The organism is Brevibacillus ruminantium, from assembly GCF_023746555.1.
Lineage (GTDB): Bacteria > Bacillota > Bacilli > Brevibacillales > Brevibacillaceae > Brevibacillus > Brevibacillus ruminantium.
In genome coordinates this window covers 1,336,439-1,394,109 of record NZ_CP098755.1, presented here as the reverse complement: position 1 = coordinate 1,394,109, position 57,671 = coordinate 1,336,439, and the positions used below count along the sequence as shown (strand labels likewise).

The following is a 57,671-nucleotide window of genomic DNA, read 5'->3' as shown; positions in this document are numbered from 1 at the left end:
CCGTCATAGCCCCATTCTTCTCTCAAAATGCCGGTAATGACGGCAGGAGACAACGTGCTCGGCAGCTTCTTCGGCTCGATTTCGGGCAGCACGATATGAGCTGTCATCACCATGTCTACTCCAGCTTCCACCGCTTTCTTGAACGGCACCAGCTCCAGCTGCTCCAAGCGCTTCCGATCAAGCGGGAGAACAGGTATGTCAAAATGCGAGTCTACGCTCGTATCCCCATGTCCAGGGAAGTGCTTCACCGTCGCTGCGATCCCTGCCGACTGGAAGCCGCGAACCGCCGCAACCCCCATCCTGCTGACCAGCTCTGCCGTTTCCCCGTAAGAGCGGACGCCGATCACGGGATTGAGCGGATTATTATTAATATCGACGCTGGGGGCAAAATTGATATTTATTCCGAGTAAACGAAGTTCACTTCCGCTAATCCTCGCTAATTCGAAGGCGGCGGACTCATCCCGGGTAGCTCCGACTGCCATGTTACCGGGCAAAGGCGTTACCCCGCTCGTCACACGCATCACCATCCCGCCCTCCTGATCGATTGCGATGCCCAGCGGGATGCTGCTGTGCTCCGCTGCCCACTGCTTCAGTTCGCTTGATAGCCTGTGCAACTGCTCCACAGAGCCGGCATTGCGGCTAAAGTAGATGATATTGCCCAGTGCGCAGTGCTGGATCAGATCCCGTATCCCGTCTGTTGGCTGATGTCCGTCAAAGCCGCACACCAGCATTTGCCCTATTTTTTCGCGCAAGCTCAAATCCCCGATCATTCCCATTTCGCTCCACTCCCTCATTCTTTTTGTACTGCCTGCTCGCGGTATTCCGACGGCGTAAGTCCGGTGTTTTTTTGAAATACCTTGGAAAAATACCGCCGGTCTGGATAGCCCACTTCCCGGCTGATTTCATGAATGGTTTTTCCGCTCATGGACAGGAGAAAACGGGCACGCTCCATCCGCTGCTGTGTCAAATACTCGACAAAAGTGAGTCGCGTATGCTGCTTGAACAAAAGACTGAAGTAGCTGGAGCTGATGCCGAGCTGCCCGGCCACCTCTTCTACGCTCAAATCGCGGGTGAGGTGCTTTTGAATGTATTCCATGGCTCCGATCATCAACACGTCGCCGGTCTTCTTTTTTACGCTTTCCCGAATGCTGTCTTCCAGGACCTGGTGAATGACCTGCAAAAGCTCCCTGATCCCTTGCGCCCGCTCCAGCTTCATCCAGACCAGCTCCTCCAGCTGTCCGGTGATGATCTGCATGTCCTTCATCTCCCGTACCAGATGGAGCAAGTAATAGCGCAGGATTTGTTCCGTCCGCGTAAGCGAATACCTGGACGAAGGCTGCAGGTCATCGCGCATGCGGGATAGCGTCCGTTTGATCGAAGCCATGTCATGCCGTTTCAAACCGGACAACAGCTCTTCGAGAACGCTCCACCAGCCGTACTCAGCGGCGCCCTTTCGCGATGTGTCCGGCCTGGCGGCAAAAATAGCCTGCTCACGGTGTGCGAGATCGAAGTGAATCGCTTTTTTCACCTGTTGATACACTTCGGAAAGCTCCGGTACGGTAACGATTTCCGTATAATAGCCGACACTGAGTGAAAAAGAGAGGTGCTCGGAGATCGCCTTTTGCAAGCAGCTTGCCCAGCAGCCTATTTCCGCTTCCTCCAAGGGGCTTTCCCTTAACGCCAACAGACACCATTCGCCCTCGCGCATTGTCAGAACCAAGCCACTCGCATTTCCCGCAACCCGGGCAAAGCAGTCGCGCAGCACGTTTTGCACGGAAAAATTCCACAGGTTGCGCTCCTCATGGCTCCAGTGACGCGCGAGCTGCGGGTAATCGTCCAGATCGGCGACGAGTACTGCATACCTCTCCCCCCACGCCTGGGTTTTCCCTGTGATCGTGTAATGGCAATGCCCTGCCGCTTGCCCCATCAACGCATCGAACAGGTACTTTTGCTTGGAAAGCTCGGTAAACTCCCGCCACACCTTTTCCTCCATGGAACGTGCCTGCTTGCGCTGACGTATTTCTCCGCCTACTCTCTCGATTACCTCATGCAGCTCCTGATAGTTGATCGGTTTGACGATGTAATCCTTGACCCCATAGCGGATCGCCGAGCGGGTATACTCAAAATCGGTAAAGCCGGTCAGCAAGATCACCTCGCACGGCTCGCCCGCCTCGCGAATTTCCTTCACCAGCGAGACCCCATCCATGATCGGCATGCGGATATCGGACAAAATCAGATCCGGCCGATGCTCCTGAAAGGCAGCCCATGCTTCTGCCCCGTTTTGCGCCAGGGAGACGACCTGCATGTCCAGCAGCTCCCACGGAATGACCATGTTCAAATTTTTCAGAATATGAATCTCGTCATCCACCAGCATGACGTTCAGCTTCATGCAACTCCTCCTGACTGTACTTCGGAATCACGCACCGCACCGTCGTTCCTTCGCCCGGCATGCTGCACAGAAAGAGTCCGTACGCCTTTCCATAGGAGATACGTATCCGGTCCGCTACATTGGCCACGCCCAGCCCCCGGCGGTCCATTCGTCCCTGTGGTGAGACGTTCGCCGCCTTATGGGCCCATACGAGGCGGCCGCCTGCCGCTGTCTTTGCCTGCATTCCCGTTTGATTTGCCATGCCGGACTCAGCCAGCAGGGCTAATTGATCTGCGGTCATTCCTTTGCCGTTGTCGCGGATCGTAAGAACGATCGATCCCTGCCGCTCTTCTGCGGTGATGGAGATGAATCCGGTCCGGTTGATCCCTTCAAAGCCGTGCTGGATGCTGTTCTCCACCAGCGGCTGCAAGGTCAGCTTGAGGATGGAGTATTCATACAAGTGAGTCGGTATCTGGATCTCGTACGAAAATAAATTTTCAAACCGGAACGACTGAATTTCCAAATAGCTGCGCAAATGCTCCAGCTCCCGCCTGATCGGGATATGCTCACGGTCACTGATGCTGATGCGAAGAATATTGCCCAGCCGGTAAATCATCTGGCTTACCTTTTGCCCTTCGTTCTGGATCGCCAGCACATTGATCGACTCCAGCGTGTTAAACAGAAAGTGCGGGTGAATTTGTGCCTGAAGCAGCGCAAGCTCCGCCCGTTTTTTACGCTCCTGCTCCCGTTTCACCTCCTCCAGCAGATGCTGGATGGTCCCGACCATGCTGTTGAACCCTCCGGACAGCCTTGTCAGCTCATCATTGCCGGACAGCTTTGCCCGAACCGTAAGATCCCCGCGCTCGGCCCGTTTCATCAAGCGCACGATCTGAATAATCGTCCGGGTAATCCTGTTGACGAACAGCATGTTAAACAGGAGCGCGGCGATCAGCGAGAGCAGCAAGACCCCGCCGACCCACCGGGCAATCGTCGTACTGTCATGGGAGACAGAAGCCCAGGAAGCGACGGAAACGAGGTACCATTCGCTCGCCGGGAGCTTGTAGACAGAAAAAAGGCTGTCCTCGTCCTGCAGTATTCCCCGATAGCTTTGATACTCTATGTCTGGCTGGAACGGAGCGGATTTCAGCAGGTTGGTACCGCCCAATTCCATTCGCGAATCGTACAGGACCATCCCCTGTTTGCTGGCGATCAGGTAACGACCGTTTTGCCGATAGGTCAGAGGCGTCTGGGAAAACATCCGGTGCAGCTCCCCTATTTTCACTTCCATCAGAAGAATCGCCCTGTTGTCAAAGGTGTTCATCTCTTTGACGAGGCGCACCTGCGTGAAAACCCTGTCGTTTGCGCTCAGATCAGGCTGTTCATACGGACCTATCCACACAGGGTGTCCGTTTTTCTCGATGGCCTGCCCAACAATCGGGTGCCGGATAAATGTCTGATACGGGATCGTCTGCCCCTGCGGACGGAAGGTTTTGAACATGCGCCCATCGAGCCGATACAACGCTACGTACTGAACGGCCGGGTGGATGAAAAAAACGCGGCGCAGCGCCATCTCCGCTTCGTTTGTCTCCAACAGCTCGTTGGCGTCCGAGGTCGCGCTGGCAGTGAGAAACGGCTGCAGGGCAGGACTCGTGATCCCGGCATCAGAGACATTGTTAATTTCTGACAGAACATACTGGAGATTTCTGCCCAAAGCCTTCAGCGTCTCTTCCGTATGCTCCCCGTAGCGCTTTTGAATGGCGTTTTGCGAGAGAAAATACGTAACCGTCCCCAGCAGGCAGAGCGGAATGATGATAAATCCGATAAACGCAATAATCAGTTTATGGCGCAGATTACGAAGCATACGGATTATCCTTTCACGCTGCCTGCCGTCACCCCCTCAATGATTTTTCGCTGTAAAAAGAGGTAGACAATCACGACGGGCACGACGCTGTACATGACCGCCGCGGACAACAGCGCATAATTTGTCTGAAACGCATCCTTGAATACGGACATGCCCACCGGAAGGGTTCGCAGCTTTTCCTTGGAGAGAAACAGCAATGCCATGATAAATTCGTTCCACACGTTGATAAAGTTGAGAATAAATACGGTCACGATCGCCGGCATCGTCACGGGAAGGATAATCCGGACAAACAATCCGAACGCGCCCAAGCCGTCTACGATCGCCGCTTCCTCCAGCTCGCGCGGGATTGCCTTCATAAAAGCTGACAGAATAAATATCGTGACGGGGAGAGCAAAGGTAGCATTGATCAAAATCAGGGACAAGTGCGTGTCGATCAGCTTCATCTCTTGCAGCAGCCTGTAGAGAGGGATGAGCAGCGCCCCGCCCGGAACGACAAGACCGAGCAGGAAAAACTGGTAGACCCAGTTGCTCAACCGTGGAAAGTTCATCCGGGTGATGGCGAAGGCCGCAGCCGAGCCGATGATGACGATCAAAATGCAGGAGATCGTGCTGATGTACAGGCTGTTGAAGAAGTAGGTGCTTACTTTCGCCGTTTTCCACGCTTCCACGTAGTTTTGCCACTGAAGAGACGACGGCAGCCCCCAGGGGCTTTCCGTAATTTCCCGAGGCGTCTTCAATGACGAGAGCGTCAGCCAGACGAGCGGATACAAGGTGACGAGGACGTATACAGTCAAAAGCATGTGGGGAATGACATTCCGGCGGTACATCCAGGTGCGCATCAGAGCTCCACCTCCTGCTCTTTTTTGTTGGCCCGCTGAATGATCCAGGCAAACAGCAGCGTGAGCAGAAAGATCACGACGGCAATCGCGCTTCCATAGCCGTATTCGTATTCCCGAAATGCCTTCGTGACCATGTAGGTGGCCAGAACATCTGTCGTCTGGAATGGCCCGCCTTCCGTCATCACCATGATGATGTCGAGCGCCTTCATCGAGCCGGAAACATTGAGCAAAAAGATAACCACCAGGACGGGCCGGATCAGCGGCAGCGTGATATACCACGTTTTTTGCCATACATTCGCCCCGTCAATCTCCGCCGCCTCCGTCAGTTCCCGCGGCACTCCGAGTATGGCAGCCAGGACAAGCACGACGTAAAAACCGGTCCATTGCCAGGCGTTGGCGACCAAGACGCTGATCATCGCCCACTTCGGGTCCGAGAGCCAATACTGTGTCAGAGAGTCAAGGTGAAGCAAACGCAAAAAGTTGTTCAGCAGCCCGGCGTCCGGATGGTAAATATAGAGCCACAGGACCCCTACCACCGCCGTGGAGAGAACGGTCGGGAGAAAGACGCCGGTACGGTAAAAGGTTTGAAATCGTCTCACCTGGCTCAAGAGCAGAGCGACAACTACGATGATCGGCATGGAGATGAAGGTGCTGAACAGGATGAAGGAGACGTTGTTGAAAAAGGAGCGTCGAAATACCTCATCCTCAAGCAGCCCGGCGAAGTTGTCCAGTCCGACGAATGTCTTCTCCGTCACGCCGTCCCATTGAAAAAAGGCATAATAGAGAGACTGCACCAGCGGGATTCCCATAAATATAACGTACAATCCAATTGCTGGTAGCAAAAACATAAAAAAAAGCCACGGCCTTGTCAACACGTTGTTCATTTTATGCCTCCATATTCACCAGTAAGCGTTATCGAGTAAGAGAGGGAGCCACTTGACTGTGCGAAGTGGCTCCTCTTTCATGCTGCTTTATGGCCTTTTCGGAATACTTATTTGCTCTGATTCGCCTTGTCCTGCTCTTTTTGCAGGCGCTCTGCTACCTGCTCCGGCGTTTTCACCTTGCCGATCAGCTCCTGCAGAGAATTTTCCACAGCGAGCTTGACCGGAGGCTGCACGACGGCATCATACGCTCTCCAGGTGCTGCTGGCGTTGTTGATCGTCTGAATAACCTCGGTAATCAATTGGTCGGCACCGGACAGATCGCTCAGCTTCATCGACGGAAGCACCCGGTCCTCCACCAGCATCCGTTTTTCCACCTCTTCGTTGAAATGCTCCTTGATAAAGGCATAGACCATCTGTTTCTGCTCCTCGGTCAGCTCTTTGGAGAAGCCGAAGCCATTGGAGTAACCGGCGTTGATCGAGGTCTGATCCCCCTTGCCTCCGCTGATCGCCGGGAAGGGGAAGAAACCGATCTGCCCTTTCAGATCGCCTGCCTCGTCGCCGCTGTAGCGAGTCGCATCCCAGCTTCCGGTAAAGACCATGCCGGCCTCTCCTCGCAGGAACTGGGCTCCCTGATCGGAGTATGGCAGGCCGAGCGCCCCTTTGGTAAAGTAGTCGGCATTCACTAGAGAAGCGTAGTCAGATAGTGCCTTCACGCTTTCCGGATCAGTCCACTTGTGAGTGCCGTTGACCAATCCTTCAATTGCCGCCATCCCTGCATTTCGTTCCAGTATCGTGTTGAACAGCATCGCGTTGACCCAGCCGTCCTTGGCCGCCAGTGCAAGCGGCACTTTGCCAGCCGCTTTCAGCTTCTCGTTCACGGCGATAAATTCATCCCAGGTCTTCGGCACGCTGAGACCCAGCTCGGCAAACAGCTTTTTATTGTAGAAAAATCCTTCGGCATACCCGCCTATCGGCAGACCGTAGACGCGGCCGTCGACCGTGAACTCCTCCAGATTGACAAACTTGTCCTTCAAGCCCGATTCGGTCAGAAAATCGGTCAAATCAAGCAGTCGTCCCGCCTTGACGTACAGCTTCGTATCGGCCCCGCCAAACATCTCGAAGATTTTCGGGGGATTCCCTGCCGCCATCTCCGCCTTCAGCTTTTGATCGCGGTTGACGTTTTCATCCATGCCTTCCAGCTCGATTTTGAGACCCGGATTATTTTCTTCTGTCTTTTTGACGACATCCTCCAGAATTTTCAGTCTCTTCTTGCTTGTCTCCTTGATTTGCGTATGCCTGAGTGAAAGAGTGACATCTTTTTTGACAGCGCTTCCAGAATTGTCTGCAGGTGTTGTCGAACCTGCCGGCGCCTGCGGCTGCGTGCTTGTGCTGGCACCGCCGCCGCTGCTACAGGCGGCGACGACCAACAGAGATGACATCAACAGCAGGGCTCCCGCCCGTTTCCATGCATGTTTCATTGCCTGTTTCATTTCAGACCCCCCATTTCCCCTGATTTTTCCTTTGTACGATCATTATAGGTTTGAAAGGTTTTGGCAGGTAGGTCGAAATTTCTTTACAAACAGGGGGAAAAACCTCTAGGGGGCTGATGGTTCCTCAGACCCGGCTGACATGAAAACGAGCAGCGCCCATTTCGCATTTTTTAGTGATTCCGGTGTAAAATCAACGGTCCTGATGATTTGCTCATCAGTCGCCTGCATGCCCCATACCGCAGCACGCTCGCCATCCTGCAAATTCAGTTCCTCCGCAAGCTCGATCGGACTGCTGGCGACCTGCTTCGCATCCACGACCCAATCAAGCTGACTGCTGGACGAGCCATTTTTATCGGTGAGGGCAACCGTGATTTCGTAATGCGTCTTATTTGGATCTTCTCCCTGGATGCCCTTCACGGAAAAGATCGCTTCCCCGTCAAAGCTGTATAGCCCCTCTTTGCCGTCTTTATCCCTGATGCTTTCCCCAAATTCACCGAGCGTCTCTGTCTTTTTGCCGTATTCCCACACTTCCAGCGTAGTTTTGATCTCGCCGCTCTTTCCGCGATATTTTACTTGAACCGCACCGGACATCAGTCCCAAGAACGGCTTGAATTTTTGCGCATCGCCTGCAAATAGATCGACCGGTTTTACTTGCATAGCCGCCTCAGGTGCCTTCTCCACTGGCGTACATGCCGCTGCCGATACTGCCAACCCAGCAACCAGAACAAGTCCGAACCATTTTTTCATTGATTTTGTCTCCTTTGCCGCTCATAAATCTGTTATCCACTAGAACGAATCCATTGTAACCAATAACCAACGGCGAAACAATTGACCGATGGCTCAGAGTTTGCTGTCTTTGCAGGCAGGAAATTAGAAAACTTGGCTACACCAAGCTGGAGTGGCCTTCGTTGCACTTATACTTTCACCCTCTATCGCGTTAGCGAAATTAAACTTTTTGAAAGTAGAAAAAAGCTCCGCCTAGTCAATCGGCGGAGCCTTTCACGCGATTTTTTCCATTTCGATCATACAGGTGAGACAGCTGCTCTCCGGAACCCGCCTTTCCGGCCTATCTGCCGGATATCTCTGAAGCGACCGAGCTTTTGCCGCTTCCCGGCTCGCGGATCGGAGCACGCTGGATCACCGTTTTCCCAGCAATTCTTCCGTCTCTTCCACCAGTTTGCGCATTAGCTGCTCCGCGCTGATCGCTCTGCCAAGTGCCCCGGACTGCCCCGCCCACATCGAGAGAAATTCGCTTCTCTCCTGCTTGGTTGCGGCCTGGCGAATATCGCGGGTCATCGCGTTTTGCACCGGATACGCAGGTATTTCTTCTGCAAAAGGAGCGAGCAGCTGCATGAATTCATTGGTCACGCCGCGGGCCGCTTTTCCGGAAAAGGCCGTGGTCAGGACCGTCTCCTCGTCGCTGGACGACAGTACAGCCTGCTTGTGCAAACGATGGGCACCGCTCTCTTCCGTCAGGAGAAAAGCTGTACCAAGCTGAGCGGCCTGCGCTCCCAGCATGAACGCTGCGGCGATTCCTCTGCCGTCCATGATGCCGCCTGCGGCAATGACCGGAATGGACAGCCGGTCCGCCATTTGCGGCACCAGTGCCATCAAGCCGACCAGGTTGTTCGGCGAATCCGGCAAAAACGAACCGCGATGCCCCCCTGCTTCACTTCCTTGGGCTACTACCATGTCAACGCCGCTTGCTTCCAAGGCGGCGCCTTCCCGTACCGTCGTGGCTGTCCCGATAACGGCGATGCCGCGCTGCTTGCACTCAGCCATCCACCTTTTATCCAAAAGACCAAAGGTAAAGCTGAACACAGGCACCTGCTCTTCCAACACAGCAGCCATCTGCTCCTCGAAGGGCTCAGCGACCTTCCCGAACTCGGGGTCTTCCGGGATGCCCAGGCGGCGCCTCGTCTCATTCATGATCTGCCGGACTGCTTCGCCCGGTGCAGATTTGCCTGTCGCTTCCTCGGGAATGAACAGATTGACGCCAAAAGGCTTGTCAGTCAGCTCGCGGATGGCGCGGATCGCTGTGCGAATCTGCTCGCCGCTCATGTAGCCCGCTCCCAGCGTGCCCAGTCCGCCAGCCTGAGAGACGGCTGCAACCAGCTGTGGAGTCGTCGTTCCCCCTGCCATTCCCGCCTGGATGATCGGCAGGTCGATTCCCAATCTGCTTGTCACTTCATTACCGGTCCACATAAAAGCTCGCTCCTCTCTGATCTTTCCTACTCGTTTTCCCCTCGAAGCAAATCGATAAAATGAGTCAGAATCCGTGCAGTCATCCCCCACACGATCCGTCCCTCCAGCTGGTAGAAGTAGTGGGAGACAGAGCCAAACCGCCACGGATACCCTTCTCCGCCCGGTATGAGGTGGTACGGGTAATCCGGCCCCGGCTCTACCCGCATTTTCGCCAGGTAAATGTCAGGGCTTGTCGCAAGCAGTGTGGCAAGCGGCACCAAAAACACTTCGCCTACCTCAGCGGGATTCGGATGCAGCTCCTCCAAGGAATCAAGCAAGCCGACAAAAGGGTATATGCAGGCAGCAGGAGTGACCAGCGTATCCAGTGTACCGGCGTAGCGAATGCGCTCCAGCGGCAGTCCCAGCTCCTCACTCGTTTCCCTGCGTGCAGCATCCCACTCGGACGCGTCCTCCGGATCAATCCGGCCGCCGGGAAAACAGATTTCCCCGGCCTGTCTTCGCATCGTTGCGGCCCGTTTTTCAAACAGCACAGACAATTGTCCGTCTTCCCCTTTTACCAAAGGGATCAGTACGCTGAAGCGGGAGAAATTCTGTTCTCCCATAATCCCCGGCCTGTGCTTTCCAAGAACTGCTTCCACTTCGGCAACTGTTTTTCCTACCCCTCTGTTTATTCCGTCCGTCATCGGATTTCAGCCCCCATTTCATGCAGCCTGAAAAAACGCGGGCGATAGAGTTGGCAACATCGTACTCCACGCCGGTTACAAGCCGTTCTTTCCCGTTAGTCCTGCTAGTCCTGCTGTGATCTTACTGATCTGCAGCTAGACCTCTATGTAAACAGATATTTCAATTAAATTCTGATCGGGATCGCGCAGATAGACCGAGCGGATTTTCCCGACCGCTCCTGTCCTGTCTACCGGCCCTTCCAAAATCGGGACGCCGCACGCCTCCAGATGCGCGACAACCTGCTCCAACGGAACCGACGCAATCAAACAAAGGTCGGCGGAGCCCGGAACAGGCTTGTCGGCTTTGGGTTCAAACTCGCGCCCGGCCTGATGCAGATTTATCTTTTGCCGGCCAAACTGCAGCGCCCTCCTCCCGCCGCCAAACGTCACAACCGTCATGCCCAGCACCTTTTCATAGAATGCACAGGTTGCCTCCACGTCCTTTACAGTAAGCACAAGATGATCCAGTCTATCTATCATTTCCCTCTTCCTTTCCTCGTGGTTCCTGGCAAAAGGAAAGAGACGCCGTCTCCTTCTTTCAGGATACCACGTCTCTTTGCTTTCGTTTACCTGTTATTACGCTTTTAGCTATGTCGTACGGCTCAATTCACCAATCAACTCCGCGAACTGATGGAAGACGGGATCGTTCACAGGGAAGTTTATCCGAAAGTTCCGCCCAAGGTAGAGTACTCCATGACTGCGCTCGGCATGACTATTCGGTTGAAGCGCACCCATACATCCCATTTCCGCGCGGCCTTCCTTCGGTAGGAAACATTTGCTTCCTCTGCTTATTTCCCGTATTTCACTACCTTCAGCAAGGAGGAAATGGTTGAGGAATGCATCGCTTCATGGACGATAGAAAAGTTAATGACCTCGCCGACCGTTGTGAATCGCAGCGGTCCCATTTCCACAGGCGATTTCAGCGGTTCCTCCAGCTTGTCGGGAGATATCTCTGCGATGCGGGCAAGCTGCTCTGACAAGTGCTGGACAAGCTCTTCCTTTGTTGGAGGCGTGGCAGTCCAGTCGGACGGCTTCGTCCCCGTGTTGAATAAAGCAGTATACGATTCCGGAAGGCGAGACACATCAGAGAAGCCCAGGGAGAGAAAGGATTCCAGACAAAAGACGATATGGCCGACATTCCATCTGATCGTGTTGTTAAACTGTGGAGGTTGAACATCGAACAGCTCCTCCGGGATCGATTGAACCTGGTGCAGTACGATTTGGCGAACAGATTTTGCCGTGTTGATAATGTTTTGAGACATAAGGTCATTCCTCCATTTCATTCTCCGTTATTGACTGAGTGCTTCTTTGTCAAAACAACTGTACCCTTTTTAAAAGTGCTCTACAATCCCCCATTTCCGATTATAATGATAACAAAAAATGATGATAACCGCGGGGAGAGGGATTCATGGAACTGCGACAATTGGAATACTTTATCGCCGTTTGCGAGGAGATGCATTTTTCCAGGGCATCTGAGAAGCTTTGCACCACTCAGTCCAATCTCAGTCAACAGATCAAGTTTTTGGAAAATGAGCTGGGGGTTCCGCTCTTTGACCGGATGGGAAAAAGAATCGCGCTGACGGAAGCGGGGAAAGTATTGCTGGAACAAAGCCGACATGTGTTTTCCCATATCGCATACGCTCGTGATGCTATTGCCGAAATGAGAGATATTCAAGGCGGAACACTCACGATCGGGGTTCTGCCCGGAGATGCGGATCTACTCTTTAATGCTTTGCTCGTCGAATTTCACCAAACCTATCCGCAATTGTCTCTATCCGTCATCGAATCTACGAAGGTTTTGGAGCAGGTTATCAGCGGCAGCATCGACATCGGCGTAACGACTGCGCCTCCCCCCAGTGATCGAATGACCGTACTACCGTTATTCCACGAAGAATTTGCGCTGGCTATTCGCGCAGACCACCCGCTCTCCATGGAAAAAGCGATTCCGCTGGCCGAACTGCAGCACTTGAAAATGGTCATGTTCCCCTCGGACCATCAAGTCAGACAAGTGATCAGCCGTTATTGTCTTCAGGAAGGTTTCCGTCTGCAGCCCCATATCGAAACGACTACCCTGTCCTCCCTTCTTACACTGGTGGAGCAGGGGATCGGTGCATGCGTACTGCCCCGGCTGCTGCTGGAAAATCTCAACCGAAAAGAGATCGCGATCATCTCGCTTCTGGACCCGACACCTAGCCAGGACATCTGTATCGTCCACCGTTCGGACAGATACATGGGATTTGCAGCCCGAACGTTTATCGATACGTTGACTGCTTATATCCAAACAGCGAGCGCCTAAACAAAAAAGCACTCCAACTCTTTTACATAAGCTGCCAGATAAAGTCAGCATGACCTAATCCGTTTTTCGAAAAAGTCGAAAACGTGGTCTCTCCGTTATCGGCTTCAACAAAAAAAAGGGGATTGCGTCATCCCCTCCTCAGGCTGTTATAGAAAGTCGACAGCCATTTTTATTTAGCTCACGCACCCAAAGCGTAGCGAACAGCGGCTTCCGCATGTATCTTTGTCGTGTCAAATACGGGAACGGCACAGTCTTCCTGCCCGATCAAGAGGCCGATTTCTGTACAGCCCAGAATGATTCCCTCGGCGCCCTGCTCGATCAGGCGTCGGATTACTTCCAGGTATCGTCCTTTCGACTCTTCCCGAATAACACCCTGGCAAAGCTCCTTGTAGATGATCGCATGCACAGCTTCCCGATCTTCCTCAGAAGGAATAAGCACGTCCAACCCGTGCTTGTCCCTCAGCCTTCCCGTATAAAACTCCTCTTCCATCGTAAATCGGGTGGCGAGCAGGCCCACTCTCGTCAAACCTGAAGCCTTGATAGAGTGAGCTGTGGCGTCGGCAATATGGATAAAGGGAAGCGGAACCTGCGCCTCGATCTCCTCCGCCACCTTGTGCATCGTATTGGTGCACAGCACAATCATCTCGGCCCCGGCAGACTCCAGTCTTTGGGCCGCACGTACCATCTCTGCGCCCAATTCCGTCCATTCTCCCTGATGCTGCAAATGCGCGATTTCGGCAAAATCAACCGAGAATAGGAGGCATTTGGCGGAATGAAGATCCCCTCTTTCCATCTTCACCGCTTCATTAAGCAAACGATAATAAACCGCTGAGGACTCCCAGCTCATCCCGCCGATCAATCCGATTGTTTTCATGGTCCGCTCCTCTTCTCCGCTGTATTTTCTTCCAGTATACATCTACAAATCGATCACTGGAATCTCCTTCTCAGGTGAAGTCGGGGTGACGGCCTTGCCTCCCTCTCGGACCAGCGTGTAGTATTCATAGCACCCGATCACGCCGCTGTCTCCATTCATCACGCCTGGGTAGGCACGATTGACCGAGTATTCCTGGCTTTGGTGGGCACGCAGCGCTTCCGCCTTTTGTTCACGGTACAGCGTAATGTCCACCTTTCCCGTGATGGGAACAGCCGGCCTCGGCCCCTTGTCCGGGCAATGATCGTAGTAATGAGGAATCGATACAAAATAAAGCGAGGGGTACTCTTCCTCGCGCAAATGCAGTTCCGCCCTTTCTACGGCTGCAGCAGTCGCATTGGATGCAGCGATATGGTCGGGATGACCTGTGACACCATCCGGCGGAAACGTCACCACCACATTTGGTTTCCACGCCACGATCAATTGACAGATGCGCTCCGCAAGCTCTTCCGGTTCCACTGCTGACAATCCACCATCCGGATAGCGAAGCAGCTCCAGCTTTCCGATCCCCAAAACGTCGGCTGCACACGAAAGCTCCTGTTCCCGGTGCCGGGCCAGCTCCTCCCGGCAGTTGATCGGAAACGGTCCCGGACGCCCCTTGCAGCCGGAAGTGACGCAAATCAGACACGTCTCATGCCCCACCTCTCTGCACCTTGCCAATGTCCCGGCACACGCGAAGGATTCGTCGTCAGGATGGGGAAACACAAACATTAACCGCTTCATGATTTTCACCTCAATGTTTCTCGGTTCTCCCTTTGAGATATGCCAATCCTTTGGCAATTACACCGTAAATAGGTTCATTTTGTGCCTTGTCGATCACAACCTGGGGAGCCGCCGAGCGGATTCGCTGCAGGACGATAGAACGGACCCGCTCATCGTTCTGCAGCACGCCTCCCTGAAGGATCATTTTGAACGGCTCTTTGTTCATGCAAAGCCGCTCCATCACTGCCCTGGCCGCATGAAACAGTTCTTCGCCCGCCTTCTCCAAAATACCCAGGGCAACAGCGTCTCCGCGGTCGGCGGCCTGGCTGACGAGAAGGGAGAGCTCCCCGATTTTGTCGACAGAGTATTGCGAACCGTATGTCCAGTTAAACAGCTCTTCTACGTGCGAAAGACCGATATGCGGCGGCAGCAGGTCAGTGAGCGCAGTCTGACGTCCGCGACCATCCGCAGCTTTCAGCACCGCCGTGACCGCTTGCTTGCCGATCCAATAGCCGCTGCCTTCGTCTCCGACCCGATGGCCCCACCCGCCAGATCTGGCCGTTTCCCCCGCCTTGTTTACACCGAAGGCAATCGAGCCGGTGCCGGCGATAACGAGAATCCCCGGCTCCCCGTTTGTCGCACCTAAAAGAGCCGCGAAGCCATCGTTTTCTACCAGCAGGTGACGCACCTTTATTTGCAGCTTTTGCAGGACGGCAACCACCATTTCCGTGATCACTCGCCGGTCGTATTCCGTATCCAGACCTGCAAGTCCGAACACCGCACATTCAATCTCCAGTGTTTTCGTCCCCAGCGTCTGGATATCCTCCTGATTTCCGCGCTCACTTGCCTGCAAAGACGGCGGCGCTTCAGCCGTGCTCCCTGATTTCTGCCAGACTACGGCTTCCTGCAACGCTGCCCGTATCGCTGCTTCCAGTTCCCGTGCTGCCATCTCTCTGCCGATGCCCTGGTAGTTGCAGGAGCCTGCACGCCCTGTTCCCACGATCTGTTGCGAGTCGTCTACCAATACGGCCAGACACTTTGTTCCCCCGCCGTCCACGGCCAAAAGGGGAATGCGTGTCACGGTCATCATGCTTCACTCCATTCGGACGTGACCTGATCGAGAAAACGCATGGCTTGATGAGCGGATTCCTTCTCTGCTGCAAGCCAGGCCGTCTCGGCTTGACCGTCTTGTGTGCGCTGGGCGATCATCCGTCTCATTTCATCAGGACTGGGACCTCCGAGAAGCTTGCGAATGGCGACAAAATGAACCGGATCAAGGGCCTGCCGCAGTTCTTGCTCAGTCAGGGCAAGGCATTTGCCAATCACAGCTTGAGCCGCCTCCTGAACCAGATCGAGCCCGATTTCATCTGCCCGAAGTCCGCGTGCCATCGCTTCTTTTACCACTCGGCTGACGATGTGGTGCGAGGTGCGGAAAGACAAGCGATCCGTTCGTACAAGGGTATCAGCCAATTCGGTTACAGTGGCGAAGCTGCCTTTGGCCCGCTCCAGCAGACCTTGTTTGTTCACGTCCATCGTTCCCACCACGCAGGCCATCAGACGGTACATCTGATCGAGAACGGAAAGGCAGCGCCACGCGTACGGCTGCATGTCATCCTCTGTATCGACGATGTCGCCGAACGGTGTATTGTGCATCATCGTCAAAACGGTGGCCGCATTGCCAGCGCCGGACGACAACAGCGACCGCATATGTTCAAAAGAAACCGGATTGCGTTTCTGCGGCATGATAGAGCTGATCTGGACATACGGGCTTGCCACTTTCAACACGGCAAACTCCTGCGTACACCACTGCAGCATGTCTTGAACGGTCCGTCCCAGGTTAATCGATGCCAGCTGCACAGCCGTTGCAATCTCGCCCAAATAGTCAGCTCCGCCGATGGCATCGTACGCATTTTCCACCAGCTCATCGAACGCAAGCAGATTCATCACACGTTCGCGGCTGATCGGGAAGCCGGAGGTCGTGAGCGCTGCGGCTCCCATCGGACTTCGGTTGCAGGTGCGGTATGCGCTGATCAACCGCTGGATATCCCGCGTCAGCGAATCGACGACGGCCAGTATGTAATGAGCCATGGTCGTCGGCTGGGCCTGCTGCGTATGCGTATAGCCGATCATCACTGTTTCCGCGTGTTCATCTGCAAAGCGGAGCAGTTGCTCTTTCAGGGCGATAGCTGACGTGAGGGTCACCAGCAATTTTTCCCGCAGTACCATCCGGTAAATGGTGACCCCCATGTCATTGCGGCTGCGGGCCAGATGCAGATTACCCGCCACATCTCCCGCCAGCTCCAGAAGCTTGCTCTCCACCTGAAAGAACAAATCCTCAAACTGTCCCGTGTACGAGGAGCAGCGCAGCTCCTCCAGATCGATTCCGCTCAAAGCACGGGCGATCTGTCTCGCTTCGTCATCCGTGATCAGCTCTTGTTCACGCAGCATGACGAGATGGGCCTTGTTGATCGCCATCATCGGCGTCAACAGATGGGTTTTGGCTTCCGTAAAGGCGGGCTCCAATACGGCTTCGACGTACGTCTTTCCAGGGAAATGGTCCCCTTCCATTTGAAAGATGCTTTCTTTCGTATTCATTGAAGTTCTCCTTCCCTGACATTGCTTCTGCCAACGTTTTCTCTTTGCAGAGGAGTCATCCACAAAGGAGGGAAATCGGGAGTGTCCTGCGAACAGGGCGCCTCCCGCTCCCGACAGCTTCCATAGCCTTAGCTCTACACGCAAAGCATTCCTGTACGGCTGCTGGAACACTGCACACTTTTTGCTGAATGCTGCTCGCTACCTCTTTCGGTATCCTCATCCCTACGAGAGATGTACCTGTTTTGGAAGTACGCTGAACGTATACAGTCCGGCTGTATCGGCCCGCTTTTTGCTCACTGCTTCAAACTCACCATGTTGACAAACAGGCGAATCGCACCAGGCACAAGTCCCGGGATTTCACGGTACCAGACCAGTGAGCTGTACGTGTACGTTCCCTTGCCATAGTTGGCCGTGAGGAACGTGCCCGTAAACTCTTCTTCTCCAGGGTCGCCGTTTTGAATCAGCTCGACGTACTCTTTCCCCCACTTCGACGGATTGTACGCGGAACGGTCCTGAATCCAGTGATCCCAGTCGGCATCGGTAATCCTGTTCGGCGTGTTAAAGATCTTGTGATCCGGTGCAAGCATCGTGACCTTCGAGTTTTCGTCCGTCACCCGCCATTCGATCAACGGCGTCCCAATCGTGATCGGATATGGAGCCAGCTCCGGCTTCCATTTGTCCTCCGGTTTGTGGTACTGGACGACCAGGTTGCCGCCATTTTCTACGTATTTCAGCAGGCGGGCATTGCTCGGGATCAGCTCCGGTCTGAAGCCATAGGCGCGGATACCCAGCACAATCGCGTCGAATTGACTGAGATCACCTGACTCGATGTCCTTGGCACTGAGCGGAACCACGTTGACGCCAACTAACTGCAGATATTGATCGATGTTGTCAAAGCCGCTGGAGACATACCCGACTTTTATGCCTTCCGGAATGTTTAGATCAAATGCCTGGATGGTTACCTCTGCCGGCTGGACAAAATAGGTCGTACCGATATGCGGGTAGCGGATGACCTGCGCACCGTGACGCGACTCTTTTCCATTGCCCCTGGCCACGGCCGTAATCGTATACTGATCCGGTTTCACCGCGGCAGACGGCTTTACAGTGAAGGCGACCGACTTTGTCTCTCCTTTCGCCTCAAAAGAGACAGGAGCAGACTTTGGTTCGGCGGTCCAGCCGCTTGGCAGTGCCAGTGTAATCTCCGCGTTGGCTTTGCCCGGATGATAGTTTTTGGCGGTCACCTTGACCGGGATCACTTCATATGGCTTAAACGTATTCCAGACCGTGGCACTCGGACTGGTCGACAGGGAGAATCCCGGCAGCACGGCAACGGCATCTGAAGGAACGGCGTTTGTGACGGAGGTGGAGCCGAATGCGGCCACCGCGACATCTGCCGTCATCACAGGCTTTTCATAGGGATGAAAATAGGCTTCATTATCGGGCACTGTCACCTCATATACCGCTTTGGCTGTCTGGTTGTAGCCAAGCTGGCTTACACTGGTGGAGCCTACGGCCTTTGCCTTCCAGCCTGTCGGGACATGAAGCTGCAGCTTGACCTGATCCCACTTCACTTGCCCGCCGTTGTAAGCAGTGACGGTTACCTGCGTCGTCTGTCCCGCTACCAGTTCGCCCGTCTCCGGCTTTACCTTGGCCACCAGGGACAGTGCCTCGGCGCTTGCTTTGTTCAGTTGTTCTTCCTTCTCTTTCAGGCGATGGAGCAGATCTGCCCTGACCCCATCGCCCAGATTGGCTGCCTGGACTGCTGCTTTCGCCTGCTGGACATCGGTCAGCATCTTGTGCACTTTTTCAGCCACCCGGGCAAAGCTGGGATAGGCCGCGATTACCTCGTCGGCATCCTTTTGCAATTTGGACAGATCCGCAGCCAGCTTGCCGCCTCCCGGAGCTCCTCTCACTTCATCGGCCAGATCTTCAAATGTATAGGCAATCCCTTCAAAGAAATCGGGTTCTTTTGCTGCTGTTTTGTTTTCCTTCCCTTTTGCGTTCAGTCCATCAACCGATTTCTCCAGCTTGTAATAATTAAAGCCGGGTCCCTCGTCGTAGTGGCGACCCATCCCCTGACTCTTGTGCATGAACCGGGACTCCTCGCCTAACTGGAGGTACGACGCTCCGTAAATCTCGTCGTACTCGCCAACCGGCACGCGGACATCATACTCTTTCTCCGACGCCGGAACGTACAGCTTTTTCACCTGCCAGGGAGCCAGCCCTCGCTCCAGATGCTCCGGGAAAACGCGCGGATCGGCTGCATCCTCAAAGGCCCTTACCGTAATCACATTAATGGCCCGGTGATGCCCATGCGTGGAGGGCACGTTCAGAAATGCCGGAATCAGCACATCCGGCCGATGCTCGCGAATCTTGCGGATCAGCCGCTCATAGACCTCTTCTTCTCCCCACTTTTCCAGTGTTTCGTCTGGACTTTTGGAAAACCCGAAGTCGTAGATGGGATCATTCGTATCTTCGCTGAGAATCCCCAGCTTGACATTGGTCACCTTGGACGCCTCTTCCAGCTCTCTGGTGCGGATGATGCCGAGCGCGTTATTCAGCTCGCTGCCGATCTCGTTTTGTCCCCCTTCTCCCCGGTTCGCAATGATGCTGGACGTTTCCACCCCTTTTCCCAGCGACAGATACGCCAGCGTAGCGCTGTGCTCGTCGTCGGGATGGGCTCCGGTGTTCATCGCACTGGCGATCGTGGTCAGCGGTTTGATCGCTTTCCACAGGTCAACGACTCCCCGGTCTGCGTGCGCAGTATGGGGTGCCAGCGGCAGGACGAGACTGCCAGCCAGCGCAACGGCTGTAGTGACGGAAAACAGCTTGGCAAAAGTCCCCTTTCTCAATGAACGCTCCTCCATTTCTTCTGTAAGATGATCTATCATGCAGAAAGCTGCCTGCATTATCAATCATGGCCCCAAAGCCGGCTCATTCATGCTGACGCCATGGATTGACCCACGGAAGAAAAACGGAAATGCCTGAGAATTTTTTTTGCAAATCGGTGACGATGCTGCCTTACTGCTTTTGACTGATCATGTTGACAAAGAGCCGGAACGCTCCGGGAACGAGCTGGGGAATCTCCCGGAACCAGGCCAGCGAGCTGTACGTGTAGATTCCCTTGCCGTAAGGAGCGGTCAAAAAGATGCCGCGAAATTCCGGTTCGCCTGGATCGCTGGTCGCGATCAGCTCGGTATACTCGCTGCCCCAGCGGGACGGGTTGTAGATCGAGCGCTCTTGTACCCAGCCGTCCCAATCCGCTGAAGTGATTTGATTCGGAAAGTGGAACAGCGGATGCGCCGGTGCCAAAATGCGGACAGGCGAGTGTTCGTCGGTCACGCGCCAGTCAATCAGGGACTCGCCGATAAAAATCGGATAAGGGGCAAGCTGTGGCTTCCATTTGTCCTCCGGCTTGTGGTACTGGACGACGAGGGTTCCCCCGTCTTCCACGTATTTCAGCAGCCTTTGGTTGCTTGCGATCAGCTCTTTTCGAAAACCGTAGGCGCGGATGCCGAGCACGATCGTGTCGTAGCGGGACAAATCGCCTGACTGGATATCGCTCTCGTCCAGATTGACGCAGTGAACGCCAACCGAACGAAGGTATTTGTCGATATTGTCAAAACCGCTGGAGACGTAGCCGACCCGCTGGTTCTCCGGGATTGCCAGATCAAAAGCCTGTACGGTCAATTCCGCAGGGCGAATAAAATAGCTGCGCCCCACATGGGGGTATTCGATCACCTGTACGTCCCGCGAAACTTCTACGCTTCCATCAGCAGCGACAATTAGAGCAGACAGCAGGTACTTTCCATTTTCTACCTGTTCATGTGGACGCACCGTAAAGGAGACGGTCTGCGACTCCCCGCGAAACGAAAAAGGCAGTTCGGCTACGGGCGGTTCAGCCTCCCAGCCTGGTGGCACCTGCAGGGAAACCTTCGGCTGGTGCACCCCGTGCCGATACTGCTTCACCGTAACAGTAACCGGGATCGCTTCGTCCTGGCGCAGTGTGTTCAGGACAATCGCCGATGGCGTCAATGCAACCGCGTAAGGAGGCAGGACAGCGACACTGGCATCCGGCTCGACGCGAATCGCCGCCGCTGTATCAAAGGCAAAATAATGAGCCTCAACATCAAAAACCGGCGGCTTGTAAGGGTGAAACAAAGGAGCTTCGGCAGGGATTTTTAATTCATACACGGCGCAAACGGTCTGGTTGTAGCCCACTTTGGGAAAGCAGGTGGGCGTCAGCGGCTTGGCCGTCCACTCATCCGGCACGCGCAAGCGAAGCTGTACATGCTCGACATCCGTCGAGCCGCCATTGTAGGCCGTCACCGTTACGGTTGTCGTCTGACCGCCGACCAGCTCACCCGTCTCCGGCTTGATTTTAACGACGAGCGAAAGCGCTTCGGCGCTGGCCTGATTGAGCTGGGCTTCCTTGACCCCGAGACGATAGAGGAGATCCACAATCATCGCCTCGCCCAATGACGACGAAGCTACTTCCTCCTGGGCGACGCGAAGAAGGGCTTTCATACGGTGGACGCGGGCAGCCACTTCGGAAAACCGGGGGTAGGCCTCCAGCACATCCAGCGCCGCTTCATGCAGGCGTTGCAGGGCTTCTGCGGCGTCTGCTGCGCCCTTTTCCGCCACTTCCGCTGCCAAATCGGCCAGGGTAAACGGCAGTCCGGAGAAAAAATCACGTTCTTTCCGCTGGGCAGCGATGACCGACGCCTCCAAGCGGTAGTAATTGTAGGTCGGCCCTTCATCATAGTGAACACCCATGCCCTGGGTTTTGTGCATGAAGCGGGACCGCTCCCCCAGCTGCACATAGGAGGCCCCGTAGGTTTGGTCATACTCTCCTACCGGCACCGCCACATGGTAATCTTCGGCGGTGGACGGCACATAGTATTTCTTGATTTGCCATGGCAGCAGGCCCTGCTCCAGATGCTCCGGAAAAACCTGGGGATCTGCCGCTTCGCGGAAGGCTCGCTCTGTCAAAATGGTGATTGCGCGATGATGACCATGTGTCGTCGGTTCATTTTCAAAGCAAGGAATGACGACATCGGGCCGCAGCTCCCGAATCTTGCGGACCAGTCGCTCGTAAACAACGCCCTCGCCCCATTTCTCCAATGTCTCCTCCGCCGATTTGGAAAAGCCGAAGTCATAGATCGGATCGTAAAAATCCTCGCTGAGAATGCCCAGCGTGACATTGCTTTTTGCCGAAGCCTCCTCCAGCTCCCTGGTTCGAATAATCCCCAGTGCACTGCCCAGCTCGCAGCCGATTTCATTTTGGCCGCCTTCTCCCCGCGTTGCAATGATACTGGACGTCTGCACCCCTTTTCCCAATGCCAGATAGGCCAGCATCGAGCTGTGCTCATCGTCGGGATGGGCCCCTGTATTCATCGCGCTGGCAATCGTCGCGAGCGGCTTGATCGCCGTCCACAGATCGATCAGCCCGTGCTCACCATGCAGAGGGCGGGCGGAGACGGGAATCGGCGGATAATCGACGGTATTCCCCATCCCTGCAAGTATTTTCTTCCCCCTTGCGCTGCCTGCTTCCACGCAAAGCTCCTCCTTTGCCGGCATCCGCCTGCCTAGACAGCAGAGCTTGCATTGTCGCCGGTCAATTTTCTGGAGATGAAGAGTACGATGATGATGACAGCGATCTGCAACACTCCGTACGCGCATGCGGTGCCGAATTCAAATGAATACATCCTCTGGAAAATCGCCACGGAGAGCGGTGTCGTCCGCGGCGTAAAGATCAGGATGGACGCGACGAACTCCCCGATACACTGGACAAATGCCAGCAGCGTCCCGGCCAAAATCCCGGCAAATGCCATCGGAAACACGACCCGGCGAAAGCTGTACCACCACGATGCTCCCAGATTGCGGGCTGCCTCCTCGACAGACGGGTCCATCTGCATCAGGGTCGCCGAGGTGGAGCGGAAGACCAGGGGCAGATGGCGGACAAAGTAGGCCAGCGGTATGATCCAGAAGGTGCCGATCAACACCTGATTAAAGCTGAATACCGTCGGCTCGCTGAAGGCTGCGATCAAATTGACGGCAACCACGGTGCCAGGCAGTGCCCAAGGCAGCATGATCAGCACGTCTAACAGGGTTTTCCCGCGAAAGCGCATGCGAACCATCGCGTATGCCGCCGCCACTCCAAACAGGACAATCCCGATCGTCGCAATGCCGCTGAGCTGCAAACTGTTCATGATCGGACGCCAGGTCTTTTTGTCGGTAAACAGGTCGAGGTAGTGATCCAGCGTATATTTCGGCGGCAAAATCTGAACAGTCCAGGTGCCGTCTACAGAGAAGGAAATCAGCACCAGCACGAGGATCGGCAGCATCAAGATCACGACTCCCAGAAAGGCCAGTACCATCGAGATATAGCGGCCAGTCTTGCTGGTGATTTCCGTTCGGTGTACGCTGATGCCTTTGCTCAGATTCTGATAATTGCGCGCTCCCTGATACCAGCGCATCAACAGCAGGAAGGCGACGGAGACGATCGAGAGAATCGTCGACTGCGCTGCGGCCATGTCCAGATCGCCATTGGTGCGTGACAGGTAAATCTGCATGGTCATCGTCCGATCAATCCCAAAAATCAACGGAGCGGTGTAGGAAGCCATGGAGATCATGAAGACCAGAAGCGACGACGCCACCAGCGCCGGAGTCAGCATCGGCAGGATGACGCGTCTCCAAACCGTTAGGCGTCCGGCTCCGAGGCTCGCTGCCGCCTCTTCAAGCGACGGGTCGAGGCCCTTGATCGCCGCTGAGGCCGTCATGAAGAAATAGGTGTACATCGTAAAGGTGTGGACCACGACCACGCCCCATATCCCTTTTAAGGAAAAGGGCACCTGCGCCAGTCCAAAAAGCTCTTTGAGCGCGCGGGGGAAAATCCCGCTCTCTCCGTACAGAAAAGTAAACGACAACACGCCGATCAGCGGCGGCAGGGCCATCGGCACCAACACCAGTACAGAGAGGATCTTGCGTCCGGGAAATTCGTACCGCTCCAGCAGGAAAGCCATCGTCACGCCGACAATCCCGCAGGTGATGACGCTTAAAACAGAGATATAAATGCTGGTCCACAGCGCTTCCAGATTGGCTGTGTGCTCCAGGCTGAAGAAGCGGATGTAGTTTTTCCACGTCGTCTCTCCCTCAACCTGGATACTGGCGACAAACGTCTCCCATAGCGGATAAATCACGTACGCCAGCAAAATCAAAAACAACGGAGATACCAGTACGTACACAAACGCCGGTGAAGCGGTCAACGACATTCGCCTGGCGGGTGCAGATCTCGGCTGCAGCTCTGCTTTCATCGCTCCTCCTCCTTACCCGGCAAAGTAGATGGATTCTTTCGGTAGATACAGGGAAATGGCTTCTCCCCGCTGCTTGACCATACCGCCCTGGTTGATAAACATGCTTTTCAACTGGTGGGGTCCGACGCTGGTCACGTAGTTGACGCAGGCACCGGTAAACTCGGCAAGCGCCACGGTTCCCCTCACCACGTTCTCACCGTCCGCTCCCGCACTTTCCTTGATCACCTCGGGCCGAATTGACAAGGCTACCTTTTCTCCGACAGCCAGATGCACCTCTGGGGAAGCCTGCCGCTTTGAGCCGCACAGCGTTATGTCCGGCGTCACTTCTACGTAAACATTGTCTCCTTCGATGCCCTTTACGGTTGCCTCCCACAAATTGGTCTCGCCGATAAAAGAAGCAACAAAGCGGTTCACCGGCCGATGGTAGATGTCATGCGGCGTCCCGATTTGCTGAACAACCCCGCTGTTCATCACCATGATCCGATCCGACATCGACATCGCCTCTGCCTGATCGTGCGTAACGTAGATCGTGGTTATTCCCAGCTCCATCTGCAAGCGTTTGATTTCATAGCGAGTCTCTTCCCGCAGCTTGGCATCCAGATTGGACAGCGGTTCATCGAGCAGGAGGATTTGCGGCTCAATCACCAGCGCCCGCGCCAGTGCAACCCGCTGCTGCTGACCGCCGGATAATTGATCGATTCTCCGTCCGCTGTACCCTTCCAGCCGGACCAGCTTCATGATTTTTTCCACGCGATCCTTGATCTCTGCCTTCGTCTGCTTGCGCACCTGCAGGCCAAAGGCGATATTTTCAAACACGGTCATATGTGGAAAAAGAGCGTAGTTTTGAAAGACCATCCCGGTGTTTCGCTTGTTCGGCGGCAATCCCGTCACATCCCGGCTGCCAAACGAAATGCGTCCTTCTGTGGGAAAGTAAAAGCCGGCGATCATGCGCAGGGTGGTCGTCTTTCCGCAGCCGCTGGGGCCCAAAAACGTGAAGAATTCCCCTGATTCAATGTGAATGTGGACATCTTCGACCCCTTTGGCTTTGCCAAATCGCTTATGTACGTGATCCAGTGTTACGCTGCTCATCAGGTGTCCTCCCTCAAGCCCGGTCAACGCAATCGCATAGGGATTACGTCCAAGATAAGGCCAGACGGAGTGGTCGAAAGCCGCCCCGCCTGGTCTTCTCTGCTGCAACCGGTTATTTTTTCCCTTTGCCTTTGATGTTTTCGTCCCAATGCTGCATCCATTCTTTTTCCTTTTGGGCCATGACGCTCCAATCCAGCTCCAGCGGTTTGAGGTCCAGATTTTTCATGAAGTCAGGCAGATCGTCTTTGCTGATATCCGTGCGAGATGGGAATTGATAGCGTTCCTTGGCAAGCTGTGCAGCGATTTCCGGGCTGAACAGGAATTCGTAAAACTTCTTGGCAGCCTCAGCATTTTTCGCGCCTTTTACCAGGCCGACACCGTCAACGAGAATCGGGGCGCCGCTCTTCGGATAGATAAAGTCATACGGATGGTTATTTTGCTTGCTCTGAATCAGTACGTCCTGCAGGTTCCACAGAGAAATGACGCCTTCCTGACGGTCGAGCTTGAGGTAGAGGTTGGTTGGGTCTTGGGTGTATTCCTTGGTGTTGGCGTCCAGCTTTTTGAGCCACTCGTAGCCTTTTTCCGGGGTGTCTGGTCCTTGGCGGTAGATCATGGCGGAGTAGATGGTCCTCATCGTTCCCGATTGGAGGACGTTGCGGATCACGATTTTATCCTTGAACTTGGGATCGACAAGCTCATCCCAGTCTTGCGGGGCTTCTTCCGGCTTCAGCGCCTCCGAGTTGTACATGATGACCTCAGGCAGCAGCATTTCTCCATACCAGCGGTCCTGCGGATCTTTGTACAAATCCGGAATCTTGTCTGCAAAGGTTGGCTTGTATGCTTCCAGCAAACCCTCATCTGCTGCAGTGCTCAGTGCCGACTGCGTGCCGCCCCACCAGAAATCGGCCTGCGGGTTGGCTTTTTCCGCGCGGACGCGCTCCAGAATTTGCTGCGCGCCCATCTCCAGCGTCTCCACTTCGATATTCGGGTACTTTTCTTTAAACTTGGGCAGGACAATTTCGAAAATATTTTTGTCGCGAGCCGTGTAGACAATGATCTTTTGATCGCCTTCCGGCTCTGCCGGCTTCGCGTCACCACCGGACGGAGCTGGCTGGTTGCCGGAATTATCCGCCGGTTTGGTCTGCTCAGACTGTCCGCCGCCGGAGCAAGCAGCAACGGTCAGGGCCAGAGAGCTGGCAAACACGCCGCGCATCCATTTTTTCAAAGTGCTGTTGGACTTTTTCAAAACAAACTCCCCCTTTTTTTCTCAAAGCGGGTGCAAACATGAGAAACTCCCTTTTTGCACCGCTTCTCTACCTGTCCAGCAGTCTTGTAGACGGAAAAGCCTCCAATACGCTGTGGACGGCACCAATGAGACCTGCCTGCTGGCCGAGACTGGCCTTTTCCAGACGAGGCGCAACCGGTACCCACTCGGTCAGCCAATCGTGTATGCGCTTCACCCCTTTTTCATCGATATGGACCATCTCCCCGCTCAGGATCAGCAGCTCCGGGTTCAGAATGCTGACAATATTGGCCATTCCGTATGCCCAGTGCCGGTATACGTCATCCAGAAGTTTGACCGCTTCTGCATGTTCCTCCCGTGAGCAGCGAATCAGCGCTTCTATGACACTCGAACCTTCCTGAAGGTCAGAGAGAAATCCCTTGGCCATGCTGGCAATGCCGGGTGCAGAGTAATGCGTTTCGAAGACCCCTGACGCGCCGTCTCTTCGTACGTGATCGGGACCGATCATCATGAAGCCGATTTCACCTGCGGCCTCCCGGCTCCCCCGGTAAAATTGACCGTCCAGGATAATGCCGGAGCCGATTCCTGTCCCCACGTATATGTACACCACAGTGGCGTGACCGACACCTACCCCGCGGACGTATTCACCCAGCGTCATCATATTTACGTCATTGTCTATGATGACGGGCAAACCAAGCCGCTCCTCAATCGTCTGCTGAATCGGTGAGCCCATCCAGCCTGTGCTTGGCGAAAAGCTGACGGTGCCGCTTCCGCGCTGGGTCACACCGGGCAAGCCGACACCGATCCCGAGCAGGCGGTCCTTTTCCAAGCCGCACTCCTGCATCAGACGATCCAGCCCTTGTGTCAGCTCTTCGATGACGAATTCTCCCTGAGCCGGGAGTGACAGTCTTTTCTGAAAGCGCGCCAGAAACTGTCCCTTGAGATCCGCAATCGCCATATCCAGTGTGGAGCCATCGAATACGGCTCCGGCAATGGCGTAGGCTTGGTAGTTATACTCCAGCAGGATCGGCTTGCGGCCGCCGCGGGAGTCTCCCATGCCCACCTCGTACAGGAGGCCTTCCCGAATCATCTCTTCCACGAGAGCGGAGACACAAGGGCGGCTCAATTTCGTCTGCTTGGAGATATCCGCTCGGGATATTTGCCCGTGTGTGATAACCTGTTGCAAAATCTCTTCTTTATTCAATTTCTTGACAAGTTTGCTGCTGCCGGTTCTATTGGTAGAACGCACGCCTCGCCAATCACCACCAGAGAGTTAGTTAACCTAACTAACAAAGTTATCCAAATTATACCTGTATACGCCAGAATAGTCAAACTCTTTACATGTATATGACAAATCGGAAAGAAACAATGTCTGGGAGAAAAAGGCAATGGATTGTAAAAAAATGCCCCGCCTCGTTATTGGCGGAGCATCTACTCGTATTCTCTTACACTTTGCCATACGTCCCCCACAAGCTCGGCGAAGGTTTGGATCGCGGCCTCCTCTTTTCGCCGGTCCAGACAGATCACCGACGTTTCCGCCCGCTCCGTGAACCTGTGCAGCTCTTTGAGAGAGCCCGATTTGAGCTCTGCCTCGACCAAAGCGGTACTGAGAAAGGCTACCCCCGTTTGATTCAGCACGGCTCGCTTGATCGTCTCCTCACTGGTGCATTTGATTACAGAGGAAGGAGAATAGCTGATCTCTGACAGACACTGGCTGATAAATCCGTCCAGGTTGCACCCTTCCTGATAGGACAAGAACGGAAAGCGGTCCAATACCTCAGATAGGCTGCGGCCCGCAACCATCTTCGGCGTCGCCACGAGGGCGAAGGCTTCCAGATCCACGACGGTTGCATGGATATCCGGCACCTCACATTTCCCGGCGATGATCCCGACGTCTGCTTCGTGGTTCAGCACTTTTCGGAGGGTCTCCTGACTGTTGCAGGAAATCACCTGCAGATTAACCTGCGGATGCATGTCCAAATAGGACTTGAGCATCTGCGGCATGTACTGCGTACAGTAAAATTCCGGCGCAGCCACCACCAGATTCCCAAAGGGATTATTGAGCTGGTTCAGCTCTTCCTCCATGAGCTGGATGACAGAAAAAAGCTGCTCCGTGTACTGATTGACGATCTTGCCTGCCGGTGTGAGAAAGGTTTTTTTCCCCACCCGGTTCAACAGAGAGTGTCCCAGCTCTCTTTCCAGCGCCTGAATCTGCAGGGTGATGGTCGGCTGGCTGTACCCCAGATGCTCGGCAGCTTTGGTCAAATTCAGATGTTCGGCGACGACCTGAAAGGTCCTTAAATTACGAAGCTCCATCGTCTACACTCACTTTTTCTGAATTTAGAAAGGCGTCACGCACATTCCTTATTCCCAAAAGTGTACCCGATGGAGCGAATTTATGCTATGCCAATTTTACGTGAAAACGCGTTAAAACTGTAAGCAGCTCTTCGTTTACATCAATCCCGAGGCCCGGCGACTCGCTGAGCTTGATACAGTCGCCTTCAATCGGGAAAGCTGCTACGTCCTTGGCAAACATCCGGGGACCGACCATTTCGTTGGACCAGACGTTTTTCTTTGCCAGTGAGAGATGGGCACCCGCCGCCGTCGCCACGGCAGATTCCACCATGGAACCGATCTGCGTGCGGATTCGCGCCATTTCTGCTTGGTGAATGAGGCGAACTGCCGGATACAAACCGCCGCATTTCATCAGCTTGATATTGATCCAGTCTGCCGCATTCTTTTGAATGATCTGGCGCATCTCCTTGTCCCCCAGCAAGCCTTCATCCACCATGACTGGAATCGTGGTCTTGCTGCGAATATCCGCCATTCCGTCCAGATCGTCTGCGTGCACCGGCTGCTCGATCCAGTCAATACCGCTTGCTTTCAAATGCTTGAGCGCCTGCAGGGTTTCAGCCGTGTACCCCCATCCCTGATTGACGTCGACACGAAGTCGGATGGCTGGCCCCACAGCCTCGCGGACGGCTTGGACACGGGCAATATCGGTGGAAACATCTGTCCCAACCTTCAGCTTCAGGGTGCGGTAGCCTTCCGCTACGGCAGCCTTGGCCTCTTCCGCCATCACTTCAGGAGCCAGGATACTCATGACATAGGGAATCACAAGCTTATCATGAGAAGGTCCGCCAAGTAATCGATACAGCGGCTGTCCCGCCAGCTTGCCCATTAGATCATGGCAGGCGATATCAATCGCCGCCTTGGCGGCTGGCACTCCCTTTACCTTCTGATTCATCTTTTCATGGATCCGTTCGATGGAAAACGGGTTTTCACCGAGAACAGCGGGACCGAGGTGATGCTTGATGACCTCGATGGTGCTCCAGTAGGTTTCACCGGTCACATGCTCATCCGGTGTCGCCTCCCCGTATCCGACGATGCCCTCATCAGTTTCCAGCCGCACCAAAATGGTCGGCATCTCGCGGAACGTGTCATACGCAATGATAAATGGACGGAGCAGCGGCAGCGCAATGGCGTAGATGTCTACCGATGTAATCCGTGCCATCTCACTGGTACCTTTCGATCAGCTTGGCCAGTTTGCCTGCGTCTACGTTGCTGCCGCTGACGATGTTCAGCACTTTCTTGCCTGCCACTTCAGGGATTACCCCTTGCAGCAGGGCGGCGACGCCGACAGCGCCGGAACCCTCTACCATCAGGTGGTGCTCTTTTGCCAGCCAGTACATCGCTTGAGCGACATGCTCTTCTTCGACGAGCAGGATATCGTCCACGATCTTCAGCGCCAGGTCGAGGTTGCCTTTGGTAATGCCGCCATGCAAACCGTCAGCCAGCGAGTCGCTGTACTCCACATCGACAAGATGGCCCGCGCGGAACGAGTAATACCAAGGCGGCGAGGCATGTGTCTGAATCCCGATTACCTTCACGTCGGGATTGATCGCTTTGGCAGCGGTCGCGATCCCGCATATCAATCCACCGCCGCCCGCTGGAACGATGATCGTATCAAAATCAGGCTCTTCCAGCAGCGCCTCCAAGCCGACCGTACCTTGGCCCGCGATGATCTGATCATCCTCAAAGGCATGAACAAACGTCCTGCCTGTCTCTTCAGCAAGCTGGTACGCATGGGCCTCTGCCTCATCGTAATTGTCTCCGTGCACGACCAATTCCGCACCGTAGCGCATGATGCCCGCCTTTTTTGTCTCCGGTGCCGTCTTCGGTACGACAATCAGCGCCGAGATCCCTTTCAGGGAAGCCGCATACGCGACACCCTGGGCGTGGTTTCCGGCAGATGCCGTAATCACGCCTTTGGCCAGCTCCTCCTCGGTCAGGGATGCAATTTTATTCAATGCTCCCCGCACTTTAAAGGAGCCTGTTTTCTGCAAGCATTCCAGCTTCAGCCAGACTTCTGCTCCCGATGCAGCGGACAGGGCAGCCGAATGTTGCAGCGGGGTTTTTGTCACCTGCCCTTGCAAATCTTTATGTGCTTTGACAATATCCAAAAAAGAGACTGTTAACATGCTGTACACTCCTTCTTAGGCAAACTCTTTGACCAGTTGGATAAAGAGATTGATCGCTGTCGGCATCGCTTCCTCATCAATATCGAAGCGAGGATGGTGGTGCGGATACGCGCTCTTTTCGCTGTTCATTCCGATAAAGACATACGCGCCCGGCTTCTTTTGCAAATAGTAGGAGAAGTCTTCGCCCCCCATCACCGGGTCCACGACAACAAGATGCTCGCTGCCGATGTTTTGGGCAACCACGCGCTCCACAAATTGGCTCATCTCTTTGTCATTGACCAGAGCCGGCGTCCCCCAGTCTACTTCAAAGGTTCCTTTGGCACCGAAAGCGGCGCAGATTCCCTCCACAGTGCTCTTCATTTCAGCGGCCAGCGCTTGGCGAGTCGCTTCCGAATGAGAGCGGAACGTTCCGGACATAAACGCTTGGCTCGGAATGATGTTGTAGGTTGTCCCTGCCTCGATCTTGCCAACGGAAATCACAGCCGGCTCAATCGCATTCATCCGGCGTCCGACAATCCCCTGAAGGGCCCCGATGATGTGGCTGGCGATGTAGATCGGATCAACCGTCTCATGCGGCATCGAGCCATGCCCGCCTTTTCCTTCAATGGTGATTCGGTAATCGTCGGCGGAAGCCATCATGGCACCGTAGGTAATGCCGATCTTCCCTTTCTCAAACGGCTGCCAGAGGTGCAGACCAAACACTGCATCCGCTTGATCAATGGCACCCTGCGCCACCAGCTTTTCCGCACCGCTCGGCAGCATCTCCTCAGAGGACTGGAACAGGAACAGCACATTTGACTTCACTTCCTGCCGGTTTTCCACCATCCATTTGGCAGCCGCCAGCAAAATTGCAGTATGCCCGTCGTGGCCGCAGACGTGAGCGACTCCCTGACGCTTGGAAATATACCCCTCTTTGTCGCCTTCCTCCAAAATCGGAAGGGCGTCAATATCGGCGCGCAGCGCAATGGTTTTCTTTCCTTCGGTTCCCTTTAAAAAACCGACAACGCTCGGGGCGGGATAATCGAGAATTTCAATTCCCAATTCTTCTAAACATTTTCGGATGTACGCGGATGTTTCAAACTCTTCTCCAGACAATTCCGGATTTTGGTGCAAATAACGACGGTGACCGACAGCCCACTCCGCAAGCGAAGGTGTGCACAAGGTGGCAGTCATACAATCACGCTCCTATTCTTTTCGATTAAAATGGTCCGTACCCGATCAACTGCGCGATGATCACAGCGACAGCGCCAATGCCGTACTGGGTGAGAATCAGCGGCCATATCCATTTTACCCAGCGAATCCATGGAATTCCAGCGACGGCCAGGCCCGCCATGAAATAGCCGGAGGTCGGTGTCAGGATATTGGAGATGCCGTCTCCAAACTGGAAAGCGAGAACGGCCGTTTGTCGGGTGACGCCCACCAGATCGGCAAGCGGCGTTACGATCGGCATCGTGAGTGCAGCCTGTCCGCTACCCGAGGGGACGATGAAGTTGACCAGACTTTGCAGTACCAGCATGCCAAAGGCAGAAAACGCCGGGGGAACCTGATTAATCGCAGTTGCCGCATAATACAGCATGGTATCCAGAATATGTCCATCATTTAAAACAACGACAATCGCGCGGGCCACACCGATGACGAGCGCGCCCGAAATCAGTCCGGCGGCTCCCTTCAGGAAGGAATCGACAACGGTATTGGCAGAGAGGCGCCCAATCAACCCGATAATAATTCCCAATAGAAGGAAAAGTCCGGCAATTTCCGTAATATACCAACCGTATTCAATTACCCCAAAAGCAAGGACGACAAAGTTGATCAAAAAGCAGGTCAAAATCCATTTGTGGGCAGTCGTCAAAACGACTTCACTGCGCAGCAAATCCGCTGAGCTCTTCCCTTCATAGTTGCCGAAAAAGCCATAGCCGCGCTCTTTTTTTACCTTCATCGCGTAGCGATAGACAAAGCCGACCGAGACCGCATACATGACGACAAATACCCCGATGCGATACCCGGCACCGGAGAATGTAGGCAATTCAGCGATCCCCTGCGCCACGCCAACGGTAAACGGATTCATAATAGCGGAGGTAAAACCAACGGAGGCGCCGACCAGAACAATCGCTGCACCTGTTAGCGCGTCAAAGCCAAGTGCAATCGCAAGCGGGATCATGATCGCGATGTAAGGGATGGTCTCTTCGGCCATACCCATCAGTGTTCCGCCCATCGCAAAGAAGAACATCATGATCGGAATCAGCCATTTTTCCTGATTTTGCAGTTTGCGGGACAGGGTGACAATCAAAGCTTCAATCGCACCGGTTGCCGTCAGAATGCCGAAGGTTCCGCCAATAATCAACACGAAAAAGATGATACTGGATGCTTCCACCATACCGGTATGCACGCTGTTGACAAGTCCAAGGGGTTTGACCGGTGATGATTCGATAAATGTAAAGGATTGCGGATCAACAACGCTTCTGCCGTTTACGTCTACCCGGGCATACTCCCCCGCTGGGATGAGATAGGTCAATACAACCGCGATCGCAATCACTGCAAAAAGCAGGGCGAACACATTGATTTCCTTTACCCTGGACAATGCAGAATTGGTGTTCAGCTCTGGTTGCGCCATTAAGTTTTCCCTCCCTAAACATTTTTAATCATATCACCTTTATAATTATACAATCAATTGTATAACGAGAGCTCACACTTATCGGTGAGCTCTCAGATATTCGGATACTTTTGCCAACCCTTGTTGCAGTACCTCTGTGCCGCAGGCATAGCCGATGCGGACATAGCCTTCCATGTCAAAACAGCTGCCCGGCGTCAAAAAGGCTCCTGTCGTTTTAAACAAGTCAATGCAAAATTCCTCGGACGGCATCGCGAGATCGATTTTCAGCATCGCTGTCGTTCCCGCTTGCGGCTTGACATAGGAAACGAGCGGTTCCTGCTGAACCCATTTATCGAGGATTTCCAGGTTGGTCCGGACGATCCCGAGATTGCGGTCCATGATCTTGTCGTAGTTTTTCAGCGCGTGAACGGCGAGGACATCATCAATCATGCCGCAGCTGATGGTATTGTAGTCGCGGTGCTTGACACACTCCTTGATCACATCGACAGGTGCCGCAATCCAGCCGAGGCGCAGGCCTGCCAGAGAGAATACCTTGGACAAGCTGCCCGTGCTGATTCCCTTTTCGTACAGATCGACGATCGACGGAATCACGGCCTCCGGGTCTTGATGCAAACCGCGATACACCTCATCACAGAGCAGGTAGGCGTCCACACTGCGGGCAATCTCCACGATTTCACGGAGCATCTCCTCTCCCATCAGTGCGCCGGACGGATTGTTCGGGTTGTTGATGCAGATCAGCTTGGTTTTCGGACTGACCATGCTTCGAAGCTCATCCAGATCGGGGAAAAAGCCGTTTTCCGGGCGCAGCTTCAGCAGTTTTACCTCAGCGCCGAAAGATTCTGGCACTGAATAGAGCTGCTGGTAGGTAGGATGCACGGAAATGACTTCATCTCCTGGCTCCACCAGCGAATAGAGAAGGAGGAAGTTAGCGCCGATCGCACCATTCATGGAGATTACATTTTCCGGCTTCATGGTTTTGTACAAACCGGCAACCAGGGAGCGGAATTCCGGCGACCCCTCGATGTGGCCGTAGGTCAGCTTCATTTTTGCCAGTTCCCCGAAAAAGGCTTCCGGCTCGGCCGACAGACGGATCAGCTCCTCCAGTGTCAAAGAGTCTACGCAGGTCTCGGCGATATTGTAGACCGCATCCATTTCATACTCATTCATCCACTCTTCAACTTTAAACGGTTTGACTTGCATCTCTTTCATACTCCTCCTTTTTCATAGAATTCCTCATTAGAGTTCGACGACGGTGCCTGCCCCCAGCTTTTCTGCCTCCGCCAGCACGAGGTCGGCGGTCAATAAATCCTGGATGGCAATACCCGTGCTGTCGAAGATGGTAATCTCCACGGCTGACTGACGTCCCGCGACCCGTCCGAGGATCACTTCGCCGATCTCTGCCACGATTACCTCTGGGGTGACGATCGCTTTTTTGATCGCGGTCTCCAGCTCACCTACGTTCACAGACTGCGTCACATCGTCGACAAATACGCGGGCCCCTGGAAACAGCCGCTCGTCTATCTCTTGCTTGCCCTCCATATCCGCACCGATACAGGTAATATGCGTCCCGGGCTTCACCCAGTCTTTCTGAATCAGCGGCTGGCGAGCTGAGGTGGCAGTGATGATGATATCTGCTTCTCTTGTTGTCTGTTCGATGTTTTCGACGGGGACAAACTCAATCTGGCAACGCTTACTGTACGTCTCCCGCAGCTCATCCTGGTCGTTGAATTGCAGAGCGATCATGTTTAGCAGCTTCTCCTGGATTTTCTCACAGAAGGCCTCGGCCCGTTCATAGGAGCGCGCATTGTAAACCGATACTTTTTTCACATTTTCCATGGAAACCAGGGTAGCCAAAATTTGGAAGGGAGCCTGATGTCCGCTGCCGATGACGAGGAGATGCTCCGATTCCGGGCGGGCCAGGTATTTGGCTCCAATTCCGCCTGCTGCTCCCGTGCGCATGCAGGTGATGTGTTCGCCGCTGAGAATTCCCTTCGGCACGCCTGTCCGGCTGTCCAAGACCATGACCGTGCCGATCAATTGGGGCAGATTTTTCTCGGTGTTCCCGCCAAACCAGGAAACCAGCTTCATGCCAAAGATATTGGCCCCTGTCAGATGACCCGATTTGATGTCCATGTCCGCCTTGCCCGGTTCAAATTCGTGAAAAACCAGCGGAAACAGGGTTGCTTCTTGCTGGGCTTTTAAGGTATAAGCCTGTTCGACTTTCTCAATAACACTCTTCATGTCCAAAATCTGTTCGATCGTCTTCTGGTTGATGACGCGAAAAGGCAACATGCACAACACTCCTTTTCTCTCTTGCTGTTCTTTTGCCTAACAGTAACACAGTTGGAATCAGCGAAAAAATGAGAAAACATAATAGTAATCATTATGAAAACTTTTGCAATCGATTTGGAGTGAAAGACCGCCGCTATGCACTTTTCCTGTGGCCGGTATTGGCGACAGATCTTACAGAAAAGCCCTGTATTGGCAGATACAAATAGACCCGGTATCTGCACGATACTGGGTCTTTTGCTTGCGTTTGTATGTTCTCTTTTGCAGTCGTTCTGTAGTTTTGGCGGGTAAATTTTGATCAAAGGCTTGTGACAAGTGGTTGTCTCAAGGCTTTCTTCGCTTAAAAACCGTAATCACTTCGCGGGAAGCGCCATGCGACTGATTGGTATCGAAGCAGGAAATCAGCTCCCAGCCTTCTGCTCCGAGCTTGTTCAGCATATCCTGGAATTCGTCCACATCCAGCTTGCCTCCAAGAAAACCCCCGGTGTGTACCTTCATGCTCCGGTATTCCCACTTCTCCATGTATAGATTCCTCCCTATTCGCTATTGCCTTTTTTCTTTTCCTTTTTGGGGGCAGGACTTTTCCTGCCCAGCTTGTGCTTGATATAAAGGTATTGCTCAATCTCTCGCAGCAGATAAAACAGAGCCGCCTGCGTCTCGAACTCATCGCGCGTCTGCGGAAGCGGCGACTGCAGGATTTCCTCGCGCATCACGCTCAGCTTGTCCAAAAACCGGTAGGCCGTATTGCCAGGATGAATCGAATGGCTCAAATGATCGAGAAAGTCTGCGATCTGATGCCCCTGCGGCACCTGGACGTTTAGCGTCGATACGATGGGCAGCATCCGTTCGAGATAGTCAAACTGCTTTTCCCGCATGACAAAGTACTCGTAGTAGGTGTCTTCCTCCCTGCGACCAATCCGGTTCTCCACTTCGCGCACAGCGAGGAGCTTGGCTTCCTTCAGCATTTTCTCCGTCTCGATCATCTCATGTCCGTCCCAGTCGCTCTGACCGTGGCGGAGGTAGTAGCAGAATTCTTGCAAAATGGTGGCAAAATTGCGCTCAACTGCCGACTGCATCCCCTTTAGCTCTTTCTCCAGACTGGGCATGTAGAGATTGGCCAGCAGAGCCACGCCTACACCGATGACGATCAGCGCCAGCTCGTTGCCGATGACATGCAGATCCATCCGCTGCAAGGAATAGAGATGCAAAAGGACGACCATGCTGGTCACAAATCCTTCCTGAATGCCCAAGCGCACGGCCAGCGGCAAAAAGGTGAGGATCAAAAGGGTCAGCGTAACAGGCTGAAAACCCAGGAGTGCATACAAAGTGACGCCCACCACCAGTCCAAGCAAGCAGGCAAGAAATCGGTTCAGTGCCGTGCGAAACGACTGTTTTCGCGTCACCTGGATGCAGAGAATCGTGATGATTCCCGCCGATGCGTAAAAAGCAAGGCCCAGCTGCTGGGCGATCAGTATGGAGATTCCGGTTCCGATGGCAGTTTTAATGGTTCGGTATCCGAGCTTCAAGGCCATGATTTTGTCCAATCCTTCGCGTGTACTTGATGAGCAAATGATTCGTTTCCATCCTCTTATACAGTAGCAAAAAGACGGAGGAAAACAAAGAGACGGATCAACAATCGTTTGAGTTGCCAAAGCGGAGTCGTTTTCGCACCAAAGAAAAAAAGCTGCCGACTTTCTCGACAGCCTGATCCTCTCATAATAAGAGAGCACTTTTATTTGCAGTAGCCACGCTGAGTTGTGAAACAGCCATGCTGCTTGGTTGATGCTGCTATTTCAGCGTCACTTCAACCCCATCGGCCACTGCCCAGTCGCCTGCAGGCGCAACCTTGTACGTAGTGCCCGCTTCCAAAGCGCCATCCTTCAGCTCAAAAATGCCGGTCGCTCCCTTGCGGCTTGTCAGCTTGTAGGTCGCTGTCAGCTCCGTGCCATCTGGAGCCTTCAAAAGAATGCTGCGCACTGCGAAAAGTTCGTCTTTCGGGTCATCTGCCAGGGTGAGCGTCAATGTTTTTTCGTCTGTCGCCACCACATTTTGAATGGAAAGCGGTGCTTTTTCGGCTGCGACAAACGTGTTTTTCTCCAGCGTTGCCCAGTCCGCAGATACGGTATACTTGGTGCCCGGCTTCAGCTTTTGTCCGTCAGGCAGACGGAACTTCGGTGCTTGGCGGCCATCTGTCGCTTGCGTGAAGAGAACGTAGGAGGCTGTCATCGGCTCTCCGCCCTCCGGCGTGATCGTGACGGTCATATCTCTCATCGAGGAGAGGATTTCATAGGTTTTTCCGTTGCTTTGGTTGTTCTCATCAAGAGCGAAAGCATTTGGCCTTGAATTGCGATAGGCCATGATGACGTTGCCATAATCCGTTACGCCGTCCTCCAGTCTGGACTCCACTTCAAAGGTGTCGTTCGCCACCTGTTGTGTGGAACGGAGCTTCAGCTTTTCGGGATTGCCTGCAAATGTCCCTGCTTTTTTCCCTTTGTAACTCAGGGAGTACGTTGTCCCTGCTTTTTGCACCGTAGTCGGCACAATATAGGTAGCCTCTGTTCCAGTCATCAACTGCGGCAGGTTACGAATTTCAAGGCCATTGTCAAAGACGAAGTTTTTCTTCGCATTTTCCAGCTCCACTTCTTCTGGTGTCAAAGGAGCGGAAAATTTGACGACCAGCGTAATGGCGTTCTGGGCTTCGATGCTCGTCACATGGGCTTCGTTCTCCTGCTGGACAGGACGCTTCGCTTCCACGATCAGATATGCCGCGTAAGCCCTGGACGCCACCGCATTTGTCTGTGCACTGCCCAAGATTTTTTCGAGAGTGTCCCTATCCGTTTTTTGTGCTTTTGCGATGGTATCAATCAGTTCCTTCATTGATACTGGCTGATTCGGTAAAAATTGCTGGCCATCAGCAGTCATGATTCCAGCGGAGACGGCCGCGTTCACATACGGATAAAACCAATCGCCTTGTTTCACATCGGAAAAGCCAGCGCTTGTTTGAACAATGGGCAAACCGTATGCCGTTACTGCAACCTTGGCCAGCTCGGCGCGGGTAATCACTTGCTGCGGTCTGAGCTCTTCTGCGCCGTATCCGGCAAATACCTTTTGTTCAACCAGGGCTTGTACAGCGGCCCGGTAAGCGCCTGCTTTGTTCATATCAGAAAAGATTTCCGCCGCACCCGCTGTCTGATAAGGGGCCAGAACCGCTGTGCCGATGGCAGCCGCAGCCAGCAAGCCGGTGAATGCTTTTGTACTCTTGCGTTTCATTTGAATTCGCTCCTTCCATCCAAGAGGATTTTTACTCTTCCTAGGATAGAAGGCAAATCTAAACCGCGGTTAAATCAGTCCTTAAAAAAGTCTTAACAGAAGCAAAAAATTTGCTAAACAGCATTCTTTTTTCCTATACGGTAAACCGATAACCTGCTCCCCAGACTGTCTCAATATACTGTGGGTGGGAAGGATCAGCCTCTATCTTTTCCCGAAGCTTGCGGATGTGAACAGTAACGGTGGAGATATCCCCCGCCGAGTCCAACCCCCAGATGCGTTCAAACAAATGCTCCTTACTGAAGACGCGATTGGGATGCGCGGCGAAAAACGCCAGGAGATCAAATTCCTTTGTGGTAAAGGAAACCTCTCCTTCATTTACAAAAACGCGCCGCGAAGCCTTGTCAATCCTGAGGCCGCGTATCAGGATTTCATCGCTCTGCATCTCCCGGCCTCCCAGCAATCGGTCGTACCTGGCCAAATGGGCCTTGACGCGTGCCACCAGCTCTCCCGGACTGAACGGCTTGATGACGTAGTCGTCCGCTCCCAGCCCCAACCCTCTGATTTTATCGATCTCTTCCTTCCTGGCCGTCACCATCAGGATCGGGATGTCTTTCACCGCACGAATCTGTTTGCACAGCTCGAAGCCATCGACTCCAGGCAGCATGACATCGAGAATAACGAGATCATACGCACCTTCGATCGCCTTGACAAGCCCCTTCTCCCCGGATTGTTCTACGCCAACAGAAAACCCATTTATTTCCAGGTAATCCCGCTGAAGCTCGGCTATACTCGTATCGTCTTCCACGACGAGAATTCTCTTCGTCACACGCCCTCCTCCTTTTCTCTCGGCAGCGTAATCACAATGGTCAAGCCTTCACCCGGAACTGAGCTTGCCGCAATCGATCCGCGGTGCTCGTCGACGATCTGTTTGGCGATCGCCAGCCCTAGCCCGCTTCCGCCTGTTTCCGTGTTTCTCGATTTTTCTGCCCGGTAAAAACGGTCAAAAATATGCGGGGCGACATCAGGGTCGATTCCCGGACCATTGTCGGAGATTTCGATGGTTACCTGCTTCTCCTCCGGACGGAGCCTGAACAGAATTCGCCTTTCCTGCTTGTCCATGTATTTCAAGCTGTTGTCCAGAATATTTGCCAAGACCCTTCTCAGCTTTTCCCGGTCGGCCAGTACGAAAGCCGGTGACGCTTCCGCTTTTTCGTAAAGCACGGTCACCCCTTGCTCTTCCAGGTCAAATTTTCGCTCACTCAGATAATCATCCAGAAAGGCTGTCAGATCGATCCGTTCAAAGGTAAACGGCAGTTTTCCGAGGTCCAGTCTGGAGAACAGAAACAGCTCGTCGATCAGTCTGTCCATGCCTTTTGCCTTGCGGGCGATGGTATCCAGATACTTTTCCCGCTTTTCCGGCGTGTCGGCCACTCCGTCCCGAATGCCCTCGACATAGCCGAGAATTGAAGTAATGGGGGTTCGCAAATCATGTGAAATGTTGGAAATCAGCTCTTTGCGATTTTCTTCGTATTGCAGTTGAAGCTCCACGGACTCTTTCAGCTTTCTCCGCATGTCTTCAAACGTTTGTGACAGCTGACCAATCTCATCTTGCCCCGATGATTCAATGCGAAAATCCAGCTCGCCGTCCCTGATTCTCTCCGCCGCTGTCTTCAAGCGGTCTATCGGCAGCACGATGCTGCGTGAGACAAGAAAATTAAGCAATCCATTCATCAGTGCCAGCATCAACAGCAAAAACAGAATCAGTACCGGCAAAAGACTTCGGGCCAGCTCGGCGTAGGGGCTTACCTCTTTCATAACGTAAACGCCGCCCTCCGTCTTGTCTGTGTATGCAAAGTCAAATTTGACATAGGTGAAAAAATGGCCGTCTGTCTCGAGGATGTCACGCACATGGAGGTTGGCCATTTCATACGGCGGGAGTGCCGCGTTCATCCCCGCAACCTGCAGCACAGGCGACGCATAATAGATCTCCGTCCCCTTGCGAACGAGGATGCCTGCTTTCACAGGTTCCAGTCTTTGCTCCAGCTCCTGCAGGAATTGCTGATCCAGCAATTGCTCGGGGCTGCTTTTGGAGAGAAATTTGGTTTCCACCGATACGGTCTCCTCCGGCTCGGTCAGCGGCATGACTGCGTACCGACTGGTGTACAATTCGCGTACATGCTGAATATCTCCGGTCAGCGCGATGGCGATCAGAAAGATCGCCGCGATAAATAACAGGATCGTCGTAACAAGCATGGCTGTATAGGAAAGCAGTAATCGAATGCGAATAGACATGGTCACTCCTCCCACACTCATCTTACACGAAAGAGCATTGGGCGCAAATTATTGGCTGAGCGAGTATTCTCTTATAGCGGCTTTTCTAACTAAATAATTTTAGAATCGGAGCCGTAGTGAGAAGAAGCATGTTTCCCTGCTTAGCTCCGTATTCCGCCCGCAAGGGAGTATGACTGTCCGCTCCGGGGTGATTCGCGGGGGAGGCGCAAAAGGAGTACCGCTCCGAGGTCATCCCACGTTGCGCTCCTTTTTCCCGCGAATCACCCCTCCGCTGGGCAAGGGCTCCACAGTCGCAACGCAGGGAAACATGCTTCTTCTCGCAACCGTTGCTATTCAAAAATGTGTAGGGAAGAGCCACGAAGAACTAATGATTTATTGTACTAACGTTACAAACGCTAAAAACTCTCCCCCCAAACTTTTCAAACTTCCAAACTCTCCAACTCCCCAGATTCTCCAATCTCCGAACCGCAAAATCCCCAAACCGCAATATCCTGATACGCAAAAAAAAAGCGGGAGGTATCTCCCGCTTTCACCTGTGCTGTTATGAACTTGATAGCATGTTGGTTCATGAAGCGCATGATCCCATCATTTTCGCTCAAGCACAAGATGGCCTCATCTCTTTTTCGCAAAAATATCAAAGCGGTTCCAAACTTCTTCCAGCATCTCCAGCCGGTCGGTGAACTCCTGTGTTTTTTGCTTCCCGACATAGGTGATCAAGGAGTTGATCAGGCTGAGCGGAGCCACGAAGGAATCGATGAAGGTGGGCATTTGGCTCGACGCGGTGAGCGAGACGTGCGCGTGCGGAATCAGCGGCGACAAGAGATTGTCGGTAATCGCCAACGTGGTTGCACCTTTGTCCTTGGCAAACGAGAGAATTTCTATCGTGCTGTTCGTGTAGCGGGAAAAGCTGATGCCGATCACCACGTCTTTTTCGTTGACAGCGTACAGCTTTTCAGGAAAATTGTCGCCTGATGATACGAGCTCGGTGTTGCCCAGCATCATGTTCAGGTAGTACTGCAGGAAAACTCCCAGCGAGAGGGCGCTGCGGCTGGCGACGACGTAGACACGCTCGGCCTGCAGCAACAGCCGCACCGCTTCGCGAAAAGCCGCCACATCCAGCTTTTCCATCGTCGCCTTGATGTTGGCGATGTCGTCCTGAAACACCTCGTAGACGCCCAGCTCTTCTTCGTCGTAGATCTCCTGCGACATTTTCAACCGCTCTGCTGTCGTCAACTGCTGCTGCACCGAATCCTGCATGTACTGCTGAAGCTCGGGATAGCCGGAATAGCCGAGAAAGGTAGCAAAGCGGACCACAGTCGCCTCACTCACCCCCGATAGCTTGGCCAGCTTGCCGACCGTGAGAAACGGCACCGTATTTTGATTTTGCAGGATGTAATTGGCGATTTTCAGTTGCGATTTACTCATTTCTTGCATGTGTTCCGCAATATGCTGGTAGACGTTTGACATGTGTACGGTGAGCTTACCTCCTTACGCGACGAATCGCTTCATGATGCGCCTCCAATGTCTTGGCAATATCGGCTTCCGTATGCACAACCGCCATCGAGTAGCGGTTCAACGGCTTGGTGTAGATGCCCAGCTTGAGCAGCTCATAATCGATTTTTTTGCGGAGGGCATTGTCCGCCTGATTCATATCCCGATAGTTGCGAATCGGCTGATCCGTCAGAATGATGTTGAAAATGCTGCCCATGCCGACGGTCTGCATGGTGATTCCGTGCTGACGATAGACATCCTCCAGGCCCTGACGAAGCGATTGAGTACGGGCAAATAGCTGTTCCATCGCTCCTTCTTCCTCCAGAATGCCGATGGTGGCGAGACCTGCCGCCAAAATCGTCGGATGGCCGTTGTAGGTACCGCTGTGAAAGAGCACCTCTGCCTTGCCGCTCTTGGCTGCGCCCGCCGTCAAAATGTCTTTGCCATCGCGGGGAGCGCTGACCATCATGATCTCCTCTTTGCCGCCTACGGCACCGACTGGAAAGCCTCCGCCCAGCACTTTGCCCAGCGCTGTCAAATCAGGAGTGACGCCATACGCCTGCTGGGCCCCTCCCAGCGAAATGCGGAAGCCTGTTTTGACCTCGTCAAAGATCAGCAGAATGCCCAGCTCTTCCGTAATTGCCCGCAGACCTTTGAGGAAAGCAGATTCAGCCGGGATAAATCCGCCCTGGATTGGCTCCAGGATAACCGCCGCCACCTCACTTTGATGAGTACGCAGGATTGCTTCTGTCGCCTCCAGATCATTAAAAGGAAGAATGATGGTATTTTCGACGTAGTAATCGGGAATTCCTTTTGATTCCGGCACCACATGGGGGCGGTCTGACGGACCTGCCTCGTCAGTATCGGGATTGACACTGAGCAGCACCTGATCGTAACCTCCGTGATAGTGTCCTTCAAATTTGGCCAGCTTCCCTTTCCCGGTATAGGCCATCGCCATTCGAATCGACAAGAGTGTCGCTTCCAAACCGGAGTTGGTATAGCGGACCATCTCAATCCCCGGATACAGGTCGATCAGCTTCTCAGCCATTACGGTCTCCATGCGGTGCGGGGTGCCAAAAATCGTCGTGCCCGCCTCCTGCATCTGGCGCACCACTGCTTCAAACACCTGCTGATGGCCGTGACCGGCAATCAAAGCCCCGTAGCAGAGCAGGTAATCGATGTACTCATTTCCGTCCACGTCGTACAGCTTGCTGCCCTGTCCGCGCTCCATCAGGATGGGATGGGGCGGGAAAAATTTAATACCGGCTGTAACGCCACCCGGGATGACTTTACACGCTTTTTCAAAATAGGTTTGAGACTTGCTCATTTGTTCAGACAAGAGCATGGGTGTTCTCCCCTTTTGAAGTTTTTTTTCATTTTTATTATATGTTTGAAATTTTTATTTCACAAGGAGAAAAAAGAACCACATTCCCTTTTATCCTTCCGATACGCCGGCTATCTGTTGCTTCTCAGCTCCCGCCCTTCTTTTCTGAAGCAGCCAAATCGTCAGGAGAACGCCCATGCCCAGCACATCGCTAATCCAACCGGGATAAACCAGACAGACACCGCCGAGGAAGCAGATGATCCTCTCCGGCACCGTCGAAGGCGCTGCCAAATAACCGAAAAGACCCGCACTAACGCCAATCATCCCGATAATCGCCGTACAGATCGCCAAGGCTGCGGAGATCACCGTGGAATCGACCAGCACCAGCTCCGGCGACAGCACGAAGATATACGGTACGAGAAACGCAGCCACCCCGATCTTGGTTGCCAGGACGCCGGTGCGAAACGGATTGGCATTGGCCAAACCGGCGCCCGCGTAAGCTGCCAAAGCGACCGGCGGGGTAATATCCGCAACGATCCCGAAGTAAAAGACAAACATATGCGCCGCGATTACAGGCACGCCCAGCTCCTGCAGTGCCGGAGCAGCCATCGTGGCAGTGATCACGTAATTGGCCGTCGTCGGCAAGCCCATGCCCAGAATCAGACTGGTGACCATGGTCAGCAGCATCGTCAGGATCAGGACCCCGCCAGCCAGCGCAATGATTCCCGCCGCCGCCTTCAGCCCCAGTCCGGTCAATGTGACCACGCCGACGATGATTCCGGCTGCGGCACAGGCAGCAATTACGGCCAACGCCGTCCGCGCACCCTCCTCCAGAATGTTCAGTACATCGCGGATGCCAAGCCTGGTATCGCGATGAAAAAAGCTGACCAGAAATGCGGTGCCGATTCCCATCATGGCTGCCTTCATCGGCGTTTGTCCCGTTCCCAGAATGATGATGATGACCAGCAGCGGCAAAAAGAGATAGCCCTTTTTTCGGAGCAGCTCCCGCATCCGGGGAAGCTGCTCACGGGGCAGTCCCATGATGCCCATCCGTTTCGACTCCAGATGAATCGCCACGTAAATACCCGTAAAGTAAAGAATCGCGGGAATCAGCGCCGCCAGCGCAATTTGACTGTAAGGCATCCCGGTGAATTCGATCATCAGGAACGCGGCCGCCCCCATGATCGGCGGCATTAACTGGCCCCCTGTGGAGGCGGAGGCTTCTACGGCCGCAGCAAACTCAGGCTTATAACCTGTTTTGCGCATCAAGGGAATCGTAAACACGCCCGACCCTACTGTATTGGCTACGGAGCTGCCCGAGACCGTCCCTTGCAGGGCGCTGGAGATGACCGCCGCTTTGGCCGGACCGCCGACCAGACCTCCTGTCAGGGAGAAGGCCAGATCATTGAAAAACTGCCCGATTCCCGTCCGGTTCAGCACTACCCCGAAAAACAGAAAGAGGTAGATAAAGGTGGCGGAGATGCCGATCGGAATACCCAGAATCCCCTCTGTGCTGAGAAAGGAATGGGTTAAAATCCGCTCCACAGCAAAGCCTCTGTGAGAAAAGAGGCCCGGCATGTACGGACCGGCATAAGCGTAGACCAACGCCAGGGAAGCGACGATCACAATCGGTGTCCCGACGATTCGCCTGGCCGCCTCCAAAACCAGCAAAACTCCCAGACAAGCAACCGCAATATCCTGCTGAATGTAAGCTCCTGTCCGCGCAGCCAGCTCCTGATAATTCATCACGTGGTAAAACCCGGCCACCAGGGCGAGCAAAGCGAGGGTCACATCACTCCAGGGAATGCTTGTGTGCATCGTATCGCGCCTGCGTCCCCACCAAAAGAGCAGCAGACAGCCCGCAAATACGAGCGCCACCAGCCAACTGATCTCACCGCGCAGAAACAACCAGACGTCAATCCCCCCAAGCAAGCCGTAGAAGAGATGAACAGACGTGCTTTTCTGCTTGGGAGAGGTCTTCCCTGGAAACAGCAGAAACAGAATCCCGAGCCCCAGGCCAATATGAAAACCTCTCTGCTGCTGAGAGGGCAGCGTGCCAAAAAGAGCGGTGTAAAGGTGAAACAGCGTCAAGGCAATCCCCAGAAACGCAATCACAAGCGTCCATTTGCCGATGTTCTTTCGAAACCGATGCTCCTGTTCAAATTGTTCCAGCAGTTCCTGCGTCATCTATTTCATCCCTTTTTCCTTGTAGAACTTTTCAGCTCCCGGGTGAAGCGGAACCGTCACACCATCCAGGGCCTTTTGCAGATCAATCTGGCTGCCGATCGCATAGCCTTTGGCAATCTCCGGCTGTTTTTCGTACAGTGTTTTGGTCAACTGATAGACAATCTCCTCGGGCAGGTCCTCTCTGGCGTACATGACGGCCTGCATCGTAACCGTCGACACCGCCTGATCCTGTCCCTTGTAGGTTTTATCCGGAATCTGATAGGGAGTGTAAAAGGGGTGCTTGCTCATCAGCTCGGCCAGCTCCGGACCTTCGACAGGGAGAATCCGCACTTCTTTGGAGGTCGCGATATCCTCGATATTGGCTGCAGGCACACTGAGAATGGCAAAGGCCGCGTCCAGATTTCCGTCCTTCAGTTTGTCAGCCGCATCCGTAAACGTATCCTGAAAGGATTGAAAATCTCCCTGGCTCATCCCGAAAGCGATTAAAATTTGTTCCGCCGCTACCGCTGTCCCGCTTCCCGCCGGACCGATGGACACCCGTTTTCCCTTCAAATCGCGGATGCTTTGGATCGAACTGTTTTTGGGTGTAACGATCTGGACGACCTCCGGGTAGACAACGCCAATCGCTCTGATATTTTGGATCGGTTCGGTGAATTTGTCCCTCCCCTGAAAAGCGTCCTCGGCAATGCTGTTGATCGAAATGGCCAGCTCGGTCTCCTTGCTGCCTAAAAGGCGCATGTTTTCGACGGAAGCACCGGTGGACTGCACTGTCACATTCAGACCGTCAACAGACTCGTTCCATACATTTGCAATCGCCCCGCCCAAGGGGTAATAGGTACCGCCAGTGCCGCCGGTAGCCAGCAGATATTCCGTTGACTTTCCTGTTTGACCTGATTGACCTGTTTGACCTGTCTGCGCTGGCTGACTGCAAGCGGTGACCAGCATCATCACGGTCAGGATGGAAACGAGAAAAAACGAGTGAAATCTCTTCACAAAAACCCCTCCATTTCAAATTCCTTCCTCACCAAATGATATAGTAATATTCTGATTATTACAATATTTACTTCATTTTTGATTCAGTTTTGAAATGTTGTTTTCAAATTTTTAACCATTAGAAAAACTTGGCTTATCGCCAAGTCAAATAGTGAAAGCCTTAGCCTTAGCGAAATTAAACTTCCCAAAGTATAAAAAAAAGAACTGCCCATTTCAGTAGAAACAGACAGTTCTCCCTTATACATGATAAATCTCCCGAGTTCGATGATGCTCAGCTACGCTTACGCTACTTCCTTACTTGTTTTCCTTTTTCAGCTCCAGCAGTTGCTTGATCAGCTTGGCCATCTCAGCCCGAGTCAAGGTTCCATTCGGGTCAAAGCTGCCCTTGCCTGACTCGCTTAACAAGCCATGCGCATGGACGAGTGCTGCCGCCGGAACGGATTGCTTCGGCACGTCTTTATAGGGGGCGTTGAAAATCTCCGTTTTGTCCAAAAGATCCCCATACCCCAGCAGTCGCGCCACCAGATCCGCTGCCTCTGCGCGCGTAATCGCACGATCCGGCTCAAAACGCTTCCCTTCCTTGGCAATCACCCCTGCCTGAACCCCTTTTTGAATCACATTGTAAAGGGGATGCTTGGCGTCCACATCCTCAAACCGGTACGGCTGCCGCGCCTCATCATCGTCTGAGCGGAAGCTGCGGAACTGATAGTGAAACTCGATGCGATCCATCAGTCTTACCCAGATGGCTGCCGCTTCTCCGCGCGTAACTTCCTTGTCAGGCTCCACCTTTCCATCCGTAACGGTAAGCAATCCCTGGCGAATGGCAAACTGCAAATCTTCCTGATTGGGGTGGTCCGCGATGTCAGAGGCGCTTCCTTCGGGCTGTTGTTTTTTCAGATTGACCCATTCTCCCGAGTGGGCATCGACATAGCCGCTATCCCCGACATACCGGTAGACTAGGAGGGGATTAGAATTGTCCAACACTCCCCCAAAGTAACGCCCCTGCGGAAGATAGTATGTCAGCTTCACTTGTTTGTTTTCTTGCTCAGCTTTCTTTGCAGCTTCCCGGTCTATCTTGGCTTTAGCCTGTTCTTCCAGATTGACATGCTCTCTGCGCCAAAAATTCAGGGATTCTGCTTCTCCCGTCTCCGGATTGACGATAACTTCAAAATCGGCATCCTCAATCGGGATACCATCCTTCATCTTGCCAAACAGAATCGTATCGTATTTCCCGCGCTCCAATTGATCCGCCCGCAGTTTTTCCAAAGGAGGCCGGTTGATCAGATAAATCTCCCCGAGCTGATCGGAGAGAAGCGCCTTGACCAACTGCGTCGCACTCTCTACCGACTTTTCATAGGGAACTGCTTTTTCGATCTTCCTGTTTGTCTCTCGATTGTAAAAGCGATCCTTGCTGGAATACTCGATCAGTTGCCCGCGGTCACTGATCCGCAGCTCCACCTTGTCCACATTTTTCCCCTGGATGTGGAGCGGTGTGTACTCAAAGCTCCAGTTGCGCCTCTCGATGCCGTCTGGTCCTGAGCTGGAGCCGCTTCCCCGGTTGCCCTCCGAGCGATAGGAGCCCGGCAGAAGCTTGATAACCTGGTCGGCTATTTTTTGTGCCTCTTCCTTGGTAATCACTTGATCATCGTTTGCGCTCTTCCGCACCGTGGTTCCCAATGGCTTCAGGCTGCTCTCCGTCGCTTCCAGCCCGAGCTGGTTCAACGGCTTGCCGCTGTGCGCGTCGAGGAATTGGGGATCATGTTCCTGATAGCGATAAACCAACTGATATTTGCCACGGTCCTGTTCATATCGTCCCGTTAAAAAGGCCTTGTCCACATATACCAGTGACGGGCCAATCAGCTCAGCCATCCGCTTTTCTGCTTCCTCCTGATCGAGCACATCTTTGGGCGAGGGCAGCGTCCCGGTGTTCCACATCCGGTCATATCGAACAACCTCGCCGTTATTCGATACGACGACGGTGATCCCGTTTTCCAAAAATGGAATGTCATTTTCTATACGCGTAAAGGAGAATCCATACTCTCCCCAAGCAGAGAAGAACGGGGATGGGCCGGCAAACTCATTTGGTTTGGAAAGCTTTGCAATCTCTTCCTTGGCCGTTACCTTTTTCAGAAATTCCTCTGCTTTGGAAAGGGCTTTCTCTTCCCCGACATCTGTTTTTCCTGATCCGCTCTGCAATTCCTCTGTGTACTGGTAAAAGCGGAGCAATTGTCCTGTCTGTGCATCGATGGACATGAAGATTCTGCTGTCGCTGCCTTTTTCCCAGCTCACCTGCCAGGATGGCGGCTCGTTAAAAGGCCCTTCTGTAGCCGGATCAAGATAGGAAGCCCTCTCCAGCTTGTAGCCAGCCGGAATGGCGACATACCCCTCTGCCTTTTTTACCGCTTCTTCCCGCGACAGACTTTTGGCTCCTGCCTCTGCTGCGAATACAGCAGTTCCTCCTGCCAGATATCCTGATGGTGCTGCAAATGACGTCAACAACACGGCCGTAGACAGCCCCGCGATCATGCCCCAGGACTGTTTCCTCCTCGTCACTTTCATCCAACCCCTTTCTGGATTTTTCCACACTTCCCTATATTACCATTTATCTGGCAATATGAAAAATTGAGTTATCCTTTAGGATCAAATGAAATCGTTGTGATGTCATTTGGCGAAAAAAGACGCCCGAACGAAATTTCCACATCCGTTCGAGCGTTACTTTCTGCTTCGTTCAGGCGTGATGCCGCTTCTATTTTTGTTGAGCGGAAGCCTGGTTTTTCTTGAGTCGTTCACTTTGCTTGTCCAGGATGATCCATTCTCCGGTCACGGCATCGACCAAGCCTCTGTCGCCAACGTAGCGGTACACGAGGATCGGCGGTTTTTGTTCCTCGCCGAAAGAAAGCTTCATCGGGAGGTAGTAGGTTAGCATCGGACGCATATTTTCTTGCTCCAATTTTTTTGCTGCATCCAGATCTACTTTCGCTGTATTGGTCAGTTCCGTCAGATTCGGTTCCAACACTACTTGTTCTAGAGTTCCTACATAGCCTGTCTGGAAATTAACATGTACACGCAGCTTGCCTTGCGCGCTAGGGATGCCATTATGCAGCCAGCCAAACACAAACGGCGAATACCGCTCGTCCAGGTAGATCTCACCCAGGCGGTCAGGAAAAGTTTTTTTCATAAATGAAATCGCACGCTCTTTTGCTGTTTCGTAAGACACCTTTTCTTCTGCCTTTTGATCGGTATCTTTCTGATCTGTTGCTTTTTTTACTACATAGTTGAGCAATTCTCCCTGGTCAGTCACTCTGATGGAGACGGTTTCGATTTGGTTAGCTGGCTGTTGGGGTTTGTATTCAAACTGCCAAAACGAGACTTTATTTTCGTCTTGCCCCTCTGCCCGGCTCTCTTCTTTGACAAGTTGGTAGGAGCCTGGTACTTCTTTCAGCCATTCAAGGGCGAGTTTTTTCGCTTCCTCTTTGTCGATGCGTTGGATATCCTCTTTTTTGCGGACCGTGCTTCCAAGCGGTTTGTATGAAAATTCCCGCGCTTCCTCTCCTCCGCGATGAAGGGCCTTTCCTGAATGCGCATCCACATACTGCGGATCACGATCCTCATAAAGATAGACCAGTTTATACCTCGTGCTATCGTGGAGGGCTTCGTGATCCTCGAAGCTTAGCCCTGTGTTCAGAGAGAGTACATCCTGAACCATCAGAGAAGGCGTTGCTTTTTCAGCCAAGAGCTTTTTGGCCTCTTCTAATTTCAATACATTCTTTGCCTCGGGTAACGGAACGTCATTCCAAAATCGCAATAATTGAAGGATTTCCCCTTCTCCTGACACGATGACTTGATAGCTGTTTTCGATAAAGGGGATGCCGTTTTCGACTCGTGTAAAGGTGTAGGCAAAGTCCTTCTTGGAATCGTACATATTTTCAAAATGCTGTCCAAATTCATTGGGTTTGGACAGCTTCTGCCATTCTTCCTTGGGAATGACCTTGCTCAGAAAATCCTCCGCTTTTGAGCGAGCAGCAGCTTCGGCCACCCGCGGTGCCTCTGGCGCATTTTTGGCTGGTCTTACCAGGTATTGATAACTCAGCAGGTACCCCGTTCTCGCATCCATATGGATGACCAGGCTGCTCCTCTTCTCGGTAGTCCGCGAAACATCCGAATTTGGGCTCTTCCAGCTGAGGGTCCAGGTGGGCGGCGTCGAATTTTCACTCAAACTGGCCTCTTCGAATTTGAGCTCTTGCGGAATCCCCCCAAAATCCTGGATTTTCTGAATCGCTTCTTCCCTTGTGAGGACCACTTTTTTCGCTTCCGCTGCTGCGGCCGATACAACGGCTTCTCCTCCCAGAATACCTCCCGATGGCACAACAAACGTCGTCAACCAAACTGCCGCAGACAGCCCGGCTATCAGCCCCCGTGACAGTCTATTGCTTTTCACTTCGCCCAACCCCTTCCAGATTCTCTGCATAACCACCTTATTTTACCATAAATTTTCAAAAAAAAATCTACCTCACCTTAACGGCTGGTAGATTCTTTTTCTTTCTTTTAGATTTGCAGCATAGATTGCAGAGATTCAGAGGTTACGCGATTCCCTACCAGGAAGTTGCCAAACTCTCCGTAGCGGGCGCTCACTTCATCGAATCGCATTTCGTATACGATGTGCTTGAATTCGAGCGGATCATTGGAGAGCAGCGTTACACCCCATTCCCAATCGTCGAAACCAACGGAGCCGCCGATGATCTGCTTGATTTTGCCTGCGTATTTACGGCCGATCATGCCGTGGGAACGCATCATTTCAGCACGCTCCTGCATGGTGAGCATGTACCAGTTGTCCTGTCCATCCCGCTTTTTGTTCATCGGATAGAAGCAGATATGCTCCCATTTCGGCAGGATCGGATAGAGACGCTCCCGGACATGGGGATTGGATTTCGGGTCTTCTCCCGGATTATGTACGTAGTTGCTCAGCTCCACGACAGAAATGTAAGAGTAATCCACTTCTGTGAAGTCAGCGAATTTCGTTTTGTTAAAAGCGGTTTTGATCGCATCCAGCTCTTGCATGGTGGGGCGCAGGAACATGAAAACCAGGTCAGCCTTGTGGCCTAAAATCGAGTAGACGGCTGTGCTGCCTGCTTGCTCTTGTTCGTTCGCATCCCAGCTGCGCAGCAGTCCCTGCAGCTCGTCCACTGCAGCGTTGCGTTCTTCTGGCGTGGCTTTCTTCCATTTCTCCCAGTTGATCTTGCGAAAATCGTGATACGTATACCAACCTTCCAAGGTAAGAAGCGCTTCATTCGTACTCAACAGCAATCAGCTCCTTTTTCGTTGTCTGCCTTGTTTTTCCTCGACAGTCCCAGTATAGCATAATTTCCAAAGGGTTAACCGATACGAATTGGTGAACAACAACCGGACACTTGTACGTCTGTCGGCACCTCTCATCCATGAAAAAAACACGCCCTACAGGACGTGTTCCTGATCGTAAAAACGTGAAGAAAGACGGCTGGCAGCCTGACGATCCATGATGACAGTCACATCGGGATGCTGCTGCAGCAAGGAGGCCGGCACCTCTGGCGTCTTCTCTCCTTCCAGCATCAGCTGGATCGCTTCTGCCTTCGACGCCCCGCTGGCCAAAAGTACGATGCGTCTGGCATTCAAAATGGTCTGAATCCCCATCGACACAGCTTTTGTCGGAACTTCCTCGACAGATGCAAAGAAACGGGCATTGTCCTCAATAGTTCTCGCTGCAAGCTGAACAACTCTTGTTCGTGAATCAACGGGCGAGCCCGGCTCATTAAAGCCGATATGACCATTGCCGCCAATTCCCAAAATTTGGATATCAATTCCTCCTGCGGCCGCTATTGCTTCCTCATAACGACTGCACTCCTCGTCAAGATCGGAAGCATCTCCGGAGGGAATATGTGTTTTCTCCGCACTCAGGTTTACATGTTGAAAAAAGTGATCCCGCATGTAAGTCCGGTAGCTTTGGGAATGATCAGCGGCAAGCCCCACGTACTCATCCAGATTAAAGGTGGTGATCTGGGAAAAGTCCAAGCCTTCTTCACGATTTAGGCGCGTCAATTCCTTGTACATGCCAAGGGGCGTGCTCCCCGTTGCCAATCCCAGCACAGACGCGGGCTTCGCTGCGACCTGCACAGCTACGAGCCTCGCCGCCTCCCTGCTGAGTTTCTCATAATCTTCGACTATCAACCATTTCATCGCTGGTCACCTCACCGGTCTCTCTCACTCTTTTTTCCCTTTAAGCAAACAAACGGTTTGGAAAAGAGCCAATTCTTCCGCAATATCTTACCACAATTAGTAGTCTTTATCCAAAACAAACTATGAATGGCAAATGATCGGGACATACCCCATGGTGACACGCGACCACCACCTGAGGCCATCGTATTCGGCTGGAGCTGTCCGCCTTTCCCTTTTTCTGAAAAAAAAAGGCAACTCCCTTGGTATTTTCACCCCAGGGGGTTGGCCTTTTTTCGATCTCAAATTTGTTTACAGAATAACGCGATATCCGGTCAGAATCACGACAACCAGCAAGACGAGAGCCCCGATAAAAAAGCCGGTGCTTGCTTCATTGCGACGTGCTCGTCCCAGTGCCATTTCCATTAATCCGAAAGTAAGCAGTCCCAAAACTCCTTTGATATAGTACAAGACATCTCCGGAGCGGAAAGCAAACAGCATCCAAATACCAGATACCACGATAATGACGATCATCAGACGCAAAATCATGTGCAGAATTTTTGCGATTCGCTCTTTGCCCACACGATACAGGATGTAGCTGACGATCAACAGAAGAAAAGCTACTTCCCAAGCTCCCACGTGGGACTCTACCAGTGCTTTATACACGAAGATTCACTCCTTGCAGTTTCCTATTTCCATACTTGCCTCATTATATCAGAATGAATAGAGAAATACAGATTCCCCGATGCTTGGCAGTTTTGTGACAATACCTTCTCCTGCACGCTCTACACACGCTCTTGGCTTACAGGATCAACAACTCCCTAGGTTCATGCGTCAAGCGCTGATTCCCGTCCTCGGTAGCGTCAACATCCAATCATTTCAATCAATCCTGCTTTTCTTTGGCCTGCTGCCAGAGGATAAGCGGGTTTTCCACAGTCTGATCATTTTCCAGTTTTTTCATCTGTATGGATCGCTGCTCCATCGGCAAGGCGATTTGCTCGTAGATCGCTCCCGAATTAAAGCCGTAGGGCTTCGCCTCTTCTTTGGAATAGCCGTAGAAGACGGTCTGAATCCCGGTATAGTAGATCGCCGTCAGACACATGGGGCACGGCTCGCCGCTTGCATAGATGACGCAGTCTTCCAGGCTAGGACTGTTTTCATGCTTGCAGGCTTCGCGGATCGCCAGGATTTCCGCATGGGCCGTCGGATCTTGCGTGGCAGTCACCTCGTTTACACCGCGGCCGATGATTTCTCCGTTCTTGACCACCAAAGCGCCATACGGACTGCCATGCCCTGAGCGTACATTGTCGCACGCCATCTGAATCGCTTGCTGCATCCATTTTTGATCGTTCATCCGTATTCCTCCCTGTCACTTGTTAATTTTCTGCAAAAAACAGCTTACTTCTTCCATAAAATTACATGTGACCGATTGCATTCAACACTTTTGTCCCCCGATGAGCAGGGAAAACCGTCAAGACCCTTTTCTTCTTGTACGTGCACCATGTTACCTCTATGCCTCTTTTTTCTGTACAGCGCGGCAAAGTTCCTGCTCTGCTCGCTATACGGCCCGGAATCCTTCTCCCAGCACTTCCTGGGCCGGACACAGAATGATGAACGCTTCGGCATCAACAGAGCGGACCAGCATTTTCAGCTTGCTGACCTCGCTTTGGCTGACAACTGCCATCAACACTTTGCGGGCGTCTCCCGTATAGCCTCCAGAGCCGTCCAGGAGCGTAACCCCCCGGTCGAGATCAAAGAGAATCGCCTCGCGCAACTTGTCCGTTTCATCTGAAATAATATAGGCTACTTTTGAGGTATTCCAGCCCATTTGGACGATATCGATGGTTTTGCTCGTCACGAATAGAGCGATCAAGGCATACAAGGCTTTCTCGGGGGAAAACACAAAGCCTGCCAGGAAAATCACCATCCCGTCAAAGACAGCCACCGAAGCTCCCAAACTGATTCCGCTGTATTTATGCAGGATTTGCGAAGCAATCGAAAAACCGCCAGTCGAGCCTCTGCCGCGAAACACAATCCCGATCCCCAGACCCACGCCCATTCCTCCGTAGATACTGGCGAGCAGGGTATTATCCGTCAATGGCTGCAGATGGCTGGTCAACTGGACAAAGAGCGGCAGAATAATCGAGCCGATGGCGGCTTTCATACTGTACTGCCTGTCCAGCAGCCAAAAGCCCAGCAAAAAAAGCGGAATGTTGAATGCCCACTGCACAACGGACGGCGGCCACTGGAAAAGATGATGGAAGATGACAGACAGACCGGAAACACCGCCTGACGCCAGTTGATTGGGGTTGAGAAACAGGTTGAAGCTGGTGGCCAGTATCAGTGATCCTATGATCAACATGCCGTACTCTGTTATTTTTCTCTGCGGGCTGTTCAGACTGACACCGGATCGACGTTTTGATGACACGTTTCTCTCTCCTGCCTTTACCACTAAGATGAAAAACCGTTCATACATTACCATGTTTTGCCCAAAAAAGAAACCGTCAGTCTTGAAGCGAAACCCTTCCCGCTCGTTTCCGCGCTTTGTGGGTGACACTCCCTGCACAGAAAAGAAAAAAAACCGGAGCATGAGCGTATTCCCTTTAAACAGGCAGGGATACGTCCATGCACCGGTTTTTCCTTTTACATGCTTTGTTTATATACGCTGTTCCTTCGTTTTCTGAGTGTGCATCTCACCCGCCGCAGTGGCTCCGTATGATGATGGTTCAAACACATGGGGCCCAGTGTTACTCCAGCCGATCAGTTTTCAAACCAGCCGGAAGGTTGCACCTGCATGTTGATATTGATCTGTTTTACCTCTGTGAATTCGTCAAAGCCAAAGGTCCCGAGGCCCCTTCCGATCCCGCTCTGCTTATAGCCTCCCCACGGCGCTTCGTTGTAGGTAGGATGGTAGCAGTTGATCCAGGTGATGCCTGCCCGAAGCTTTCTGATCACGCGCATAGCTTTGGCACCGTCCTGGGTAAAGACACCTCCCGCTAGGCCATAGACCGTATCGTTGGCCAAACGGATCGCATCGGCCTCATCCTGGAAGCGTTGGACGGCGAGGACTGGTCCAAAAATCTCCTCCTGCACGATACGCATCTCAGGGGTGGTATCAATAAAGATCGTGGGTTCGACGAAGTAGCCTTTCTCCAGGCCGTTTTCCGTGATGCGACGGCCGCCGCAAACCAGCTTGGCCCCTTCTTCTTTTCCATATTCAATGTAGCGCAGCACCTTTTCCATATGTGCCTGACTGACGAGCGGCCCCATTTCTGTGCGCGGATCGTCTCCCGCTCCCACCCGAATTTTTTGCGCCCGCTCCACCAGCTTCTCGACAAAACGGTCGTGAATGCTGTCTTCGAGAAGCAGACGGGAGCCCGCGGAGCAAACCTGCCCCTGGTTGGCAAAAATCCCGAACAAGGCGTAGTCGACGGCTGTCTCGAAGTCGGCATCCGCAAAGACGATATTGGGCGATTTGCCTCCTAATTCCAGCGAGATTTTTTTCAGATTGCCAGCGGCGGCTGTCATGATACTGCGGCCAGTCACGGTTCCGCCGGTAAAGGAGACCTTGTCGACCAAATCACTTGCGGCCAGCTCATGACCCACCACAGGTCCGGTGCCCATCACCATATTGGCCACCCCTTTGGGCAAACCGGCTTCTTCCAGGATCTCAAACAGCTTGATCGCGGTTACCGGGGTCACTTCCGACGGCTTGAAGACAATCGTATTGCCAGCAGCGAGGGCAGGCGCGATTTTCCATACACCCATCAGCATCGGATAATTCCAGGGAACGATCAAACCACAGACACCGACCGGTTCACGTACAACCATCGCCTGAACCGCGTCTGCCACCGGATACGTCTGACCATCCGGCTTGGTTACCAGCCCAGCGTAGTAACGGAAGCAAGCCGCAGCATCCGCAATATCAAAACCGGACTCCCGGAGCGGTTTGCCGTTGTCCTGTGTTTCCAGAGCGATCAATTCCTCTGCCCGCTCTTCTATCATG

46 protein-coding genes and 1 pseudogene (2 of these 47 running past the window's edge) are annotated in these 57,671 nt (G+C 53.3%); 2 read left to right on the top strand and 45 right to left on the bottom strand.

The features are described from left to right. The 10 genes from NDK47_RS06755 to NDK47_RS06710 all read right to left on the bottom strand — a co-directional run. Positions 1-776: the beginning of a glycoside hydrolase family 3 protein gene (locus NDK47_RS06755; protein ID WP_251874094.1), read on the bottom strand. Its footprint begins 841 nt before the window's first position; the window shows 776 of its 1,617 coding nt (coding positions 1-776); its start codon is at positions 774-776; its stop codon lies off the left edge, out of view. Between the two features lie 14 nt (positions 777-790). Next, the gene (locus tag NDK47_RS06750; protein ID WP_251874093.1) at positions 791-2,389 is read right to left on the bottom strand and encodes a response regulator; all 1,599 of its coding nucleotides are present in this window, start codon (positions 2,387-2,389) and stop codon (positions 791-793) included. Beyond that, positions 2,361-4,229 carry a cache domain-containing sensor histidine kinase gene (locus NDK47_RS06745; RefSeq protein WP_251874092.1) on the bottom strand — a complete coding sequence of 623 codons (1,869 nt, stop codon included), beginning with the start codon at positions 4,227-4,229 and terminating at the stop codon, positions 2,361-2,363. The genes NDK47_RS06750 and NDK47_RS06745 overlap by 29 nt, the downstream gene beginning before the upstream one ends. A 5-nt stretch (positions 4,230-4,234) precedes the next feature. Next, positions 4,235-5,068, bottom strand: a complete 834-nt coding sequence (locus tag NDK47_RS06740; RefSeq protein WP_251874091.1) for a carbohydrate ABC transporter permease — start codon at positions 5,066-5,068, stop codon at positions 4,235-4,237. Next, a complete protein-coding gene (locus NDK47_RS06735; RefSeq protein WP_251874090.1) occupies positions 5,068-5,952 on the bottom strand; it encodes a carbohydrate ABC transporter permease in 885 nt (294 codons plus the stop codon). Before NDK47_RS06735 ends, NDK47_RS06740 begins: the two co-directional genes overlap by 1 nt. A gap of 107 nt (positions 5,953-6,059) precedes the next feature. Then, positions 6,060-7,442: an extracellular solute-binding protein gene (locus NDK47_RS06730; RefSeq protein ID WP_251874089.1), complete on the bottom strand. Its 1,383-nt coding sequence runs from the start codon at positions 7,440-7,442 to the stop codon at positions 6,060-6,062. A gap of 105 nt (positions 7,443-7,547) precedes the next feature. Beyond that, positions 7,548-8,189, bottom strand: a complete 642-nt coding sequence (locus NDK47_RS06725) for a hypothetical protein (RefSeq protein ID WP_251874088.1) — start codon at positions 8,187-8,189, stop codon at positions 7,548-7,550. 390 nt (positions 8,190-8,579) lie between these two features. After that, on the bottom strand, positions 8,580-9,647 hold the full coding sequence (locus tag NDK47_RS06720) for an NAD(P)H-dependent flavin oxidoreductase (RefSeq protein WP_251874087.1): 1,068 nt from the start codon (positions 9,645-9,647) through the stop codon (positions 8,580-8,582). A 26-nt stretch (positions 9,648-9,673) separates the two neighbouring features. Continuing rightward, positions 9,674-10,330: an NUDIX hydrolase gene (locus NDK47_RS06715; RefSeq protein ID WP_251874086.1), complete on the bottom strand. Its 657-nt coding sequence runs from the start codon at positions 10,328-10,330 to the stop codon at positions 9,674-9,676. Between the two features lie 135 nt (positions 10,331-10,465). Continuing rightward, positions 10,466-10,849 (bottom strand): VOC family protein, encoded by a 384-nt coding sequence (locus NDK47_RS06710; protein ID WP_251874085.1) that lies wholly within the window; start codon positions 10,847-10,849, stop codon positions 10,466-10,468. A gap of 129 nt (positions 10,850-10,978) precedes the next feature. On the opposite strand from NDK47_RS06710, the pseudogene NDK47_RS06705 reads away from it, so the two are divergent. After that, positions 10,979-11,086 (top strand): annotated as a pseudogene (locus tag NDK47_RS06705) (winged helix-turn-helix transcriptional regulator); the annotation flags it as partial. Between the two features lie 71 nt (positions 11,087-11,157). Here the strand turns inward: NDK47_RS06705 and NDK47_RS06700 are convergent. Beyond that, a complete protein-coding gene (locus NDK47_RS06700) occupies positions 11,158-11,631 on the bottom strand; it encodes a DinB family protein (protein WP_251874084.1) in 474 nt (157 codons plus the stop codon). Between the two features lie 146 nt (positions 11,632-11,777). Here NDK47_RS06700 and NDK47_RS06695 point away from each other — a divergent pair, with 146 nt between their 5' ends. Next, positions 11,778-12,665, top strand: coding sequence for a LysR family transcriptional regulator (locus tag NDK47_RS06695; RefSeq protein WP_251874083.1), 888 nt, complete (start codon positions 11,778-11,780; stop codon positions 12,663-12,665). 178 nt (positions 12,666-12,843) lie between these two features. On the opposite strand, the gene NDK47_RS06690 is transcribed toward NDK47_RS06695, so the two are convergent. The 34 genes from NDK47_RS06690 to NDK47_RS06525 all read right to left on the bottom strand — a co-directional run. Beyond that, positions 12,844-13,539, bottom strand: coding sequence for an aspartate/glutamate racemase family protein (locus NDK47_RS06690; protein WP_251874082.1), 696 nt, complete (start codon positions 13,537-13,539; stop codon positions 12,844-12,846). 42 nt (positions 13,540-13,581) lie between these two features. Beyond that, positions 13,582-14,319: a PIG-L deacetylase family protein gene (locus NDK47_RS06685; RefSeq protein ID WP_251874081.1), complete on the bottom strand. Its 738-nt coding sequence runs from the start codon at positions 14,317-14,319 to the stop codon at positions 13,582-13,584. A 10-nt stretch (positions 14,320-14,329) separates the two neighbouring features. Further along, positions 14,330-15,385 (bottom strand): N-acetylglucosamine kinase, encoded by a 1,056-nt coding sequence (locus NDK47_RS06680; RefSeq protein ID WP_251876029.1) that lies wholly within the window; start codon positions 15,383-15,385, stop codon positions 14,330-14,332. Next, positions 15,385-16,893, bottom strand: coding sequence for an argininosuccinate lyase (argH, locus tag NDK47_RS06675; RefSeq protein WP_251874080.1), 1,509 nt, complete (start codon positions 16,891-16,893; stop codon positions 15,385-15,387). The genes NDK47_RS06680 and argH overlap by 1 nt, the downstream gene beginning before the upstream one ends. Before the next feature lie 293 nt (positions 16,894-17,186). Continuing rightward, positions 17,187-19,745, bottom strand: a complete 2,559-nt coding sequence (locus tag NDK47_RS06670; RefSeq protein ID WP_251874079.1) for a PIG-L family deacetylase — start codon at positions 19,743-19,745, stop codon at positions 17,187-17,189. Positions 19,746-19,914: 169 nt separating this feature from the next. Then, a complete protein-coding gene (locus NDK47_RS06665) occupies positions 19,915-22,407 on the bottom strand; it encodes a PIG-L family deacetylase (protein ID WP_251876027.1) in 2,493 nt (830 codons plus the stop codon). Positions 22,408-22,481: 74 nt separating this feature from the next. Then, positions 22,482-24,209 (bottom strand): ABC transporter permease, encoded by a 1,728-nt coding sequence (locus NDK47_RS06660; RefSeq protein ID WP_251874078.1) that lies wholly within the window; start codon positions 24,207-24,209, stop codon positions 22,482-22,484. 12 nt (positions 24,210-24,221) lie between these two features. Continuing rightward, on the bottom strand, positions 24,222-25,298 hold the full coding sequence (locus NDK47_RS06655; RefSeq protein ID WP_251874077.1) for an ABC transporter ATP-binding protein: 1,077 nt from the start codon (positions 25,296-25,298) through the stop codon (positions 24,222-24,224). Between the two features lie 112 nt (positions 25,299-25,410). After that, positions 25,411-26,544 (bottom strand): extracellular solute-binding protein, encoded by a 1,134-nt coding sequence (locus NDK47_RS06650; protein WP_251874076.1) that lies wholly within the window; start codon positions 26,542-26,544, stop codon positions 25,411-25,413. A gap of 67 nt (positions 26,545-26,611) precedes the next feature. Continuing rightward, complete coding sequence (locus NDK47_RS06645; RefSeq protein ID WP_251874075.1) at positions 26,612-27,790, bottom strand: ROK family transcriptional regulator; 1,179 nt, start codon at positions 27,788-27,790, stop codon at positions 26,612-26,614. A gap of 182 nt (positions 27,791-27,972) precedes the next feature. Beyond that, positions 27,973-28,857, bottom strand: coding sequence for a LysR family transcriptional regulator (locus NDK47_RS06640; RefSeq protein WP_251874074.1), 885 nt, complete (start codon positions 28,855-28,857; stop codon positions 27,973-27,975). Positions 28,858-28,942: 85 nt separating this feature from the next. Next, the gene (locus NDK47_RS06635; protein ID WP_251874073.1) at positions 28,943-30,055 is read right to left on the bottom strand and encodes a mandelate racemase/muconate lactonizing enzyme family protein; all 1,113 of its coding nucleotides are present in this window, start codon (positions 30,053-30,055) and stop codon (positions 28,943-28,945) included. Between the two features lies 1 nt (position 30,056). After that, entirely contained in the window at positions 30,057-31,022 is a 966-nt protein-coding gene (locus NDK47_RS06630; RefSeq protein ID WP_251874072.1) for a threonine ammonia-lyase, read from the bottom strand. A 15-nt stretch (positions 31,023-31,037) separates the two neighbouring features. After that, positions 31,038-32,195: a M20 metallopeptidase family protein gene (locus NDK47_RS06625; protein WP_251874071.1), complete on the bottom strand. Its 1,158-nt coding sequence runs from the start codon at positions 32,193-32,195 to the stop codon at positions 31,038-31,040. A gap of 25 nt (positions 32,196-32,220) precedes the next feature. After that, positions 32,221-33,633 (bottom strand): YfcC family protein, encoded by a 1,413-nt coding sequence (locus NDK47_RS06620; RefSeq protein WP_251874070.1) that lies wholly within the window; start codon positions 33,631-33,633, stop codon positions 32,221-32,223. A gap of 78 nt (positions 33,634-33,711) precedes the next feature. After that, positions 33,712-34,833, bottom strand: coding sequence for an aminotransferase (locus tag NDK47_RS06615; RefSeq protein ID WP_251876025.1), 1,122 nt, complete (start codon positions 34,831-34,833; stop codon positions 33,712-33,714). A 36-nt stretch (positions 34,834-34,869) separates the two neighbouring features. Beyond that, on the bottom strand, positions 34,870-35,925 hold the full coding sequence (locus NDK47_RS06610) for an ornithine cyclodeaminase family protein (protein ID WP_251874069.1): 1,056 nt from the start codon (positions 35,923-35,925) through the stop codon (positions 34,870-34,872). Positions 35,926-36,246: 321 nt separating this feature from the next. Then, a complete protein-coding gene (locus NDK47_RS06605; protein WP_251874068.1) occupies positions 36,247-36,444 on the bottom strand; it encodes a DUF4177 domain-containing protein in 198 nt (65 codons plus the stop codon). A 14-nt stretch (positions 36,445-36,458) separates the two neighbouring features. After that, positions 36,459-37,454, bottom strand: a complete 996-nt coding sequence (locus NDK47_RS06600; RefSeq protein ID WP_251874067.1) for an aromatic acid exporter family protein — start codon at positions 37,452-37,454, stop codon at positions 36,459-36,461. A gap of 256 nt (positions 37,455-37,710) precedes the next feature. Further along, positions 37,711-39,192 carry an S-layer homology domain-containing protein gene (locus NDK47_RS06595; RefSeq protein ID WP_251874066.1) on the bottom strand — a complete coding sequence of 494 codons (1,482 nt, stop codon included), beginning with the start codon at positions 39,190-39,192 and terminating at the stop codon, positions 37,711-37,713. 133 nt (positions 39,193-39,325) lie between these two features. Beyond that, positions 39,326-40,018: a response regulator transcription factor gene (locus NDK47_RS06590; RefSeq protein WP_251874065.1), complete on the bottom strand. Its 693-nt coding sequence runs from the start codon at positions 40,016-40,018 to the stop codon at positions 39,326-39,328. Beyond that, the gene (locus tag NDK47_RS06585; RefSeq protein WP_251874064.1) at positions 40,015-41,484 is read right to left on the bottom strand and encodes a sensor histidine kinase; all 1,470 of its coding nucleotides are present in this window, start codon (positions 41,482-41,484) and stop codon (positions 40,015-40,017) included. Before NDK47_RS06585 ends, NDK47_RS06590 begins: the two co-directional genes overlap by 4 nt. Before the next feature lie 612 nt (positions 41,485-42,096). Beyond that, positions 42,097-42,951, bottom strand: a complete 855-nt coding sequence (locus NDK47_RS06580; protein ID WP_251874063.1) for a MurR/RpiR family transcriptional regulator — start codon at positions 42,949-42,951, stop codon at positions 42,097-42,099. 13 nt (positions 42,952-42,964) lie between these two features. Continuing rightward, positions 42,965-44,320, bottom strand: coding sequence for an aspartate aminotransferase family protein (locus NDK47_RS06575; protein ID WP_251874062.1), 1,356 nt, complete (start codon positions 44,318-44,320; stop codon positions 42,965-42,967). 90 nt (positions 44,321-44,410) lie between these two features. Further along, complete coding sequence (locus NDK47_RS06570) at positions 44,411-46,486, bottom strand: TRAP transporter permease (protein ID WP_251874061.1); 2,076 nt, start codon at positions 46,484-46,486, stop codon at positions 44,411-44,413. After that, positions 46,487-47,479, bottom strand: coding sequence for a TAXI family TRAP transporter solute-binding subunit (locus NDK47_RS06565; RefSeq protein WP_251874060.1), 993 nt, complete (start codon positions 47,477-47,479; stop codon positions 46,487-46,489). A 294-nt stretch (positions 47,480-47,773) separates the two neighbouring features. Next, complete coding sequence (locus tag NDK47_RS06560) at positions 47,774-50,032, bottom strand: S-layer homology domain-containing protein (protein WP_251874059.1); 2,259 nt, start codon at positions 50,030-50,032, stop codon at positions 47,774-47,776. A gap of 193 nt (positions 50,033-50,225) precedes the next feature. After that, positions 50,226-51,917, bottom strand: coding sequence for a DUF4901 domain-containing protein (locus tag NDK47_RS06555; RefSeq protein WP_251874058.1), 1,692 nt, complete (start codon positions 51,915-51,917; stop codon positions 50,226-50,228). 107 nt (positions 51,918-52,024) lie between these two features. After that, positions 52,025-52,777: a hydrogen peroxide-dependent heme synthase gene (hemQ, locus tag NDK47_RS06550; RefSeq protein WP_251874057.1), complete on the bottom strand. Its 753-nt coding sequence runs from the start codon at positions 52,775-52,777 to the stop codon at positions 52,025-52,027. Between the two features lie 153 nt (positions 52,778-52,930). Further along, entirely contained in the window at positions 52,931-53,689 is a 759-nt protein-coding gene (gene nagB, locus NDK47_RS06545; protein WP_251874056.1) for a glucosamine-6-phosphate deaminase, read from the bottom strand. Positions 53,690-53,977: 288 nt separating this feature from the next. Beyond that, positions 53,978-54,331 (bottom strand): DUF1516 family protein, encoded by a 354-nt coding sequence (locus tag NDK47_RS06540; protein WP_251874055.1) that lies wholly within the window; start codon positions 54,329-54,331, stop codon positions 53,978-53,980. A gap of 217 nt (positions 54,332-54,548) precedes the next feature. Beyond that, positions 54,549-55,019, bottom strand: a complete 471-nt coding sequence (locus NDK47_RS06535) for a nucleoside deaminase (protein ID WP_251874054.1) — start codon at positions 55,017-55,019, stop codon at positions 54,549-54,551. Between the two features lie 204 nt (positions 55,020-55,223). Then, on the bottom strand, positions 55,224-56,093 hold the full coding sequence (locus NDK47_RS06530) for a YitT family protein (protein WP_251874053.1): 870 nt from the start codon (positions 56,091-56,093) through the stop codon (positions 55,224-55,226). Between the two features lie 332 nt (positions 56,094-56,425). Then, a protein-coding gene (locus tag NDK47_RS06525; RefSeq protein ID WP_251874052.1) for an aldehyde dehydrogenase family protein crosses the window boundary here: on the bottom strand, positions 56,426-57,671 show its 3' portion. Its footprint extends 227 nt past the window's final position; the window shows 1,246 of its 1,473 coding nt (coding positions 228-1,473); the start codon falls outside the window, past its right edge — the gene reads right to left on this strand; the stop codon is at positions 56,426-56,428.

Bases quoted from the DNA above. Each gene is read 5' to 3' on its own strand.
- NDK47_RS06630 (WP_251874072.1), bottom strand. From the start codon at position 31,022: ATGTTAACAGTCTCTTTTTTGGATATTGTCAAAGCACATAAAGATTTG.
- NDK47_RS06640 (WP_251874074.1), bottom strand. From the start codon at position 28,857: ATGGAGCTTCGTAATTTAAGGACCTTTCAGGTCGTCGCCGAACATCTG.
- nagB (WP_251874056.1), bottom strand. From the start codon at position 53,689: ATGAAATGGTTGATAGTCGAAGATTATGAGAAACTCAGCAGGGAGGCG.
- NDK47_RS06615 (WP_251876025.1), bottom strand. From the start codon at position 34,833: ATGCAAGTCAAACCGTTTAAAGTTGAAGAGTGGATGAATGAGTATGAA.
- NDK47_RS06680 (WP_251876029.1), bottom strand. From the start codon at position 15,385: ATGACCGTGACACGCATTCCCCTTTTGGCCGTGGACGGCGGGGGAACA.
- NDK47_RS06750 (WP_251874093.1), bottom strand. From the start codon at position 2,389: ATGAAGCTGAACGTCATGCTGGTGGATGACGAGATTCATATTCTGAAA.
- NDK47_RS06655 (WP_251874077.1), bottom strand. From the start codon at position 25,298: ATGAGCAGCGTAACACTGGATCACGTACATAAGCGATTTGGCAAAGCC.
- NDK47_RS06740 (WP_251874091.1), bottom strand. From the start codon at position 5,068: ATGCGCACCTGGATGTACCGCCGGAATGTCATTCCCCACATGCTTTTG.
- NDK47_RS06690 (WP_251874082.1), bottom strand. From the start codon at position 13,539: ATGAAAACAATCGGATTGATCGGCGGGATGAGCTGGGAGTCCTCAGCG.
- NDK47_RS06575 (WP_251874062.1), bottom strand. From the start codon at position 44,320: ATGCTCTTGTCTGAACAAATGAGCAAGTCTCAAACCTATTTTGAAAAA.
- NDK47_RS06535 (WP_251874054.1), bottom strand. From the start codon at position 55,019: ATGAACGATCAAAAATGGATGCAGCAAGCGATTCAGATGGCGTGCGAC.
- NDK47_RS06580 (WP_251874063.1), bottom strand. From the start codon at position 42,951: ATGTCAAACGTCTACCAGCATATTGCGGAACACATGCAAGAAATGAGT.
- NDK47_RS06665 (WP_251876027.1), bottom strand. From the start codon at position 22,407: ATGGGGAATACCGTCGATTATCCGCCGATTCCCGTCTCCGCCCGCCCT.
- NDK47_RS06610 (WP_251874069.1), bottom strand. From the start codon at position 35,925: ATGTTGCCTTTTCGCGTCATCAACCAGAAGACGATCGAACAGATTTTG.
- NDK47_RS06685 (WP_251874081.1), bottom strand. From the start codon at position 14,319: ATGAAGCGGTTAATGTTTGTGTTTCCCCATCCTGACGACGAATCCTTC.
- NDK47_RS06715 (WP_251874086.1), bottom strand. From the start codon at position 10,330: ATGACGGACGGAATAAACAGAGGGGTAGGAAAAACAGTTGCCGAAGTG.
- NDK47_RS06570 (WP_251874061.1), bottom strand. From the start codon at position 46,486: ATGACGCAGGAACTGCTGGAACAATTTGAACAGGAGCATCGGTTTCGA.
- NDK47_RS06605 (WP_251874068.1), bottom strand. From the start codon at position 36,444: ATGGAGAAGTGGGAATACCGGAGCATGAAGGTACACACCGGGGGTTTT.
- NDK47_RS06735 (WP_251874090.1), bottom strand. From the start codon at position 5,952: ATGAACAACGTGTTGACAAGGCCGTGGCTTTTTTTTATGTTTTTGCTA.
- NDK47_RS06595 (WP_251874066.1), bottom strand. From the start codon at position 39,192: ATGAAACGCAAGAGTACAAAAGCATTCACCGGCTTGCTGGCTGCGGCT.
- NDK47_RS06700 (WP_251874084.1), bottom strand. From the start codon at position 11,631: ATGTCTCAAAACATTATCAACACGGCAAAATCTGTTCGCCAAATCGTA.
- NDK47_RS06620 (WP_251874070.1), bottom strand. From the start codon at position 33,633: ATGGCGCAACCAGAGCTGAACACCAATTCTGCATTGTCCAGGGTAAAG.
- NDK47_RS06720 (WP_251874087.1), bottom strand. From the start codon at position 9,647: ATGTGGACCGGTAATGAAGTGACAAGCAGATTGGGAATCGACCTGCCG.
- NDK47_RS06585 (WP_251874064.1), bottom strand. From the start codon at position 41,484: ATGTCTATTCGCATTCGATTACTGCTTTCCTATACAGCCATGCTTGTT.
- argH (WP_251874080.1), bottom strand. From the start codon at position 16,893: ATGAATACGAAAGAAAGCATCTTTCAAATGGAAGGGGACCATTTCCCT.
- NDK47_RS06725 (WP_251874088.1), bottom strand. From the start codon at position 8,189: ATGAAAAAATGGTTCGGACTTGTTCTGGTTGCTGGGTTGGCAGTATCG.
- NDK47_RS06745 (WP_251874092.1), bottom strand. From the start codon at position 4,229: ATGCTTCGTAATCTGCGCCATAAACTGATTATTGCGTTTATCGGATTT.
- NDK47_RS06660 (WP_251874078.1), bottom strand. From the start codon at position 24,209: ATGAAAGCAGAGCTGCAGCCGAGATCTGCACCCGCCAGGCGAATGTCG.
- NDK47_RS06635 (WP_251874073.1), bottom strand. From the start codon at position 30,055: ATGGCACGGATTACATCGGTAGACATCTACGCCATTGCGCTGCCGCTG.
- NDK47_RS06730 (WP_251874089.1), bottom strand. From the start codon at position 7,442: ATGAAACAGGCAATGAAACATGCATGGAAACGGGCGGGAGCCCTGCTG.
- NDK47_RS06625 (WP_251874071.1), bottom strand. From the start codon at position 32,195: ATGACTGCCACCTTGTGCACACCTTCGCTTGCGGAGTGGGCTGTCGGT.
- NDK47_RS06695 (WP_251874083.1), top strand. From the start codon at position 11,778: ATGGAACTGCGACAATTGGAATACTTTATCGCCGTTTGCGAGGAGATG.
- NDK47_RS06600 (WP_251874067.1), bottom strand. From the start codon at position 37,454: ATGGCCTTGAAGCTCGGATACCGAACCATTAAAACTGCCATCGGAACC.
- NDK47_RS06710 (WP_251874085.1), bottom strand. From the start codon at position 10,849: ATGATAGATAGACTGGATCATCTTGTGCTTACTGTAAAGGACGTGGAG.